This is a genomic window from Streptomyces odontotermitis, from assembly GCF_050510915.1.
In the GTDB taxonomy this organism is placed as follows: domain Bacteria; phylum Actinomycetota; class Actinomycetes; order Streptomycetales; family Streptomycetaceae; genus Streptomyces.
Genome location: NZ_JBNJLS010000021.1, coordinates 1 through 56,959 on the forward strand (window position 1 = coordinate 1; position 56,959 = coordinate 56,959).

The following is a 56,959-nucleotide window of genomic DNA, read 5'->3' on the forward strand; positions in this document are numbered from 1 at the left end:
GACGGTGACCTCGAAGGGCTGCCAGCCGTACCGGTCGAGGGCGCGGGTGAGGGCCGCCACCATCTCCTCGTCGAACTGGGCCCCGGCGCACCGCTGGAGCTCCGCCACCGCGTCCGCCACGGGCCGCGCCCGCCGGTAGGAGCGGGTGGACGTCATCGCGTCGAAGGCGTCCGCGACGGCCACCACCCGGGCGGACTCCGGGATCTGACGCCCCACCAGGCCGTACGGGTAGCCGCTGCCGTCGATCCGCTCGTGATGGTGCAGGATCGCCCCGCGCGCCTCGTCGAGGAAGCCGATGCCGCGCACCATCTCGTGCCCGTACTCGGGGTGCAGCTCGATGATGCGCCGCTCCTCGGGGGTGAGCGGCCCGTCCTTCCGCAACAGGCGTGTGGGGACGCCGAGTTTGCCGACGTCGTGCAGGATGCCCGCGAACCGCAGGACCTCCACCCGCTCCTCGGCCAGGCCCAGTTCGCGCGCGATCATCACGGAGGCGCGGCCCACCCGCTCGCTGTGCCCGCGCGTGTACTGGTCCTTGAGGTCGACGGCCTGCACGAGGGCGCGGATGGTGGCCTGGTGGGCGGCGCGCTCGCGGTGGTACTGGGCGAACACCCAGCAGGAGATGTACATCGGCAGCAGGACGAGGAGCGCGGCCGGCGGCCCGTAGGGGCTGCTCCACAGGACCGCCATCGTCAGCCCGGCGAGCCCGTGCACGGCGACGGGCGCGAGCAGCCGCGGGAAGTGCCCCCGCCACGCGGACCGCACGGGCACCCTCTCGGCGAGAACGAGCACGCCCCCGTCCAGGGCCGCGAGCACCGCGCAGAAGGCGAACACGGCGGCGCCCGCGGGCACGAGGACGTACGGGAAGTCGGGCGCACGGACCGCGGCGGGCCCCTCCAGCGCACCGAAGGCGCGGGCCGACACCGAGGCGGCCAGGGCGAGTTGGGCCGCCCGCCACAGGCGCCGCACCGCGCGCGGACGCCGCTGCACGCGCGTGAGCAGCGCGCAGGGCACACCGACGAGGGCGGCTGCGGCGGGCGGCAGCAGGAACACCCCGGCGAGCAGCACCGGGAAGAAGGCGCCCATGCCCTGCGGGGCGCGGGTCCGGGCGCCGAGCAGGCGGCACCGGGTGAGCTGCTCGCACCCGGCGTAGAGGGCGGCGAGCAGCGCGACGGCGGGCCAGGGCGTGCGCGGGGTCAGGGCGGGCGCGGCACAGAGCCCGGCGCCGAGGGCGACGCACAGGATGTAGCCGCGGGCCCATGGCGCGTCCGACCGCATGGAGCTCTCCTCCCCGTTCCAGGTCCGGAGACTAGAACGGGGGGTGGGGCACGCCTCGTGTCACTGCCCCGGATTAGCACGTTCGAGTGATGAACCGCCGTAAAAGCGGGGCGAGTTGGCTACTGAAGGCGTACGGGGGTGAGTGTCCGCACGCGGTACACCTTCAGCAGGCGCGGCTCATACGGCAGGCGCGGCTCAGGCTTCCTTGGTCAGGTCCTGGTCGGGGACCGCCTGGCCGGAGCGGATCAGGTCGATGCGGCCCATGACCTTGGCGCGCAGGTCCACGGGCACGTCGTCCTGCCCGCAGCAGCGCTTGACCAGCTTCTTCACCGCCTGCTCGAGTCCGTACTTCTCCAAGCACGGCGAGCACTCCTCGAAGTGCGTCTCGAACTTGGTGCAGTCGCTGTCCGGCATCTCGTGGTCCAGGAACTCATAGAGATGGTCCAGGACTTCACTGCAATCCGTCTCGTGCGGCTCTCCGCAGCTCATGAGCCCGAGCCTTTCGCTTCGTTCGACTCTCCGGCGCCGGCCGGGACGAGTCCGCGGTCACGCGCGTAGTCCTCGAGCATGCCGCGGAGTTGGCGGCGGCCCCGGTGGAGCCGGGACATCACCGTACCGATGGGTGTACCCATGATGTCCGCGATCTCCTTGTACGCAAAGCCCTCTACGTCGGCCAGATAGACGGCGATGCGGAACTCTTCGGGGATCGCCTGCAGAGCGGACTTCACGTCCGAGTCGGGCAGGTGGTCGAGGGCCTGGGACTCGGCGGAGCGCAGACCGGTCGACATGTGCGACTCGGCGCGCGCCAGCTGCCAGTCCTCGATCTCCTCGGCGGCGCTGCGCTGGGGCTCGCGCTGCTTCTTGCGGTACGAGTTGATGAAGGTGTTGGTGAGGATGCGGTACAGCCACGCCTTGAGGTTGGTGCCCTCGCGGAACTGGTGGAACGACGCGTACGCCTTGGCGTAGGTCTCCTGGACCAGATCCTCGGCGTCGGCCGGGTTGCGCGTCATGCGCAGGGCGGCCGAGTACATCTGGTCGAGGAAGGTGAGGGCGTCCCGCTCGAAGCGCGCGTTGCGCTCGGCGGCGGACTCCTCCGGCTGCTCCGCCTGGCCCTGTGCGGTCCCTGCGTCGGTCCCTGTGACCGGACCCACCTCCTTCAACGACGTGACGGGATCGATGCCGACCCCACTCGAATCGGAGGATAGACGACGACCCGCTGCCCGCGCCGCTCGAATAGGACCGGTCTTGGGCGCGCTCAGCACGGTCCACTCCAGGTCAGAGGCGGTGGAGCGGCTCGGGCAGATGGTCGAACCCATGAGGCGGGACTCCTTCTAATACGGGCTGCTGACGTCTTTCGTTCGCCACAACAGTGGTTAGACGCTCAACATTCCCGCCCAGCGCGTGACGCCGTCGACGAGGAGCTGAAGGGCCTCGTCCTGCCCGAGGTCTGCGCGCTTGGGGATCGCGAAGCCATGGTCCCCGTACGGGATCTCGACCAGTTCGTACGCGGCGTCCGCCGGGAACTCGGCGGGCTTGCCGAAGGGGTCGTTGCCGCCCTGCACCACGAGGGTCGGCACCCCGGCGCCGAGGAGCTCGTCGGCGCGTGACTTCTCGGGCCTGCCCGGCGGGTGCAGCGGGAAGCTGAGGGCGAGCACGGCGGCGGCGCCCAGCTCGGTGGCGGTGCGGCAGGCGACGCGGGCCCCGGCGCTGCGGCCCCCGGAGATCACCGGGAGGCCCGGCTTCGCGAGGGCGGGCCAGATCCCGCGCCAGCCGGCGTCGAGGGTCTTCGGCGCGGGCGCCACCTTCTTGCCCGCCACCCGCCACGGCTGCTCGACGAGGGCGACGGTCACGCCGTGCGCGGGCAGGGCGGCGGCGAGGGCCTGCAGGTCCCGGGCCTCGATGCCGCCACCGGCGCCGTGGCTGACGGCGAGGACGGCGCGGGCCTTCTTGGCGGGAGCCTTGTGCCAGGTGATGCGGGCATCGCCGACGTCGGTGGAAATGGTCTCGGTCGTGGTCACGCGGCCATTTTGCCGCGCGCCCGCCACGCCCGTCGGCAGCCTCAGAACAGCGTGCCCTCCTCCGGGCCCTCCAGCTCCGTCAGCAGCTCCGGACCGTTGTTCCGTACGTTGCTGACGGCCGTCGACACCGGGTAGGCGCGCATCAGGCCGGTCGGCGGCGGCTCCAGGAGCGGGCGCAGCTCCTCCGCGTCGGTGCGCGTCGGGTCCAGCCACGCGTCCCAGCGGTCCGGGGTCAGCATCAGCGGCATGCGCGGGTGGATGTCGGCGAGCGAGCGCGGGCCCTCCTTGGGCGCGACGCCCAGCGGCGCCGTCTCCGCCTCCGTCGTGATCACGGAGCAGGTCACCCACCAGGCGAGCGGGTGCTCGTCGGGCAGCGTCCGGTCCCGCCAGAACTCGTAGAGCCCGGCCATCGCGAAGACCGAGCCGTCGGCCGGGGTCACGAAGTACGGCTGCTTGCGGGGGCGCTTCTTCTTGCCCTCGACCTCCAGCTGGCGCTCCTCGACCGCGGTCACCCACTCGTAATAGCCGTCCGCGGGCAGGATGCAGCGGCGGGCGGCGAAGGCCCGGCGGTACGAGGGCTTCTCGTGCACGGTCTCGGCGCGGGCGTTGATCATGCGCGCCCCGCCCTCGGGAGTCTTCGACCAGGCAGGGACGAGCCCCCACTTGAGCTTGCGCAGCTGGCGAACCGGCCTCGGCGATCCGGCGTCTTTCACCGGACGGTCCAGGACCGCGTAGACCTCCTTGGTCGGGGCCACGTTGAAGTCCGGAGCCAGCGTCTCCTCCGGCTCCCACTTCTCGATCTCAAAGACTCCTGCGAGATCCTCGGGCCTACGACTCGATGCATACCGACCACACATACGTGCCAGACTGCCATGCCGCGTACGACCAGAGGGAGCCCTGTCCGACGTATGGAAAGCACCGCATCCACCAGCCTGACCGGCCTCTGGGACCGGGTCTTCGGCACCCAGGCCGCCCCCGAGCAGTGGCTGGTGATCGCCTGCGGCGTCGCCGCCCTCGCCGTCGTCGTGCAGCACTCCATATGGCGCGTGGCCCGCAACGCGATCACCATCGCGCACGAGGGCGGCCACGGCCTCGTGGCCCTGCTCACGGGCCGCCAGCTCAGCGGCATCCGGCTGCACTCCGACACCAGCGGCCTCACCGTCAGCCGCGGCAAGCCCACCGGGCTCGGCATGATCCTGACGGCCGCCTCCGGCTACACCGCGCCCCCGCTCCTCGGCCTCGGCGGCGCCGCCCTGCTCGCGGCCGGGCACATCACGGCGCTGCTCTGGCTCGCGACGGCCCTGCTCGTGGCGATGCTCGTGATGATCCGCAACGCGTACGGGGCACTCACCGTGATCCTCACCGGGGGCGCCTTCCTGCTGGTGTCGTGGCTGACCAGCTCCCAGGTGCAGGCGGTGTTCGCGTACGTGGTGGTGTGGTTCCTGCTCCTCGGCGGGGTGCGCCCCGCATTCGAGCTGCAGGCCAAGCGCAGGCGCGGCGGCGCGGGCGACTCGGACGCGGACCAGCTGGCCCGGCTCACCGGCATCGCGCCCGCGCTGTGGCTGTTCGTCTTCCACGCCGTCTCGCTCTGCTGTCTGCTCGCGGGCGGGCGCTGGCTGCTGGACGTCTGAGCACACGGCGGGGCGTCGGCTTCCTGCACCGGCTTCCTGCACCGGCTTCCTGCACCGGCTTCCTGTACCGGCTTCCTGTACCGGCTTCCTGTACCGGCTTCCTGCACCGGCTTCCCGCGGCAGCTTCCTGCGGGCGGGCGATCGATCAAGATCTGCGGTCCCCGCCAGCCATTAAAGTGAGGGCATGACCGCGAATCCTGCGCACACCGCCCTCTGGCCAGCCCCGCACGCGAGCGGAGCCGTCGCCGCGACGGTCCACGTGCCCGGATCCAAGTCGGTCACCAACCGCGCCCTGGTGCTCGCCGCGCTCGCCGCCGAGCCCGGCTGGCTGCGCCGCCCGCTGCGCTCCCGCGACACCCTGCTGATGGCGGGGGCCCTGCGCGCGATGGGCGTCGGCATCGAGGAGACGGTCACGTCCAGCTCGTCCGTCGCGGGGGGCCCGGACGGGACCGGTGAGTCCTGGCGCATCATCCCCTCGGGCCTCGGCGGCCCGGCCACGGTCGACGTGGGCAACGCGGGCACGGTCATGCGCTTCCTGCCCCCCGTCGCCACGCTCGCCGACGGCCCGATCCGCTTCGACGGCGACCCCCGTTCGTACGAGCGCCCGCTGCACGGCGTGATCGACGCCCTGCGCACCCTCGGCGCCCGCATCGACGACGACGGCCGCGGCGCGCTCCCGCTGACCGTGCACGGCGGCGGCGCCCTGGAGGGCGGCCCGGTCGAGATCGACGCCTCCTCGTCGTCGCAGTTCGTGAGCGCCCTGCTGCTCTCGGGCCCGCGCTTCAACCAGGGCGTGGAGGTACGGCACGTGGGCGGCCCGCTGCCGTCCCTGCCGCACATCCGCATGACCGTCGACATGCTCCGCGCCGTCGGCGCCCAGGTCGACGAGCCGGAGTCGGGCGGCGAGCCCAACGTCTGGCGGGTCACCCCGGGCGCCCTGCTCGGCCGGGACATCGTCATCGAGCCGGACCTGTCGAACGCGCAGCCGTTCCTGGCCGCGGCCCTGGTCACCGGCGGCCAGGTCACCATCCCGGACTGGCCCGAGCGCACCACCCAGCCCGGCGACGCGCTGCGCCAGATCTTCACCGAGATGGGCGGTTCCTGCGAACTGACCGAGAAGGGCCTGGAGTTCACCGGCTCGGGCACGATCCACGGCATCGACGTCGACCTCAGCGAGGTCGGCGAGCTGACCCCCGGCATCGCCGCGGTGGCCGCCCTCGCCGACTCGCCCTCGACCCTGCGCGGCGTCGCCCACCTCCGCCTCCACGAGACGGACCGCCTGGCCGCCCTCACGAAGGAGATCAACGAGCTCGGCGGCGACGTCACCGAGACCGCCGACGGCCTGCACATCCGCCCGCGCCGGCTGCACGGCGGGATCTTCCACACGTACGACGACCACCGCATGGCGACCGCGGGCGCCGTCATCGGCCTGGCCGTGGAGGGCGTGCAGATCGAGAACGTGGCGACGACGGCCAAGACCCTCCCCGACTTCCCCGAGCTGTGGACCGGGATGCTCGGGAACTGACGGGCGGACGAGACGACCATGCGCCGCTACGGCAAGAACCCCGACGAGGACGACATCCGCGTCCGCCCCAACCGCAAGGGCAACCGGCCGCGGACGAACATCCGCCCCAAGCACGAGGACGCGGCCGAGGGCATGGTCCTCACCGTCGACCGGGGCCGCCTCACCGTCCTCATCGACGACCGTCCCGTGACCGCCATGAAGGCCCGCGAGCTGGGCCGGAAGGCAGCCGTGGTCGGCGACCGGGTGGCCGTCGTCGGCGACCTGTCCGGCAAGAAGGACACCCTCGCCCGCATCGTCCGCATCGAGGGCCGCACCTCGGTGCTGCGGCGCACGGCGGACGACGACGACCCCTACGAGCGGGTCGTCGTCGCCAACGCCGACCAGCTGGCCATCGTCACGGCGCTCGCCGACCCCGAGCCGCGCCCCCGCATGATCGACCGCTGCCTGGTCGCGGCGTACGACGGCGGCCTCACCCCGCTCCTCGTCCTCACCAAGTCGGACCTCGCCCCGGCGGACGAACTCCTGGAGCTGTACGGGGACCTGGACATCCCGTACGTCGTGACGAACCGCGAGGAGCTGGAGAACGGGGACGCGGCGGACCGGGTCCGCGAGCAGCTGCACGGCAAGGTCACGGCCTTCGTCGGGCACTCCGGAGTCGGCAAGACGACGCTGGTGAACGCGCTGGTCCCCGAGGACCGCCGACGCACGACCGGGCATGTGAACGCGGTGACCGGCCGCGGCCGCCACACCACCACCTCGGCCCTGGCCCTGCCGCTCCCGGACGACGGCGGCTGGGTGGTCGACACCCCGGGCGTGCGCTCCTTCGGCCTGCACCACGTGGACCCGTCCCGCGTCATCCACGCCTTCCCCGACCTGGAGCCGGGCACGGAGAACTGCCCGCGCGCATGCAGCCACGACGAGCCGGACTGCGCCCTGGACGCCTGGGTCGCCGAGGGCCACGCGGACCCGGCGCGCCTGTACTCCCTGCGCCGCCTGCTCGCCACCCGCGAGCGCCGCGACGGCGACTGACCTCAGCGTGATCTCCGCGCCGTTACGGCAACTGACCTTCGCGTTGTTTGCGTCAACCAAGGCCCGGTAAATGCATAATCGCACCGAGCCCGAAGCGGTCACGGACGTAGCAATGCAGGAGGCAGATTCATGGCGTGGCTGCTGGTCATCGTCGCCGGAATCCTCGAGACCGGGTTCGCGGTCTGTCTGAAGCTCTCCCACGGCTTCACCAGGCTCTGGCCCACGGTCGCCTTCGCCTGCTTCGCGCTCGGCAGCTTCGGCCTCCTGACGCTGGCCCTGAAGAAGCTCGACGTCGGCCCCGCGTACGCGGTGTGGACGGGCATCGGGGCGGCGGGCACCGCGATCTACGGCATGATCTTCCTGGGCGACCTGGTGTCCACGCTCAAGATCATCTCGATCTCGTTCGTCATCATCGGCGTCATCGGCCTGCAGCTCTCCGGCTCGGCCCACTGACACCCGGTCCCAGCGCCTACCCGGCAGGCCATCTCGCGACGAGCCCCCGGACCAGCTCCGCGGGGTCCTCGCCCTTCGCCGCGGGCGCGACGACGTACGACAGGGCGAGCCGGACCGCGCTCTCGCAGGCCCGCGTCATCTCCTCGGCCCGCTCCCCCGGTGCCCCGATGGCCACCACCACCCGGTCCCGCACCAGGGCGAGCAGCTCGCCGGGCGAGGGCACCCCCGCGTCGGCCCGGCGCTGTGCGGGGACCGGGGAGGTGGAGGCGGCGGTGCGGCTCGGCGGGGGCAGACTCTCGCTCCAGCAGCCGGTGAGGACCGCCCGCACCAGGGCGTTGCCGCGCGCCGCGCCGATGGTCCAGGCACCGACGGCGGCCAGGCGGTCCACCGGGTCGCGCGCCTCGGCGAGGGCGCGCTCGACACCGCTGAGATAACTGTCGGTCTCGCGGCGCAGCAGGGCGCGCGCGAGCCCGTCCTTGCTGCCGAACTCGTTGTAGAGCGTCTGCCGGGAGACCCCGGCGACGGCAGCGACATCGACCATGCGGACGCCTGCCCATGGCCTGCGGGCCAGAGCGGTATAGGCCGCGTCCAGTAAGGAATCCCGCGCTGCGGGCATCATGGCCTCCCCGGGCCGGGGACCTGTCTGGAGTTGTGGCGTGCATCAGGGAGCGGCCCCGGCTCTGGGGCCAGAGTTGACGGGCCCGGCGGCAGTGTCAATAGCCCTGAAGGCCCTGCTCCGCGTACGGTCACGGACGCGCTGTGGCTCGGCCAGATCGGGATCGATACTGTTCACTCATGCCCGACTACCACGATGATCTGCGTCTCGCCCACGTCCTCGCGGACGCCGCCGACGCCGCGACGATGGACCGGTTCAAGGCACTCGATCTGAAGGTCGAGACCAAGCCGGACATGACGCCGGTCAGCGAGGCCGACAAGGCGGCCGAGGAGCTGATCCGCGGCAACCTCCAGCGCGCCCGGCCGCGCGACGCGATCCTCGGCGAGGAGTACGGCATCGAGGGCACGGGCCCGCGCCGCTGGGTGATCGACCCGATCGACGGCACGAAGAACTACGTCCGCGGCGTGCCCGTCTGGGCGACCCTCATCTCCCTCATGGAGGCGGGGCCGATTGATTCTGCGCCGCGCAGCGGCTCGTTTGAGGGCGGTGGTGGGAGACGGGCGGGCGGCTATCAGCCGGTGGTCGGCGTGGTGTCGGCCCCGGCGCTCGGGCGGCGCTGGTGGGCGGCGAAAGGCGGCGGCGCCTACACCGGGCGCAGCCTGTCGTCGGCGACGCGGCTGCGCGTCTCCCAGGTGTCCCGGCTCCAGGACGCCTCGTTCGCCTACTCCTCCCTCACGGGCTGGGAGGAACAGGGCCGCCTCGACGGCTTCATGGACCTCCAGCGCGCGGTCTGGCGCACCCGCGGCTACGGCGACTTCTGGCCGTACATGATGGTCGCCGAGGGCTCCGTCGACCTCGCGGCCGAACCCGAGCTCTCCCTCTGGGACATGGCGGCCAACGCCATCGTCGTGACCGAGGCGGGCGGCACCTTCACCGGCCTCGACGGCACCCCGGGCCCGCACAGCGGCAACGCGGCGGCGTCGAACGGCCTGCTCCACGACGAGCTGCTCGGGTACCTCAACCAGCGTTACTGACCGGCCGGTCGGACCCACACCCCGGAGACGTACGTACGGCCGCCAAGGCGTACGTACGAAGAACGCACGCCCCTCAAGTGGCCCCGCGATCCCTCTTGTTGACGTCCCGGAGGGCTGTCACTCTGAAAGTCCCCCCACTTGTGAACTTGTGAATCCTTTCTCCAGGTATTCCAGAGGTCAACGGACGGCCAAGGAGACGGGGTTCTCCTAGGAGGTGGCTTCAGCCCATGCTCGTCCGCGACGCCATGAGCACCATGGTCCTCACCATCGGTCCCGCCCACACCCTCCGCCAAGCGGCCCGGCTGATGTCGGCGCGCCGCGTCGGCGCGGCCGTCGTCCTCGACCCCGACACCTGCGGCATCGGCATCCTGACCGAGCGCGACATCCTCAACTCCCTCGGCCTCGGCCAGAATCCGGACCACGAGACCGCGGGCACGCACACCACGACCGACGTCGTGTTCGCCGCCCCCGCCTGGACCCTGGAGGAGGCGGCGGACGCCATGACGCACGGCGGCTTCCGGCACCTCATCGTCCAGGATCACCAAGGGCCCGTCGGCATCGTCTCGGTGCGCGACATCATCCGCTGCTGGGCCCCGGCCCGGCACCCCGCCCCGACCCTCGCGGGCGGCTGAGAAACGGCGAACGGGCCGGACCCCCGAGGGGATCCGGCCCGCCGCCTATCTACGGCAAACAGCCTCAGCCGCGCAGGGCCTGGACCGCGGCCTCCAGCCGCTTGCCGAAGTCACCGTCCGCCTTGCGGAAGTTGTCGATCGCGCGCTCGGCGATGTCGTCGCGCGAGACGCCCGCGATGTTGCCCGCGAGGTTCTCGATCAGGCGCGCCTTCTCGTCCTCCGACATCAGCCGGTAGAGGTTGCCCGCCTGCACGAAGTCGTCGTCCTCGGCGTGCGAGGCGGCGGCGTGGTTGCCCGTGCCGCCGGTCACCGCGGAGGTCACCCACAGGGGCTTGTCCGTCTGGAACGGGCCGCCGAAGGAGTTGGGCTCGTAGTTCTTCGCGCCCTTGTGGCGGCCGTCGTACAGGTAGCCGTCCCGCGAGTTGGTCCGCGCCTCGGTGGCGTGCGGGCGGTTCACCGGCAGGTGGTCGGCGTTGATGCCGACGCGGTAGCGGTGCGCGTCCCCGTACGCGAAGAGGCGGCCCTGGAGCATCTTGTCGGGCGACGGGCCGATGCCCGGAACCAGGTGCGCGGGGCTGAAGATGGACTGCTCGACCTCGGCGAAGATGTTCTCCGGGTTGCGGTTGAGCTCCAGCCTGCCGATCTCGATCGGCGGGTAGTCCTCGTGCGGCCACACCTTGGTGAGGTCGAACGGGTTGAAGCGGTAGTTCGCCGCGTCGGCCGCGGGCATGATCTGCACCTGCACGGTCCAGCTCGGGAACTCCCCGCGCTCGATGGCCTCGCGCAGGTCACGCTGGTGCGAGTCGGGGTCCTTGCCGGCGAGCACCTCGGCCTCGCCGGCGGTGAGGTTCTTGATCCCCTGGTCCGTCTTGAAGTGGTACTTGACCCAGAAGACCTCGCCCGCCTCGTTGTTCCACTGGAAGGTGTGCGAGCCGTAGCCGTTCATGTGCCGGTACGAGGCCGGGATGCCGCGGTCGCCGAAGAGCCACGTCACCTGGTGGGTGCTCTCCGGGGAGAGCCCCCAGAAGTCCCAGACGTTGTCGGCTTCCTGGCTGCCCGTGTACGGGTCGCGCTTCTGCGTGTGGATGAAGTCCGGGAACTTGATGGCGTCCTTGATGAAGAAGACGGGGGTGTTGTTCCCGACGAGGTCGTAGTTCCCCTCCTCCGTGTAGAACTTCAGCGCGAAGCCACGGGGGTCACGCACGGCGTCGGCCGCACCGAGGTTGCCCGCGACGGTGGAGAACCGCAGGAACGTCTCGGTCTCCTTCCCGACCTCGGAGAGGAACTTGGCCCGCGTGTACTTGGTGACGTCGGCGGTCACGGTGAAGGTGCCGTAGGCGCCCGCACCCCGCGCGTGCACGATGCGCTCCGGAATGCGCTCGCGGTTGAAGTGCGCGAGCTTCTCGAGCAGCACCTGGTCCTGGACGAGCACGGGTCCGCCGACGCCCGCGGTCTCGCTGTTCTGGTTGTCCGCGACCGGGGCTCCGGCCTCCGTGGTGAGCGGTCCCTGCTCCGTCGTCACGTGCGCCTCCTGCGTGTTCTTGCTCGGTCCTGTCCCTTGGCGTGTGCCGTTCCCGACCCTACAATAGACATTGTCTAAGTCAAGTAAGCGTCCAAAGCCACACACTGTCGGGACTTAGGTCCCTTGCCTGTTAGGCTGGTCTTTATGAGTGACCTGTTGGAACGACTGCGCGGACGAGGCTGGCGCATGACCGCGCAGCGGCGCGTCGTGGCCGAGGTCCTCGACGGCGACCACGTGCACCTCACCGCCGACGAGGTGCACGCCCGCGCCGCCGACCGCCTCCCCGAGATCTCGCGGGCGACGGTCTACAACACCCTGGGCGAGCTGGTGACGCTCGGCGAGGTCCTGGAGGTCTCCACGGACCGCCGCGCCAAGCGCTACGACCCGAACGCACACCGGCCCCACCACCACCTGGTCTGCGCCCGCTGCGGCGCCATCCGCGACGTCCACCCCACCGGCAACCCCCTGACGAGCCTCCCCTCCTCGGAGCGCTTCGGCTTCACGGTGGAGGGCGTGGAGGTCACGTACAAGGGCATCTGCCCGGACTGCGCGTCGGCGTAGCGCACCCCGAGACTCCAAGGGCCCTGGCACCGCAAGGTGCCAGGGCCCTTGGGATTGCGCCGTTCGCGGGCAGGTGTTCCGCACGGCGAATGGGGTCTCCGCTGCTCGAGCGGAGCCGAGAGCTTGGGGAAGGGTGGGCACGAACCACCCACGGCCCGCGCCAAGCAACGAATCCCAGCCAAGTAGCACCCCTTCCCCAATCTGACGGTCCGTCATATCGTCAACGGCGCCCAACATCCGCCTGCCCTCCGCAAGGAGAAACCGTGGGAGATCCGCACCCGAAGCTAGAAGCCCACGACCTCACCCGAACCTTCGGCCGAGGCGCCGCGCAAGTAGCCGCCCTCGGCCCCCTGGACCTGAAAGTCGCCCCGGGCGAGTTCACCTGCATCGTCGGCCCCTCCGGCTGCGGAAAGAGCACCCTCCTCCGCATCGCCGCGGGCCTCCTCCGCCCCAGCAGGGGCGAGCTCACCATCCGTACGACATCCCCCCGCCCCGCCGCGATGATCTTCCAGGACTACGGCATCTACGACTGGAAAACGGTCCTCGCCAACGTCCGCTTCGGCCTGGACATCCAGAAGGTCCCACGCAAAGAGGCCACCGCCCGCGCCCGCGACTGGCTCACCCGCATGGGCCTCGCCGACTTCGCCGACGCCTACCCCGCCGCCCTCTCCGGCGGCATGCGCCAACGCGTCGCGATCGCAAGGGCGTTGGCGGTGGAGCCGGAGATCCTCCTCATGGACGAGCCGTTCGCCGCGCTCGACGCCCAGCTCCGCACGATCCTCCAGGACGAGCTCCTCGCCCTCACCCAGACCACCTCCACCACCACCCTCTTCATCACCCACAGCCTCGAAGAGGCGATCGTGCTCGGCGACCGCGTCCTGGTGATGTCGGCCCGCCCCGGCCGCATCATCGCCGAACACCACCCGCCCTTCCCCCGCCCCCGCACCGGCGACATCCGCACCTGCCCCGAATTCACCGCGCTCAAGGGCGAGTTGTGGGACCTCCTGCGCGGCGAGGTCGCCCCCAAGACGTCGCCCCGGGCGGCGGCATGAGCACCCTCACGAACAAGTCGGCCCCGGAAGACGTACTGGTGCGGCGGCCCGGCCCCCAGGAGCTGCACCCCGCCCGCACCCACCGCAGGCGCCGCGCCCTCGAAGTCTCCCTCGCCGTGGCCGTCCCCCTCGCCCTCGTCCTCCTGTGGCAACTGGCCGCCGTGAGCGGCTGGATCGACGACCGCGTCTACCCGGCCCCGCAGACGATCCTCGAGGACGGCTGGGAGCGCGCCGCCGACGGCGACCTGTGGCCCGACGTCTGGGCCACGCTCAAGCGGGTGCTCGCCGGCTATGCGATCGGCACGGTGACCGGCTATCTCCTCGGCCTGCTCATGGGCTCGCTCTCCGTCGTCCGTGCGGCACTCGAGCCCACCCTCGACGCCCTCTACGTCGTCCCGAAGCTGGCCCTGCTCCCCGTCTTCCTCAACATGTTCGGCCTCGGCGAGGGCCCCCAGATCGCGCTGGTCGCGGCCACCGTCTTCTTCTTCGTCTGGATCTCGACGATGGCGGCGGTCCTCGCGGTGCCTTCCGGCCACCGGGACGCGGGCCAGGTCTTCGGAGCCTCACCGTGGCAGATGTTCCGCCACGTCCTCCTTCCCGCCTCCCTGCCCGCCGTCCTCGTGGGCGCGCGGATCGCCGCGGGGGTGGCGGTGCTTGTGATCGTCGCGTCCGAGCAGATCGCCGCTTCGGACGGCCTCGGCCACCTCATCTTCGACTCCCGGGCCCTCTTCCAGAACGACGTGATGTTCGTCGGCATCGTCTGCGTCGCGGTCCTCGGCGTCGTCTTCTCCGAACTGGTGCGCCTGGCAGGCCGGTTGCTCACCCCCTGGGCCCCCCGGGACCGCGGCCGCGGCCAGTCGTAATCGCCCGCATACGTACGGAGGCACCGCCATGCACCGCACCACCCGCACCACCCGCACCACCCGCACGACGACGCTCCCCCTCACCCTGCTCCTGGCGGGCGCCCTGCTCGCCACGGCGGGCTGCGCCAAGGAGGACGACGCCCCCGACACCTCGGCACCCGCCAAGCCCCGCACCATCAAGACGGTCTCCGGCTGCGGCAAGGGCAGCTGGACCGACCCCGCCGACCTGGCCCCGGACCGCACCCCCGCCCGCTGCGACTCCGGCGCCCCCGCACCCCAGCCCCTCAAGAAGGAACGCAGCCTCACGATCGCGACCGGCACCCTGAGCGCCGAGTACGTCGCGCCCCTCCAAATGGCCGTGGAGAAGGGCGAGTTCAAGAAGGAGGGCCTGAACGTCCACCTGAAGGTGCTCCCCACCCCCGAAGCCCTCCCCCTGCTCGCCCAGGGCGACATCGCCGCCCAGTGGGCCGCCCCGGAAGCAGCCGTGATGAACGGCATCACCGGCGGCTTCGACATCAAGTGGACGGCCGGAAACTTCTCCCCCGACCCGAAGTCCAGGAGCGGCCTGTGGGTCCGCCTCAAGGAGGGCCAGCGGGCGACCCACGTCCCCATGGCGGGCCGCAAGCTCGGCACGATGATCGGCAAGGGCTCCGTCATCTCGTACCCCATGAACAAGGCCCTCAAGAAGCACGGCGGCGGCCTCGACAAGATCCAGTTCCAGCAGCTCGGCTCGGCCGACGTCCTCACCGCCCTGCAGAACGGCGGCGTCGACTCGGCCTGGCTCCTCGACCCGGTCTGGCGCAAGGTCGACGGCGACCGGCGCTTCGCCTTCCTCGGCGGCCAGCCCCAGGGCGAGCCCCTGGGCGGTCTCCTCTTCGGCCCGACCCTCCTCAAGGAGGACCCGGACGCGGGGGTGGCCCTGCTCCGCGCGTACATCAGGACGGTGAACACGTACTTCCGCGGCGACTACAAGAAGGACCCGGCCTTCGTCACCGACCTCGCAAAGCTCCTCAAGACCGACGAGTCGGTCCTCAAGTCCACCCCGTCCCTCCGCATGGACTGGGAGATCCGCTCCGGCACGACGGACCGCCTCCAGGACGCGTACGCGGCGGCGGGCGTCTCCAAGGGCGACAAGATCCCCGAGGAGAGGACGGTGGACCGCGCGCTGTACGAGGAGGCGGTGGGCCACAAGTAGGAAGCGGAAAACACCGGAGGCCCGGGACTCTTACGAGTCCCGGGCCTCCGGTTTCAGTAGCGGGGACAGGATTTGAACCTGCGACCTCTGGGTTATGAGCCCAGCGAGCTACCGAGCTGCTCCACCCCGCGTCGGTGAACCCAACAGTACGCCAGGCCCACGACCAGCGCAAATCCGGGCGGCGCCGCTACGCGGACAGCTCCTCCCGCAACGCGTCCCGCAGCCGTGTGGCCCGCTCGCACACCTCCGCGGGCCCGAGCTCCGCGGCCCGCGCGGCCCAGCGCTGCCCCTCCACGAGCTCCCCCCGACGCGCGTAGAGCAGAGCGAGCCGCAGCGCCGCCCGGCCGTGCCCCGCGTCGGCGGCCCGCGTCCACCACAGCGCGGCCTCCGGCTCGCTGCCCTCGCGGGCGAGCAGGAGACCCAGGTTGAACGCCCCGTTCCGGCTGCCCGCCTCCGCGGCCAGGCGGTACCACCGGGCCGCCTCGACGACGTCGCCCCGGCCCGCCGCCAGCATCCCGACCCGGACCTGCGCGCGCCGGTGCCCCTGCTCCGCCGCCCGCTCGTACCACTCCTCGCACTCGGACTTCTCCGCCACGCTCTCGCCGAGCGCCGGCGCCCCCGCGGGCGGACGGCGCGCGTCGAGCACACTCCCGAGCCGGTAGGCGGCCTCGGCGCTGCCGCCCCCGGCCGCGCACCGCAGATGCCGCTCGGCCTCCCGCTCGTCGCCGTCGCGCAGGCGCGCGGTGCCGACCTGGAGCGCGGCGTCGGTGTGCCCGGCCGCCGCCGCCCGCTCGTACCAGCGCAGGGCCGAGTCGTCCTCGCCCCGGCTCGCGTACAGGATCCCGAGGTTGAAGGCCGCGTCCACGCTGCCCGCCTCGGCGGCCTTGGAGAACCACGGCTCGGCACCGGCCGCGTCGCCGCCCTGGAGCAGCAGCACGGCGAGCGCGTTGGCGGCCTCGCGGTGTCCGGCGTAGGCCGCGCGCCGGTACCACTGGTCGGCCTGCGCGGTGCGGCCCTGCTCGGCGCAGAGCAGCCCGAGGTTGTACGCGCCGTTCACGTCGCCCGCGTCCATGGCCGCGCGGTACCAGCGCTCGGCGGTCTGGGTCTCGCCGCGCTCGGCGTGCAGGGCGCCCAGCGCGTTCGCCGCGTTCCCGTCGCCGTCCTGGGCGGCCCGCAGCCACCAGACGGCGGCGCTCTCCTCGTCGCCCGCGTCGCGCAGCAGGAAGCCGAGCGCGCAGGCGGCCCGGGACTCGCCGTCCTTGGCGGACGTCAGATACCAGCGCCCGGCCTCCTTGAGCTCGCCCCGCTGTTCCAGGATCGCGCCGAGGTGCAGCGCCGCCCTGCGGTGGCCGCGCGCGGCCGCCTGGCGGTACCACTGCTCGGCCTCGGTACGCTCGGCCTCGCCGTGGCCCGGCTTCGCGTTCCGGTCGACGGCGCGGGCCAGGCGGTAGGCGGCCTCGCGGTGGCCGCGCTCGGCGGCGGTGCGCATCCAGCGCTCGGAGCCCACGTCGCCGCGGTGCTCCAGGAGGTCGGCGAGCGCGTACGCGCCGAGGGTGTGGCCCTGCTCGGCGGACTGCCGCAGCCAGTACTCGGCGGCGGGCTCGTCGCCGCGCTCACGGTGGTGGCGCCCGAGCGCGTGCGCCGCGGCCGCGGAACCGGCGACGGCGGCGACCCGCCACCAGCCGGCCGCCTCGTCCGCGTAGCCGCGCTGGTGGAGCAGGACGCCGAGGTTGTTGGCCGCTGCGCGGTCACCCTCGGCGGTCGCGGCGCGCAGCAGAGACTCGGCCCCGTCGAGATCACCGCGGCGCAGCAGCAGGCTGCCGAGGACGCTCATCGCGTCGACGTCCCCGGCCTCGGCGGCAATCCGATGCCGCAACTCCTCCGCGGCCGTCCCGGGGTCCTCCCGGTCGGCCGGCTGCACAAACCGCCCTGTCTCCAACAGAGTTGCCTTGTCCCCCATAACGTCCATCGTCGCACCACCTGCAACCTGGGTACACCTCGTATACCGCAGCCAGTGAGGTCACTTCAGCGTTTTGTCGACATGCCCACAGAGAGATAAGTGAAACACAGATCCCTCAACTCGCCCCCTGCGGAGCACGGTTCGCACAAACAGGCACGGGCCGGTGGCAAGGTCATCGGCATAGGCCATGACAAGGCCGCCCCACGCGGCCCGGACACAACGACGAGGGCCCGGATCCTGTGATCAGGATCCGGGCCCTCGTCTTCAGTAGCGGGGACAGGATTTGAACCTGCGACCTCTGGGTTATGAGCCCAGCGAGCTACCGAGCTGCTCCACCCCGCGCCGTTGTGCGGCAACCGTACCACGGCACGGGGTGGAGCCCTTCCGGGCGGCCTCAGTCGCCCTTCTTACTGCCCTTCGCGGCCTTGTCCGAGGCGTCCTCGGCCCGCTGCAGCGCCTCCTGGAGACGCTTCTGGGCCTCGCCGTACGCCTTCCAGTCGCCGTCCTTCATGGCCGTCTCGCCCTCCTCGAACGCCTTCTGGGCGTCGTCGAGGGCGGCCTTGACCGTCGGGTCGTTCGTCTTCGGCGGCTTGGTCGGCTCGTCGCCGCCTTCATCCGGCGGCTTGGTGCCGCCGTCGACGCCGAAGACCTGGTTGAGGCCGTCGCTCAGGGAATCCGCGAAGGCGGTCTCCGTCCCGTAGGACACCGCGACCTTCTTCAGGAGCGGATACGCCGACTTGCGTCCCTGGACGTAGACGGGCTCGACGTACAAGAAGCCGTCGTCCAGGGGCACGGTCAGCAGATTGCCGTAGAGGACGTCGGAGTCGGCGCCCTTCATGTCGCGGACGAAGTTGCCGACCTCCGTCATGGAGTTCAGCTTGTTCTGCACCTGTTCCGGGCCGTCGACGTCGCCTCTGACTCTGAGCAGCTGCATCTTGCCGTAGTTCTTGCTTCTCGCGTCGGCGTCGACCGACATGAAGGCCCGTAGGTTCGGCCGCTCACTGGGGGTGAACGTCGTCGTCAGGGAGAACTGCTGCTGCGACTGACCCGGCGACTTCATGGACAGGTAGTACGGCGGAACCGCGCTCTGGTCCTTCTTGGTCGGGTCGTTCGGCACCTGCCAGGCGTCACTCGCGTTGTAGAACTGGCCGGGGTCCGTGACGTGGTACTTCGTCAGCAGTTCGCGCTGCACCTTGAACATGTCCTGCGGGTAGCGCAGGTGGTCCATCAGCTTCGGCGGGATCTCGCTCTTGTCCTTGACCGTGCCGGGGAACGCCTTCTTCCAGGTCTTCAGGACCGGGTCCTTGTCGTCCCAGGTGTAGAGCTTGACGTCACCGGTGTACGCGTCGACGGTCGCCTTCACCGAGTTCCGGATGTAGTTGACCTGGTTCTGCTGCGCGATCACCGTGCGCTGGCTGTCGGCCTGCGACAGGGAGTCGGCGGTGCTGTCGCCGAGGGTGGTCCGCGAGGCGTACGGATATCCGTTGCTCGTGGTGTACGCGTCGACGACCCACTGGATGCGGCCGTCGACCACCGTCGGATACACGTCGCCGTCGATGGTCAGCCAGGGCGCCACCGCCTCGACCCGCTCCTTGGGGGTGCGGTTGTAGAGGATCCGCGAACCCTCGCCGATCGCGCCCGAGTACAGGATCTGCGGCTCTCCGAAGGACACCGCGTACGCGGCGCGGTTGATCGGATTGGAGAGGTTGACCCCGCTCTTGCCCTTGTAGCTGTAGGTCTTCTGGCCGCCGCCGTCCTCTTCGTAGTCGAGCTCCTTCTGGGGCCCGCCCACGATCGAGTACTGCGTCGTCTTCTCGCCGTAGTAGATCCGCTGCTCGTACTCGCCGAGGTTGCCGGTGGTGGGCAGGCCGGACTCGGTGAAGTCCGGGGCGCCCTTGGAGCCCTTCTTCGTCTCCGTGCCCTTGGCGGCGACCATGCCGTAGCCGTGGGTGTAGGCGAAGTGGTCGTTGATCCAGTTCCGCTTGTCGAGCTTGTTCACGTTCAGCTCGCGCAGGCCCACGATGGTGTCCTGGCCGTTGTAGCGGTCCACGTCCAGCGTCTTGGGGAACTGGTAGTAGCTGCGCTCCTGCTCCAGCTGCTGGAACGTCGGCGAGACGATGTTCGGGTCGTTCAGCCGGTAGTTGGCGGCCGAGTCCGCGTCCTCACGCTTGTTCTTGGCGTCCTCGTCGACCTTGCCCGCGCCCTTGTAGTCCTCGGGCTTCACCCCGCTGATGCCGTAGGCGTTGCGGGTGGCCTCGATGTTCTTCTCGATGTACGGCGCTTCCTTGGCCTGCTCGTTCGGCTGGACCTGGAACTTCTGCACGATCGCGGGGTACAGGCCGCCGATGAGGATCGCGGAGAGCACCATCAGGCCGAAGCCGATGACCGGGAGCTGCCAGGTGCGCCGCCACAGCGTCGCGAAGAAGAGCAGGGCGCAGATGACGGCGATGCAGAACAGGATCGTCTTCGCCGGCAGATAGGCGTTCGCGTCGACGTACCGCAGGCCCGTCCAGTTGCTCGTCGCCTTGAAGTCACCGGACTTCACCGCGAGGCCGTACCGGTCGAGCCAGTACGCGACGGCCTTGAGCGCCACGAAGACGCCGAGCAGCACCGAGAGGTGACCGGTCGCGGCGGCGGTGGCCCGCCCGCCGGGGCTGGTGATCCGCAGCCCGCCGTACAGGTAGTGGGTGAGCGCGGCGGCGACGAGCGCGAGCACCGTGGCCGCGAAGCCGAAGCCGAGCAGGAAGCGGTACCAGGGCAGGTCGAACGCGAAGAAGGACACGTCCATGTGGAACTGCGGGTCCTTCTGGCCGAAGGAGACTCCGTTGACCCACAGCAGCCAGGTGCGCCACTGCCCCGCGGCGGAGGCACCGGCGATCAGACCCACCAGGGCGGTGATCCCGATCAGCAGCCACTTCTTGTACGGGGCGATGCCCATGCGGTACCGGTCGAGGCTCTGCTGCTCCACGGACATGGCGCTCAGCGGCGGCCGCAGCCGGTGGGCCAGCCAGATGTTCACGCCCACCGCGGCGGCCATCAGCAGCCCGAAGACGAAGAACAGACCGATCTTGGTCCACAGGGTCGTCGTGAAGACGGACGAATAGTGGACCGAGCGGTACCAGAGCCAGTCCGTCCAGAACCCCGCGAACATGACGAACGCCATGGCGAGAACCGCCAGGACGCCCAGAGTCATGAGCAGCGTCCGGACACGACGGGACGGTCGGCCCACTCTGATCCGTGGCCCCGTCGGGCCTCCGCGGCCTCCGCCGCGGTCCGGCATCTGGAAAGCCAAGGTGCGCACCTCGAAGTTCGCTGTTGATCCGTGAGGATCCGTGATGGTCCGTTATCGGTCAGGCCCCCGTGATCGCGGACCCTCACCTATGCAACTTACTCACGCTTTACTCGGTTCCCGTTTCCGGGGACTAACGAGGCAGGATTGTGACCATGTCCAACACTCCCATGGCAGCGAGCCCCCTCACCCGGGCCGTACTCGAACTCGACGAGTACGCCTCCGGCCTCGGCTGGGACCGGCCCGCACGCCTCTTCGCCCTCGTCGACACGGCGCGGCTGCGCACCCAAGAACCCGGCCTCGCCTCCCAGCTCGGCCTCGACGACGGCGTGGAGCACGCCGGCTACACCCCCATCGAGCAGGACGAGATTCCCGCGGACAAGGCGCTGGACGAGTTCCTCGGCACCATCGCCTGGCCGGACGCGGTGGCGGGCTGCGCCCTCACCGTGGAGCGCCTGATGCTGCCGCCGTCCGCCGAGACGTCCGTCCCCGACGGCCTGAGCGAGGCTCAGCTCGCGAAGTGGGTGGCGAAGCACCCCGACCGCCAGGAGGTCCGCATGACCGTCGCGGTGCTCCGTGACGGCGCCCGTGAGTCGGCGCTGCGGCTGCGCGAGAAGGACTCGCCCACGGAGGTCCTCACGGGCTCCGACCTGGTGCCGGGTCTCGCGGACGCGCTCGCCGCCACGTTCGCGGAGTAGCTCCGGACGTGCGTACGCGGGTGGGGTCGCCCCCGCCCGCGTACGGCTCCGCGTCATGGCCCTGGCCTCAGCCCTTGGTGCACTGCGGCAGGCCGGCGGTGTCTCCCTTGCGGATGTCCTTCAGCGCCTTGACCGCGTCGTCGATGGTGTGGACCTTGACCAGCGTGAGCCCGTCGGGGACGTCCTTCGCGGCGGCCGCGCAGTTCTCCTTGGGCGTCAGGAAGTACTGCGCCCCCTTCTCGCGGGCGCCGACCGTCTTCATCTCGATGCCGCCGATCGGGCCGACCTTGCCGCTGTCGTCGATCGTGCCGGTGCCCGCCACGAACTTGCCGCCCGTGAGGTCCTCGGGCGTCAGCTTGTCGACGATGCCGAGGGCGAACATCAGCCCGGCGCTGGGCCCGCCGACGTCGGCGAGCTTGATGTCGATCGTGAACGGGAAGGTGTGGTCCGTCCCGGCCTGGATACCCACGATGGCGCGGTCGCCCTTGTCCGCCTTCTTCGTGGTGATCGTGACGTCCTCGGTCTTCGTCGGCGCCTTGTTCGCCTTCTCGGCGGCGGCCGCCTCCTTGACGGGCACGATGGTGAAGGTGACCTTCTCGCCGGGCTTGTGCTCGGTGACCAGCTTCGCGACGTCCGTCATCTCCTTGACGGGCTTTCCGTCCACCGCCTTGATCACGTCGCCCGCGTGCAGCTTGCCCTCGGCCGGGTCGCCCTTGACCACCGTGGAGACGATGACCTGCGACTTCACCGGGATGTCCAGCTCCTTCAGGGCGGCGACCTTGGCGCTCTCCTGGGACTGGCTGAACTCCTCGGCGTTCTCCTGGCTGGACTGCTGCTCCGTCTTCCCGTCCGGGTAGAGGGTGTCGTGCGGCACCACGATGTTGTCGTGGGCGATCCAGCCGTAGACCGCCTCCGCGAGGTTCATGTTGTAGTCGGCGCTGGTGACCCGGACCGTCGTCATGTTGAGGTGACCGGTCGTCGGGTACGTCTTGCGGCCGGAGATCTGCAGCACCGGCTCGCCGTCGTGGTCCCCGAGGGTGTTCACGGTGGGGCCCGGGGACATCTCCGAGTACGGGACCTTGATGAGCACTCCCGCGCAGAGCAGCGCGATCAGCATGAGGGTGGAGGCGAGCATCGTCGCAGTGCGGCGTGGCATGGAACGACAGTACGGGACGGGTCTGTCAACGCACCTGTGGGGCCGGTCCGTACGGGGCCCGGCCGCCTTCGTCGGGGCTCACGCCGCGTCGGTACCGGAGCCTGAGTGGGCGGGGGTCCTGGCGGTGTGGTCCGGCGCCTGGGACTTCTCCATCGCCTCGCGGAAGGCCGCGTAGCCGTTGAGCTCCGTGACGTCACCGGTCTTGCGGTTGCGCGCCGCCCAGCTCCCCCACAGGCCCGCGCCGACCGCAGCCAGAAGCGGAATCAGCAGCCAGGCAAGTGCCGCCACATCGACCTCCCGACCCCACGAGCAACCAGAACTGACCGATCAGCAGATTAACCATCCGCCTTCTCAACGCTCACGGCAGGGGTCGGGTTACGCAACCGGAACGGCCTTCTGGCGGTATGGACTTCGGCCCTCAGCAGGCGCCGACCCACTCCTCCTTGCCGTCGGTGAAGCGCTGGTGCTTCCAGATCGGCACTTCGTGCTTGAGGTCGTCGATCAGCTTGCGGCAGGCCGCGAACGCTTCCGCACGATGCGGGCACGAGACCGCGACGACCACCGCGAGGTCGCCGACGGCCAGGTCACCCACGCGGTGGACGGCGGCCAGCGCCCGTACGGGAAATTCGGCGACGACCTTCTCGGCCACACGGCGCATCTCGGCCTCGGCGGTGGGGTGGCTGGAGTAGCCCAGCTCGGCCACGTCCGCACCCCCGTCGTGGTTGCGCACGGTGCCGACGAAGAGCGCCGTGCCGCCCGCCGCGTCGTCGCCGGCGGCCTGGAAGACCTCGTCCAGGGAGAGCGGGGTGTCACGGATGGCAAGCAGCCGGATGGGGTCCTGGGCTGCCTGCTCGCCGGGGTGGTCGATCGTGGTGCGTGCCATGCCGCCATGGTGCCGCACGGCACGGACATCACGGAATAGCCGTTTCACCCGGCACGCGCGCGTGCCGCATTGGAGCTCCCTACAGGTCCCCCCGCCCAGCCCCTTTCCCGCCCCCGCCCAACCCCTTTCCGGAGCGCTGGCCGACTCCTTCCGGAGCGTCGGCCGGCTTCCGCCTCTCGGCTTCCCCGCAGAACCGTCCTCAGATCCGGCGCCGCGCCTTGCGCGCTCTGCGCACCACCGCCGCCGCGCCCAGCAGCGCGACCGTCGCGCCCGCGGCGCCCGCCGCCGTCGCGTCCTTGCGGCCGAGGCGGCGCCCGGCCACCGTCCGGCGCCCCGCCACCTCTTCCAGGAGCTCGGCGAGGACCTCCTCGTTGGTCCACTGCGGCCGCCACCCGGCGTCGTGCAGCCTGCTCCCGCTGACGACCCAGGGGTACATCGTGTACGCCAGGTCACCGGCCGGTGACGGGGTGAGACCGATGCGGTGCAGCCGGGCCGCGGCGCCGAGCGCGACGGTGGACGGCAGCTCCATGCGGCGGATGCCGCTGAGCTCCTCGACCTCTTCTTGTTCGAGCCAGCCGTCGCAGCCCACGGCGAGCTCGCCCTCGACCTTCTCCAGGACGGCGTACTCCAGGGCGCTGCACAGGTCTTCGACGTGGCAGAACTGCCAGGCGGGGTGCGAGCCGGCCACGACAAGGAGGCGCGGTGACTCGAAGTAGCGGGTCAGCGCCGTGTCCGTGCCGCCGACCAGGATGGCGGGGCGGACCACGGTCACGTTCAGGCCGGGGTGCGCGCGGGGTGCGCGGCGGGCGAGCCGCTCGACCTCCAGGAGGTCGCCGACGCCCGTGGCCTCGGCGGTCGCCCGCAGTTCGGCGTCTTCGGAGAGAGGGAGTTCGTTGTCCTCGAGTGCTCCGTAGACCATCGCCGACGTGCACAGGACGACGCGGTGGACCCCCGCGGCGGCGGCAGCGGTCAGCACGGTCTGGGTGCCCCGTACGTTGTACGCGGTGCGGGCCGCGGCGTCGGTCTCCAGATCGAGGTCGAGCGCGAGGTGCACCACGACGTCCACACCGCGCAGCTTCTCCGCGATCGCCGGGTCCCGGACGTCCAGGATGTGCCACTGCGCCTGGGCGCACTCGCCCCGGCGCTCGTCGATGGCCACGACCTGTTTGATCTCTTCGGCGGCCGCGAGCCGCTCCACCAGCAGCGCGCCCACACCGGACGCGGCACCGGTGACGGCCACGACGGGGCCGCGCACACCGGCTGGGGTTGAGAGGTTTCGCGCTGCGCGAACCTGTGGATCTGGGGAACTCACCGGGCGTCTCCAGCGGTTGTCTTCAGTACGTACGTGAATGACGCGTACGTACCAGGTGGCATCCATCCTGCCGCAGGCCCCGAGACGGCGAAGCACCGAGGCCCGAACCCGCCACGGTGTCTACGCTGGAGGGTGTTGTCGGGCAGCCGCCGCCGGAAGTCATCCGGCGGCCCTACGAGCCGAGGAATCCCGTGAGTGACACCCCATTCGGATTCGGCCTTCCGCCGGAGGAGCCGGAGAACGGCGACGAGGGCAAGAAGAAGGACACCCCCGGAGGGGAACAGGGCGCAGGTGGCCCCGCGAACCCCTTCGGCTTCGGCCTGCCCGGTGCGGGCGGTCCGGGCGGCGGGGACAATCCTTTCGCCGCGATGTTCGGTTCGATGAACCCGAACGACCTCGGGGCCGCCTTCCAGCAGCTCGGCCAGATGCTCTCGTACGAGGGCGGCCCGGTGAACTGGGACATGGCCAAGGACATCGCCCGCCAGACGGTCGCCCAGGGCACCCCTGACGGCACCAAGGACGCGAGCGTCGGCCCCGCCGAGCGCTCCGCCGTCGAGGAGGCCGTGCGCCTCGCCGACCTCTGGCTGGACGACGCGACGTCGCTGCCCTCGGGCTCCGGCTCGGCCGTGGCCTGGTCCCGCGCGGAGTGGGTGGAGGCGACCCTTCCGGTGTGGAAGGAGCTCGTCGACCCGGTGGCCGAGCGCGTGGGCCTGGCGATGGGCGACGTGCTGCCCGAGGAGATGCAGGCCATGGCGGGCCCGCTGATCGGGATGATGAAGTCCATGGGCGGCGCCATGTTCGGCCAGCAGATCGGGCAGGCCGTGGGCGTGCTCGCGGGCGAGGTCGTCGGCTCCACCGACATCGGCCTGCCGCTCGGCCCGTCCGGCAAGGCCGCCCTGCTGCCGGTGAACGTGGAGGCGTTCGGCAAGGACCTGGGCGTCCCCCAGGAGGAGGTCCGCCTCTACCTGGCGCTGCGCGAGGCCGCCCACCAGCGGCTCTTCGCCCACGTGCCGTGGCTGCGCTCGCACCTCTTCGGCGCTGTCGAGGGTTACGCGCGCGGGATCAAGGTCGACACCGCCAAGCTGGAGGACGTGGTCGGCCAGTTCGACCCGCAGAACCCCGAGGAGCTCCAGCAGGCGCTCCAGCAGGGCATGTTCCAGCCGGAGGACACTCCCGCGCAGAAGGCCGCGCTGGCCCGCCTGGAGACGGCTCTCGCGCTCGTCGAGGGCTGGGTGGACGCGGTGGTCCACGCCGCCGCCAAGCCGCGCCTCTCGTCGGCCGACGCGCTGCGCGAGACGCTGCGCCGCCGCCGGGCGACGGGCGGCCCCGCCGAGCAGACCTTCGCGACCCTGATCGGCCTGGAGCTGCGCCCGCGCCGCCTGCGGGACGCCTCGCGCCTGTGGGCCTCGCTCACGGACGCGCGCGGCGTCGACGGCCGCGACGGCCTGTGGGAGCACCCCGACATGCTCCCCACCGCCACGGACCTGGACGACCCGGACGGCTTCGTCCACCGCGAGCAGCTGGACTTCTCCGAGCTGGACAAGATGCTGGGCGAGGCGGCAGAGAAGCCCGATCTGAAGAAGAAGGACGAGGACGACAAGGGCGACGGCACCGAGTGAGCCTCCACGACGACGCCGTCCTCGTCCTGAAGACATACGACGACCAGGAAGAGCTGCGCCAGACCTACCTGGACCATCTCGCCGCTCATCCCGACGGCATGTGGAAGTCCTGCACGGACGGGCACATCACGGCGAGCGCCCTGGTCCTCGACCCGGAGCGCGGCAAGGTCCTGCTGACGTTGCACAAGAAGCTGCGCATGTGGCTCCAGATGGGCGGTCACTGCGAGACCCACGACGCCGGGCTCGCGGACGCGGCGCTGCGCGAGGGCACCGAGGAGTCCGGCATCCAAGGGCTCACGCTCCTGCCGGGCGGCCCGGTGCGCCTGGACCGCCACCACACGCCGTGCGCCTGGCACCTGGACGTGCAGTACGCCGCGCTGGCCCCGGCGGGCGCCGAGGAGCGGATCAGCGACGAGTCCTTGGACCTGCGCTGGTTCGGCTACGACGAGGTGGCCGGGGTGGCCGACGAGTCGGTCGTACGCCTGGTGGAGGCCACGCGCGCGAGGCTCTGACCGTCCTCTCCATGAGCATGCGTAAGGGGCGACCGCTTCGGTGGTCGCCCCTTACGCATGTCCGTAACTGCCGTACTAGCTCCAGACGTTGCCCTGGTTCTGCCCCCGGGCGCCCTGCTGTCCCATGCCGTACTGGGCGCGCATGCCCTGGCCGATCACGGCGTTCTGCGGCGGCAGCATCTCGCTGGGCTGCACCAGCGCGTAGCCCTGGCCCATGAAGCTGAGCTCCCAGCCCTCACCGGTGTTGCCGCGGCGGCGCCACACGCCCGTGGAGTGCGTCTGCGCCTGCATCTGCACCCGCAGGCCGTTGGACCAGGCCACGATCGCGTCGGCGTCCGCGTTCACGTACCGCTCCGGCGTGACCTGCAGCATCAGCGGCTGGCCCGAGGTCATCAGGGCGACCTTGCCGCGCCCGGTGATGTTGAGCTGGTACTTGCCGGAGCCGGAGATGCCGTACTGGCTGTCCACAGCGATGACTTGATGGGTCAGCGACGAGTCCATCGCGAGGACATAGCTGCTGTCCACGGTCAGGCCGTCCTGCTCCACGTCGACGACATGGATGTACTGCGCGAGGTTGGCGAGGTAGACGGCGCCCTGGCCGTGGCAGCGCATCAGGTCCAGGCCCTCGCCGGTGTGGGCGCGGGCCCGCTGCTGGCCCTGGCTCTGGTACTCGGCGTCGAACTCGATCAGCCCCTGGTAGGCGACCATCGCCCCCTTGCGGGCCAGCACGTCGTCGTGCCCCTCCAGGGCGACCCGCAGCATCTGCGGGTTCTGGACGGAGTAGCGCTCCTGCGTCTGCTGCTCGGCATGCGCGAAAAGTGTGCTCTGCATGACTTGTTGCTCCCCCTCAGCCCCGGGCTCGGAGACGGTCGGTGCTGTCCTCGCTGGGCTGTACGACGACGATGCCCTCTCCGGAGAAGCCCATCTGGTACGCCTCCCCGCTGCCGCGCCCGATGAGCGAGCCCGCCTTGAAGCTGCGCTTGCCCTTCACCTTCAGGTTCGGCGACCAGGCGACCAGCGCGTCCGGGTCGACGTACGTCTCGTCCTCGCCGCGGCCGCAGTCGACGACGATCGGGGTGCCGCGGGACGTCAGCGCGACCCAGCCCTGGCCGGAGATCTTGATGTTCCACAGGCCCTGTCCGGCGAACTTGGCCAGGCCCTTGACCCGCTCGACGCCCCACTGCAGGGACGCGTCGAGGGCGAGGAGGTTGGTGCCGTTCACCGACAGGGAGTCGCCCGCCAGGTTGATGACGACGACGTCGGCTCCGTAGTCGGCGAGATAGAGCAGGCCGTCTCCGGTGCACTTCATCAACGGGGCGCCCTCGCCGGTGATCCAGTCGCGTGCGATCTGGCGGACGGCGGGCGGGTTGGGCTCGTACTGCACGAACCCTTCGTAGGCGACCATCGACCCCACGCGCGCGAGGAGGTCGTTCCCGGTCTGCATGGCCACCTTGACCATGTGGTTGCCGTGGTTCTCCATGCGGGCGGAGACGGGTGCCGGGGCAAAGCCCGCGAGCTGCTGATTCATGACGGGCTCCCTCAGACCTCGTACGGCTGGACGATGATGAAATTGCCCGGTGCGCCCCGGAATTGGAGGTTCACGCTCTCCCCCGTGGAGCCCGCGTAGGCGTTGGCGCGCAGGCGCACCTGGCTGGAGACGATCGCCTGCGCGGCCGCCGACCAGGCGACCACGGCGTGGCAGTCGGCGAAGGTCGTGGGCGTGACGGGCAGGACGATGGGCACGCCGTGCGTCTTCACGACGACGGTGCCGCTCCCCTGGAACTGCATGACGAAGAGCGCCCCTCCGGGGATGCCGTGCCCCTCGATGCGGCGGACCTCGTACTGCAGCGTCTCGTCGAAGGCGAGAACGCTCTCCGCGGAGACGCAGATCGCGTCTCCCTGGAGCTCGATGGGGTGCAGGTGGGTGCCCTCTTCGGCGAAGAAGACCTGGCCGCGGCCGGAGCAGCGCATGAGCTGCATCTCCTGGCCGGTGGCGTTGCCCACGATGCGGCCGGCGAACCCGGCGCCCTTGTAGCTGAATTCGACCTTGCCCTGGTAGAGCACCATGCTGCCCTGCCGCGCGAGCACGGGCTGCTCGCTGACGCCGAGGTCGACGCGGACCATCTTCTTGTTCTGCGGCGTCCAGCGCTGTCCCGTCGGGGCCTCTCGGTAGGCGGCGAGCGCGGCGGCCACACCCGGGGCGCCGCCGCCCTGCGGCATCCCCTGCGGGACTCCGGGCGGCGCGCCCTGCGGCTGTCCGTACGGGGCTCCGGGCGGGGCGGCCTGGCCGGGGAACTGTCCCTGGGGCTGGACGTAGCCAGGAGGCGGCGGTGCGGCGGGCTGGCCGTAGCCCGGGGGCGGCGGCGGGGTCTGGCCCGGGACCTGGCCGAACTGCGGCTGCTGCGGGGGCTGTTGCTGGCCGGGCTGGCCGTATCCGGGAGGCGGCGGGGGCGGCGTCGCCCCGCCCGGCGGGTTCATGGGCGCCACGATGGTCTGAGCGGCGTGCACCGACGGGTCGTTCGGAGCCGGGGCGGGCGGCGGGGTCGCACCCTGGGGCGGCGCGAAGGACTGCGCGGGAGCGGGGGCCGGGGCGGCCGGGGCCGGGGCGGGGGCTGCGGGAGCCGGGGCGGGGGTGCCGCCACCGGGGGCGCCGAACGCGGGCGGCGCGGTGGCCTGGGCGGGCGGCGCGAAGGACGGCGCCCCGGCCTGCGGCTGCTGCGCGGCGGGCTCTTCCTCGGCGACCTCGCCGCCGAAGTTCTTCAGGAGCGCGTCGAGTCCGCCGTCGAAGCCCTGGCCGACCGCGGCGAACCGCCAGACGTCCTTCAGGTAGAAGTCGCCCAGCATCACCGCGCGCTCGGTGGAGAACTCGGCGCCGTTGAAGGAGTACCGGGCCACCTCCTCGCCACCGGCGACGATCCGGATGTAGCCGGGAGCGATCTGCGACATCTGGCCGGCGCCGTCGATGGTCGCGGTGAACGACAGCTTCTGGATCTGCTGCGGAATCCGGTCGAGGGTGACGCGGAACGACTCGGTGTCACCGGCCTGCTCGCCGAGGAGCTGGATGGACTCCTCGGGCGACTTCGGCTGATTGAAGAAGACGAAATAGCGGTCGTCCGAGAGCCGTTCGCTCGCGTCAAGGCCGAAGCAGCTGATGTCGAAGGTCAGCCCCGGCGCCGAGATCTGCACGCCTACGTACAGATCCGTCCCTGCGGTGAGGTCACTGATCCTGGCCTTGTGGCCGCGTTGGAATTCCCTGGCCATACGTAACGACCGTCCCCCATCCCGATGGTGAATGCGTCGCGCCAGGCTAACCGCAAACACCGACACCGGACGACGCCGGTACAGACCCGGTACAGAACCACCGCAAGACGGTGGTCGGTCATTCTTCGCGGGCCGCGGGCAGATGCGGCAGCCGGTCGGCGGCGACCACTCCCTCCAGATATCCGCGGGCCCGCTCGGTGCGCGGATACGCGTCGAGGAGCCGCCAGAACCGGGGGCCGTGACCGGGGACGAGAAGGTGGGCCAGCTCGTGGACGAGGACATAGTCCACGACGTACTCCGGCATGCCCTGCAGCCGGTGCGAGAGGCGGATGCTGCCCTCGGACGGCGTGCACGAGCCCCACCGGGTGTTCTGGTTGGTGACCCAGCGCACGGACTTCGGCCGCGCGCGGCCCTCGAAGTACTGGGTGGACAGCAGCTCGGCACGCTCCGCGAGCTCGGCGTCGCCGAGGACCCGCTTGCTCTCCTGCGCCGCGAGCTTGTCGAGCATGACGTTGACCCAGCGCTGCTCCTCCGCCTCGGACATCCGGGCGGGGATGAGGACCACGGTGCGATCGCCCTCGCGGTACGCGGATACCGTTCTCCGTCGGCGTGCGCTTCTGCGTACCTCGACCGCGCTCACTCCCGAGCCGCCTGACGGCGGGCTGGTCGTGCTGCGCTGTGGATTTCCGGCGCGGTGCAGTGGGTCGGCGGGCACGCCCCGACGTTACCCGCTGGACAAGGGGGAAGTCCCGCCTCCGGGACGGTTCGCTGCCGATCCACTCCCCGTGCGCTGGATTAGTACGACGAATATCCCCAGCCTGTGGACAACGTTCGGCGGCTCCCGGACGGAACGGGCATTCTGGCAATCGACCGGCGAGGCGATCGGGGCCTGCGCCGGAGTGCGACGGGGGACGACGGGGGACGGCCATGTATCCGATCTTGAAACCGGTGCTGCGGCGCGGCTGGCGGGACCTGAGCACCGTGCAGTTCGGGGTGGCGCCGGCGCATGCGCTGGTGCTCGGCCCGGTGGACACGGCGACGGGCAGCTTCCTCTCCCTCCTGGACGGCACCCGCGGCTTGCCGCTGCTGCGCGAGGAGGGCCGCCGGATGGGCCTGCCGGACGGCCACGTGGATCAGCTGGTGCGGCGGCTGACCCGCGCCGGGCTCCTCGACGACTCGCGGGGCGGGGGCCCGGATGCCGAGGCCCTGCGGCAGCGGCAACCGGTGCTCGACCGACTGCGCCCCGACCTGGCCTCGCTGTCGGTGGTCACGTCCGAGCCCGGCGACGGCATGCGGAAGTTGGCGGCGCGCCGGGCCATGCGGGTGCGGGTGCAGGGCGCCGGTCGGGTGGGCTCGGTGGTGGCGGCGGTGCTGTCGGGGGCGGGCGTGGGGCTGGTGGATGTGCGGGACGGAGGCTGTGTCGAGCCGTGGGACGTGGCGCCGGGCGGGCTGCCCGTCGAGTCCGTCGGAGAGCGCAGGGACACCTCCGCGCAACGGCTCGTGCGGCGCTGCGCCCCGGGGCGCCCGCCGCGGCCCACGGGCGACCCCGGTGAGCAGGAGCTCTCCCTGGTGATCATCGCGCCACGCGACGGGCTGGACGCCCACGCCCCCGATCCGGCCGCCGCCGAGCCCCTCGTCGCCTCGGGGATCCCGCATCTGTACGCGGGCGTGGTCGAGGCCACGGGCCTGGTGGGGCCCCTGGTCCTGCCCGGAGCCACGGCCTGCGCGGGCTGTCTGCACCGGGACCGGGTGCGCCGGGATCCCAGCTGGGCGCGGATGTCGGCCCAGTGGCGCTCGGGGCACGCCCGCCATGTGCCCGCCTGTGACCTGGCCCTCGCCACCACCGTCGGCGGCCTCGCCGCGGCGCATGCGCTGGCCTTTCTCGACGGAGCGGCGGCGGCGAGCGCGGGGGTGCGCTGGGAGGCGTCGGTGCCCGGTTTCGACTGGCATGCCCGGCCGGTGCCCCCGCATCCGGAGTGCCCGTGCGGTGCGGCTGAGCAAGGTAAGGGTGAACACACCTCCGGAGCCGAGGAGCCGCACGACACAATGGTCCGGTAACCGCCTGACGAGGCACGGCTGTCTGGGTTTTGGAGGGGCGCATGTCTGATCTTCCCCGGAAGGCGGTCACCCGTACCGCCAAGTTGGCAGCGCTGCCGCTCGGCTTCGCCGGGCGGGCGACCTGGGGGCTTGGCAAACGGATCGGTGGCAAGTCGGCGGAGATCGTCGGGCGTGAGCTCCAACAGCGCACGGCGGACCAGCTGTTCAAGGTGCTGGGCGAGCTCAAGGGCGGGGCCATGAAGTTCGGCCAGGCGCTCTCGGTCTTCGAGTCCGCGCTGCCCGAGGAGGTGGCCGGCCCCTACCGCGCCGCGCTGACCAAGCTGCAGGAGGCGGCGCCGCCGATGCCGACCCGCACGGTGCACTCCGTGCTCGAGGAGCGGATGGGCGCGACCTGGCGCGAGCACTTCCAGGAGTTCGAGGACAAGCCCGCGGCGGCCGCTTCCATAGGGCAGGTCCACCGCGCGGTGTGGGAGGACGGCCGCGAGGTCGCCGTCAAGGTGCAGTACCCCGGCGCGGGCGAGGCGCTGCTCTCGGACCTGAACCAACTCAGCCGGTTCGCCCGCCTCCTGGGCCCGCTGGTCCCGGGCATGGACATCAAGCCGCTCATCTCGGAGCTGCGCGACCGTGTCTCCGAGGAGCTCGACTACGACCTGGAGGCACAGGCCCAGCGCACCCACGCGGAGGAGTTCGCGGACGACCCCGATGTGGTGGTGCCCCACGTCGTCTTCCAGTGCGACCAGGTCCTGGTGACCGAGTGGATGGACGGCGTCCCGCTGGCGGAGGTGATCGCGGACGGCACGCAGGATCAGCGGGACAGCGCGGGCCAGCTCCTCACCCGCTTCCTCTTCTCCGGCCCGGCCCGCACCGGTCTGCTGCACGCCGACCCGCACCCGGGCAACTTCCGTCTGCTGCCCGGCGAGAAGGGCGGCTGGCGGCTCGGGGTGCTGGACTTCGGCACGGTGGACCGGCTGCCCGGCGGCCTGCCGGAGACGATCGGCGACTCCCTGCGGATGACCCTCGAGGGCGAGGCCAATGCGGTCTACGACCTGCTGTGCGAGGAGGGCTTCGTCAAGGAGTCGGTCGACCTGGAGCCGGACGCGGTCCTCGACTACCTGCTGCCGATCATCGAGCCCGCGCAGGTGGACGAGTTCACCTTCACCCGGGGCTGGATGCGCAGCCAGGCGGCGCGGGTGGCCGATCCCCGGTCCCCCGCCTACCAGTTGGGCAAGCGGCTCAACCTGCCGCCGTCGTATCTGCTCATCCACCGTGTGACGTTGAGCACGATCGGGGTGCTCTGTCAGCTCGGCGCGACGGTGCGGATGCGGGACGAGCTGGAGGAGTGGATGCCGGGCTTCGCCCCGGGCCCGGACGACGAGGGCGCGGACGAGGGCGAGTTCGGCGCGGTGGTGGAGGAGCCGGCTGCCGAAGCCTGAGCGGCGTCGCCCGCTCCGTCACCACCAGGCCGAGTCGAGCCGTCCCTCGATGGCTCTGATGTTGGCGCGGGCACAGGTGTCGCAGAAGTAGCGACGGGTTCCGTTCTCGACGGAGCAGGTCCAGGTCGGCGGCGTGCCGTCGGCGACCGTGCCACAGCGGGAGCAGACAAGGTCCTCGGCGCCCGCGGGTTGAGCGTGCTGCTGGTCCACTCGGCGACCATATCGCCGCTGCCGGAGGTTCGCCCGGCACAACGCACCGCGGGGGCCGGTCCGTTCGGACCGGCCCCCGCGTGGGAACTGCTGCGCTGTCTGTGCGCCGGGGCGCACGGCCCGGCCGCCGTGGGCGGCCCGGGCGCTTACTGCATGACCGCGATGGCGAGCGCACGCCGGGCACGCAGGGACGCGCGCTCGGCGCGACGCTGCATCCGGCGGGCGGCCGCCAGGCGCAGGGCCGGGCGGTCCGCCTCGGCCTCGCGCAGTCGCTCATGCATATGGGCACGAGCCATGGCTTCTGGGATGAGTTGCATCTCACGGGTCCTGTTCTGACGCGAGTCGGTCGCGCCGGTGGTGGTGAAGTCTGAGGTAGCGGAACCCGCGGGTTCGCTGGTGGCTGCTGCCTTCATCGGGGCCTGCTTCTGGGGGTCGTGCGTCAGGGGGCGATCGATCGTTCCGGCGGTGCTCATGCCACGACCGGGTTCTTACGCGGGCGACCACGCGGCCGCTTGCGGGCAACGACCACACCCTGGACGAAGAGCTCGCCGCCCCAGACGCCCCACGGCTCACGCCGCTCCTTGGCGCCGGCGAGGCATGCCTCCATCAGCGGGCAGGTACGGCAGAGGGACTTGGCGTACTCGACGTCCGCCGGCGACTCCGCGAAGAAGACCTCCGGGTCGTAGGCACGGCAGGGGACGGGTACGCCGAGGTTCTCGATGGCGTCGTCGAGCGCGGTGAGCGCGGTGAGGGGAGTCAAGGTCGGGTCCTCCGTAGGCACGGGCGGGGGGTTCGTCTCTGAAGGCGGTACGGACGGGGCGTGCGCTTCGAGTTGCACGGTGTGTTCTTCCTCGTCTGGTCGTTCCGGCCTGGGTCGGCCGGTTGGCGGCTGGTACCGGGTCTTGCTGTGGCCCCTTCGCTCCGTCGTCCCCGTTTTGGGGAAAACAGAAGGGCCGCGGATCCCTGGTGGGGTTCCGCGGCCCTGAAGGCGCCGGCCTGATGCCGAGATCAGGCTGGATCACTCCAGGGTTCGAGCCCACGGAAGGCCCACATCGTGTGGTGCTGCGTCGTCTGCTGCTTGCGGGATCCGGCACCGGCTGCCGCAAAGGCATAGGCAGGGGCCTGCGCCTTCGCTACTGCTTCCAGTGCCTTGGTCGGTCGCTCATTGCCCTCGCGGACGGGAAGGCCCGAGAGAGGCAGGGCGGACATCGGACGCGGGGCGGCAATGGCAATGCCGCTGGACAGACCGGTGCCCAGGTTCGAGAAGCCGAGCAGGCAGGAAGCGACGACCGAGCGATCGGTCATTTTGACGGTGCTGGTGAAGCTCTCGTTGATGCTGATCACTGGAATTCGCCTCCTCTCGGCGTCTCGGGAACCGGCCGGGGCCGGTTCTGCGGTCTGAACAAGTACAGCACGGGGCGGTGGCTTCAGAGAAGCCGCCGTTCCCGTGCTTAAGAACCTATGGGTCTTCCTCGCGCATGCGCAAACTATTTTTTCGACGAGTTTGAATCAGTTGCTCTCATCGTCTCCTCCAAGCTCCTGACCTGCGCAGATGGCGAGGACATCGGCGCCGAAGCGATTCAGCTTGCGGACACCGACGCCGGGGATGCGGGCAAGGTCACCCTCCTCGTCCGGTGCGGCCTCGGCGATGGCGATCAAGGTCTTGTCCGTGAAGACGCAGTACGGCGGCTGTCCCAGGAGCTTCGCCTGGCCCGATCGCCACTCCCGCAGACGCTCGTAGAGTCCTTCGTCCATGTCCGAAGGACAGTCTTCGCAGCGCATCAGCTTCATCTCGCCCGCCTCGGTGAGCGTGCGGCCGCAGACCCGGCACCTGGCCGGACTCCTGCTGCCCCGCCGCCGGGGCCGGGCACCTGCGGGCGCCTCGCCCCCGCTGCCCCGCTCGATGCCGCCCGCGCCCCCCGCGGCGCGGTACCCGGCGCCGCCCGAGCCCGGCCGCAGCCCGTCGAGGAACCGGCTGGGCCGGCGGTTCGGCCGCCCGCCCGGCGAGCGGGAGAGCGCCCACGACAGGGAGAGGTGGAGCCGGGCCCTGGTGATGCCGACGTACAGGAGGCGGCGCTCCTCCTCGATCTGCTCGTCCGTCTTGGCGTACGTGATCGGCATCATGCCTTCGGCGAGGCCGACCAGGAAAACGGCGTCCCACTCCAGGCCCTTCGCGGCGTGCAGCGAGGCCAGGGTGACGCCCTGGACGGTGGGGGCGTGCTGGGCGCTCGCCCGCTCGTCGAGCTCGGCGACCAGGTCGGTCAGGGTCGCCTCCGGCCGGGCGGCGGCGAAGTCCTCGGCGAGGCGCACCAGGGCGGCGAGGGACTCCCAGCGGTCGCGCACCGCACCGGATCCGGCGGGCGGGTTGGTCGTCCAGCCCTTCGTCGACAGGACCGCGCGGACCTGTGAGGGCAGGTCGACGGCGTCGTCCAGGAGGGAGTCGTTGCCGCCGAAGCGGGCGGCTCCGCGCAGGGCGGCGCCCGCCTCCCGCACCTCCTGGCGCTCGAAGAACCGCTCGGCGCCCCGGAGCTGGTAGGGCACTCCGGCGTCGGCGAGGGCCTGCTCGTAGATCTCGGACTGGGAGTTCGTACGGAACAGGACGGCGATCTCACTGGCGGGCACGCCGTCCGCCAGGAGGGCGCGGATGCGGCGGGCGGCGCCTTCGGCTTCGGCCGGTTCGTCCGCGTACTCCGTGTAGACCGGCTCGGTGCCGGGGTCGCGCTGGGAGATCAGCTCCAGGCGGTGCTCGGCGGCGCGGCCGCGGGCCTGGGAGAGCAAGCCGTTGGCGAGGTGGACCACCTGGGGTGTGGAGCGGTAGTCCCGGACCAGCTTGACGACCGTCGCGCCCGGGTGGCGGGTGCGGAAGTTCAGGAGGTGGTCGGGGGTCGCGCCGGTGAACGAGTAGATCGTCTGGCTCGCGTCGCCGACGACGCAGAGGCTGTCGCGGTCGCCGAGCCACAGCTCCAGGAGGCGCTGCTGGAGCGGGCTGACGTCCTGGTACTCGTCCACCACGAAGTGCTGGTACTGGGAGCGGACCTGCTCGGCGATGTCATGGCGGTCCTGGAGGACGCCGACGGCGAGGAGCAGCACGTCCTCGAAGTCGATGACGGAGCGGTCGCGCTTCAGCTCCTCGTAGGCGCCGTAGAGCTGGGCGATCTCGGCCACGTCGCGCGGGGCGTCGCGGCCGGCCTTCGCGGCCGCCGCCGCATAGTCCGCGGGGACGGTCTGGGTGACCTTGGACCACTCGATCTCGCCGGTGACGTCCCGCAGCTCGTTCCGGTCCAGGCGGATGCGGCAGGCGGCCGCCGCGTCCGCGACGAGCTGGATCTTGCGCTCGACGAGGCGGGGCAGCGGTCCACCGACTGCTTTCGGCCAGAAGTACTGGAGCTGGCGGAGGGCGGCGGAGTGGAAGGTGCGGGCCTGGACTCCGGTGGCGCCGAGCTGGCGGAGGCGGCCGCGCATCTCGCCCGCCGCGCGGTTGGTGAACGTGACGGCGAGGATGCTCGCGGGCTGGAGGATCCCGGCCCGCACCCCGTAGGCGATGCGGTGTGTGATCGCGCGCGTCTTGCCCGTCCCCGCGCCCGCGAGCACGCACACCGGTCCGTGCAGGGCGGTCGCCACCTCGCGCTGCTCGGGGTCGAGCCCGTCGAGCACCGCGTCGGCAGAGTCCGGAACCTGCGGGAAGAGGGAGGAGTGCGTTGCTGCTGTCACCCCGCCATGCTGCCAGGTCCCCGGGGGCGGGCGAGGCGCTTGTCCACAGGGAGACAGTTGCAGTCGTACTAATGCGGGAATGGTGGCCGGGTCACGTACGTTCTTCAGCAGTGCGATGACGCACCCGAGCAACAAAGGAGCGCGAGAAATGCCGGGCACTGTGACGATGTACAGCACCACCTGGTGCGGCTACTGCCGCCGCCTGAAGGGCCAGATGGACCGCGAGGGCATCGCGTACGACGAGATCAACATCGAGCAGGACCCGGAGTCCGCGGCCTTCGTCGAGAAGGCGAACGGCGGGAACCAGACGGTGCCGACCGTCCTCGTGGTCTCTCCGCAGGGCACCGAGTCGGTCATGACCAACCCCTCGCTCGCCCAGGTGAAGCAGGCCCTCGGCGCCTGATCGCCGCCGGCGCTCTGCCTCGCGCACCGAAAGACCCCGACCAGCCGTGACGGCGGGTCGGGGTCTTCTTTGTGTCCGGGCCTCGGCGGAGCGGCTCAGCCGACCGTGCCGGGCTTCGGCAGGGGCTCGCCGAACCAGAGCTCGATGAGGCGGGCGGCGATCGAGATGCCGTACGGGGGCAGGACCTCGCCGGAGGCGAACGCGGCGCGCAGGTCCTCGCGTGAGAACCAGCGGGCCTCGTGGATCTCCTCGCCGTCCACGTTGATCTCCGAGGACGTGGCGTTCGCCATGAAGCCCAGCATCAGGCTGGAGGGGAACGGCCAGGGCTGGCTGGCGACGTACTGGACGTCGCCGACGACGACGCCCGCCTCCTCCCAGACCTCGCGGCGCACCGACGTCTCGATGGACTCGCCCGGCTCGACGAAGCCCGCGAGGGTCGAGAAGCGGCCCTCGGGCCAGTGCACCTGGCGGCCGAGGAGGGCACGGTCCTGGTCGTCCGTGACCAGCATGATCACGGCGGGGTCGGTGCGCGGGTAGTGCTCGGCGCCGCACGCCTGGCAGCGGCGGATGTGGCCCGCCGCCGCGATGACGGTGCGCTCGCCGCAGCGCGAGCAGAAGCGGTGCAGGCGCTGCCAGTTCTCCAGGGCGACGGCGTGCACCATCAGGCCCGCGTCCCGGGGCGACAGGAGCAGCCCCGCCTCGCGCAGGCCCGCGGGGCGCGCCGACTGGTCCATGCGGCCCGGCAGGGTGTCCTTCTGGAGCGCGAAGTAGCTGACGCCGTCGTCGTCCGTGCCCAGGAAGTAGCGGTGGGCCTCGGTGAGGGGCGCCTCGAAGGAGGGCGTCATCACCAGTTCGGTGGCGCCGTCCGGCGTCTCGTCGATGAGCACCTGGCCGCCGGAGACCACGAAGACCCGCGTCGTGGGGTGGCTCCAGGCGGCGGCGAGCCATGCCTCGTCGAGGCGGTGGTGCGCCGCCCGGTCGATACCGCTCGGCTCCGTGAGCGAGACGGGACGGTCGGCTGTGCGGTCGGTCCAGGTGGTCACAGGTGCTTCCAACTCCCCCGGTGGAATGGGTGGTTCAGCAGGACAAGCAGGACAAGCAGGACGGCCGGTGCGGACGGGCCGGGCAGGTGCGGCGGGGCGGGCGCGGCTTCAGTGCGCATCGCGCCAGTGCTCCGCGAGATCGCCCCACAAGTAGGCGGTGGTCTCGACTCCCTTGAGGAGCAGATCGAGCTCCACCTTCTCGTTCGGTGCGTGCCAGCCGTCGGACGGTACGGAGATGCCGAGGAAGAGCACGGGTGCGCCGAGCACGTCCTGGAGGTCGGCGGCGGGGCCCGAGCCGCCCTCGCGCGTGAAGCGGATCTCCTGCTCGAAGGCGCGCCCCATGGCCCGTACGACGGACTGGAGCGCGGGGTGGTCGAGCGGGGTCAGGCAGGGGCGGGTGGCGGCGCTGAAGGTGATCGTGTGCCGGATCCCGGTGGGCAGCTGGTCGGCCACCCAGGCGGATACGGCCTTCTCGACCCGGTCCGGGTCCTGGCCCGCGACGAGCCGGAAGGACAGCTTCAGGAGCGCGGACGAGGGGACGATCGTCTTGCCGCCCGCTCCCTGGTAGCCGCCGCCGATGCCGTTCACCTCGGCGGTGGGGCGGGCCCAGATGCGCTCGAGGGTGGTGTGGCCGGCCTCTCCGTGGGCGGCGTGCGACTTCGCGGTGCGCAGCCACTGCGCCTCGTCGAAGGGCAGCTCGGCGAAGAGTTCGCGCTCGCGCTCGGTGAGTTCGGTGATGCCTTCGTAGAAGCCCGGGATCGCCACGCGCGCGTGCTCGTCGTGGAGGGCGGCCACGAGGCGGCCCGCGGCGGTGGCCGGGTTGGGCACGGCGCCGCCGAAGGAGCCGGAGTGGATGTCCTGGTCGGGCCCGTACAGCTGGATCTCGCACTCGGCGAGGCCGCGCATGCCGGTGCACACGGTCGGGGTGTCCTCGGACCACATGCCGGTGTCCGAGACGATCACCGCGTCGGCGGTGAGGCGCTCGCGGCGCTCCTCGATCAGCGCGCGGAAGTGCGGGGAGCCGGACTCCTCCTCGCCCTCGATCAGCAGCTTGAGGTGGACGGCGGGCGCGCTGCGGCCGGTCGCGGCGAGGTGGGCGCGCACACCAAGCGTGTGGAAGAAGACCTGGCCCTTGTCGTCGGCGGCCCCGCGCGCGTAGAGGCGGTTTCCGCGGACGACGGGCTCGAAGGGCTCGGTGTCCCAGCCGTCCTCGCGGGCGGCGGGCTGGACGTCGTGGTGGCCGTAGACGAGGACCGTGGGGGCCTCCGGGTCGGCCGCGGGCCACTCGGCGAAGACAGCGGGCGCGCCCGGCGTCTGCCAGACCTCGACGGTCGGGAAGCCGGTCTCCTTGAGGGATCCGGCGAGCCACTCGGCACTGCGTCTGACGTCCCCCGCGTGCTCGGGCTGGGCCGACACGGAGGGGATGCGCAGCCACTCGGCGAGGTCGTCGAGGAAGGCGGCGCGGTGGTTCTCGATGTACCGACGGACATCGCTGACGGCGTTGTCAACGGACTGGCTCATGCTCACGAGCCTATCCGGCCCCCGGAGCGGACCCGTCCGGAGCCTCCCCGGGCGCCCCGTCCGCGGGCTCCTCCAGGAGGAGGCGCTCCAGCTCGGCCCGGCCGGGCAGCGACCTGGGGCGGACGGTCTCGCCGCTGCGCACGTACAGGAAGGTCGCCGTCACCGCCTCCGGCGGCAGGCCGTGGCGCTCCGCCCAGGCGAGGCGGTAGACGGCGAGCTGGAGCGGGTCGGCGCTGTGGGTGCGGCTGGTCTTCCAGTCGACGATCTCGTACGTGGCGTCGGCGCCGTCGCCCTCCTTGTAGACGGCGTCGATGCGGCCCCGGATGACACGGCCCGCGATCTCCAGCTGGAAGGGCGCCTCGACGCGGTGGGGCTTGCGGTGGGCGTACGCGCTGCGCTCGAAGGCTTCCTTGAGGGCTTCCAGGTCGCGCTCGTCGGCGATCTCCGCCTCGTCCGGGGCGCCGCCGGGCAGGTCGTCCGGGTCCAGCATCGGCAGCCGCAGCTCCTCGAAGCGGGCCTCGATCCAGGCGTGGAAGCGGGTGCCCCGGCGGGCCGCGGGCTGCGGCGGGCGGGGCATCGGGCGGGCGAGTTCGCGGGCGAAGCCGTCCGGGTCGGCGGCCAGGCGCAGCAGCTGGGTGGCCGTGAGCGAGGCGGGCACGGGCACGTCGCGCACGCCGTCGCGGGCGCGCAGGAGCTCGCCGGCGAGGGCTTCCAGGTCGCGGTCCCAGGAGGTGAGGGTGCGGGTCTCCTCCGGAGTGAGGGGCGTGGTGGGGTGCGGCACGCGCGCGTGGGGGGCCGCCTGGGGCTCCGGGGTCTCCGCGCGCGGGGGCATGCCCTGGTGCGGCGGCTGGGCGCGCGGGGCCGGGCGGGTCGTGGGGAGCGCGTCCCAGTCCTCGGCCGCGTCCGCTTCCGGTCCGCCGGGCGGGAACGCGTCGTCCTCGTAAGGGACTTCGCCGTAAGGGGGCTCGTCCTCCGGCGGCGGCCACTCCGGGTCGTACGCCGCTTCGGAGTCGTGTGCGACGGCGGGCGACACGGAAGGGTGCGGCTCGTCGTGCGAGTGGGCCGCCATGCGGTCGAGGTGGGCCATGACGGTGTCGGCGGCGGCGCGGCGGCGGGCCAGGGAGGTCGCGTCGAGCGGCAGCGGCCAGGCGTGCTCCGCCGCGTGCTCGTGCAGGGCGGGGTTCTCCTCGTCCTCGCCCGGCTCGTCGGCCCATGCCTCGATCTCCCCGTGGCCGGCCGCGCAGTGGTCGTGCAGCGCCGTCAGGAAGTCCGAGGGGCCGCGCGGCTTCTTCTGGGTGGGGCCCCACCAGTGGCCCGAGCCCAGGAGCAGGGAGCGGGGGCGGGTGAACGTGACGTAGCCCAGGCGGAGTTCCTCCGTGTGCTGGTGGTCCTTCATCGCCTCGTGGAAGGTCTTCATGCCCTTGGAGTCCCACGCCTCGATGTCGGGCAGCGTGGCCGCGTCGCCGCGCAGGGCGTGCGGGACGACCTTGCCCTGGGCGGTCCACTTCTCGCGGCCCTGGGTGCTGGGGAAGGTGCCCGTGACGAGCCCGGGGACGGCGACGACGTCCCACTCCAGGCCCTTGGACTTGTGGGCGGTCAGCACCTTGACGGTGTTCTCGCCGCCCGGCAGGGCGTTGTCCAGGCCCTTCTCGTACTGGGCGGCGGTGCGCAGGAAGGCCAGGAAGCCCAGGAGGTTCGCCGAGGTGTCGTCGGCGGCGAAGGACGCGGCGACGTCCAGGAAGTTGGCGAGCGTCTCCCTGCGGCGGGCGGCCAGCGCGTGCGGGGACGCGGACAGCTCCACCTCCAGGCCGGTGACGGCGAGGACGCGGTGCAGCACGTCCATCAGGGGGTCCGCCAACGACCTGCGCAGATCGCGGAGTTCGGCGGCGAGGCGGGCGAACCGCACGCGCGCCTCCGGTGAGAACGGCAGCCCGTCGTCGTCCGGCCCGCCCGTGCGCCCCTCCAAGGAGGGCTCCAGGAAGGTGTCGAGGGCGTCCGCGAGCGATATCACCTCGGCCGGGTCCACGCCCTCCACGGCCTCGGCGAGACGGCGGTCCGGGTCGTCGGGTGCGGCGTGCCCGTGCCGTACGAGGAGGCGGGCGCGGCGCCCCAGGAGGGCGAGGTCGCGGGCGCCGATGCGCCAGCGCGGGCCGGTGAGGAGGCGCACCAGCGAGGCGTTGGCCCCCGGGTCCTGGAGCACCTCGCAGACGGCGACCAGGTCGGCGACCTCGGGGAGGTGCAACAGGCCGGAGAGGCCCACGACTTCGACGGGGATGTCGCGGGCGACCAGGGCGCCCTGGATCTCGGCGAAGTCGGTCGCCGTGCGGCACAGGACAGCGATCTCTCCGGGGGCGGTGCCCGTGGCCACGAGGTGGGCGATCGAGTCGGCGATCCACCGCATCTCTTCGGAGTGGGTGCGCAGCAGGGCGCAGCGCACGACTCCGTCGCGCTCCGCCCCGGGGGCGGGGCGCAGGGCCTCCACGCCCGCGTGCATCGCGCGCAGCGGCTGCGCCAGGCCGTTGGCGAGGTCGAGGAGGCGGCCGCCGCTACGGCGGTTCTCGCTGAGCGCGTGGCGGGCGGCGGGGCGTCCGTCGGCGTACGCGAAGTGCTCGGGGAAGTCGTCCAGGTTGGCCACGGAGGCGCCGCGCCAGCCGTAGATCGCCTGGCAGGGGTCGCCGACGGCGGTCACCGGATGGCCCGTGCCGCCCCCGAACAGGCCCGCGAGGAGGATGCGTTGGGCCACCGACGTGTCCTGGTACTCGTCCAGGAGCACGACGCGGAACTCGTCCCGGAGGATCTCGCCGACCTCGGGGCGGGTGCGGGCCAGTGTCGCGGACAGGGCGATCTGGTCGCCGAAGTCGAGGAGGTCGCGGGCGCGCTTCGCGCTTCTGTAGTGCCCGACGAGTTCGGCGAGCTCGCGCCGGGCGGCGGCCGCCTCGGGTGCCTTGCGCAGATCGGCGTTGCTGAGCTTGACGTCCTCCAGGGTGCGCAGCAGCTCCGCGTCGTGGGCGCGCAGGCGCTCGGGGGTCACCAGGTGCTCGGCGAGCTCGCTGTCGAGCGCCAGGAGGTCGCTGACGAGGTCCGGGAAGGAGCGGGTGAGCGCGGGATACGGGCCGGGGGCCTCGCGCAGCACGCGCGCGGCGAGCTGGAAGCGGGTGGCGTCGGCGAGGAGGCGGGCGGTGGGCTCGAGGCCGATGCGCAGGCCGTGGTCGGTCAGGAGGCGGCCCGCGAAGGCGTGGTACGTGGAGATGACGGGCTCGCCCGGAGGGTCGTCCGGGTCGAGTGTGTCGGGGTCGGTGACGCCCGCCTTGATGAGCGCCTGCCGGACCCGCTCGGCGAGCTCGCCCGCCGCCTTGTTCGTGAACGTCAGACCGAGGACCTGCTCGGGGGCGACCTGGCCGGTACCGACGAGCCAGACCACGCGGGCGGCCATCACCGTCGTCTTGCCCGAGCCGGCTCCGGCCACGATCACCTGCGGGGCGGGCGGCGCCGTGATGCAGGCCGTCTGCTCCGGGGTGAACGGGATGCCGAGGAGCTCCTTGAGCTGCTCGGGATCGGTGATGCGAGGTGACACGAGAGAGAGGCTAGCGGCGGCCACTGACAGCCGGGACGAGTCCGGGTCGTCCGTGCCCGCCGCTGAGCCAGGGTGACTCAGGAGCCCATGATCTTCTGAAGGTCCGCCACCTCGCCGGGCGCCGGGGCCTTGACGACGATGGGCTTGCCGTAGTCGCTGAACTTCGCCGTGCCCCCCTCCTCACCCTTGGTGACGACCTGCAGGAAGTACGGCTTTCCTTCCATGGCGATGTAGTACTCGCGGGTCTTCTTGCCGTCCTTCTTGGTCAGCACGGCGGCCTTCTTGCCGTCGACCTCGCTGTCCTCCGCGCGCTTGGCGCCCTTGAGCTTCTTGGTCTCGAACAACTTGTCCGGGTTGCACATCTCGTTCTGGGTGCTCGGCGTCTTCACCCAGCGGCCCTTGGCGCGGTCGGCCAGCTTGGAGTCACCGGGGCCCTGCTGCCAGTACGTCTTGTCGGCCTTGATGTACATGGTCTTGTCGGCGATGAGCAGCTCGGCGGTCCCGCCCTTGCCGAACTCCGTCTTGCCCGTGCAGTTGCCGCCCTTGGCGATCGCGAGCTGGGCCTTCATCGGGTCGCCGTCCTGCTTGCCGTCGCCCGTCATCCTGAAGGAGCCTGCCCCCTTGGAAGCGTCGACGGCCTTCTTCGCGATCTTGTCGGCGCTCATGCCCTCGAACGGGTCCTTGTCGCCGCTGTCGCTGCTGCAGCCCGTCACGCCGACGACGGCGGCGGCGCAGACGACTGCCACTGCCAGGAGCTTCCGGTTGGCTGCCATATCTGTGTGTCTCCTCGGAAAGGTGCGGGGCCGGACCGCGCCAGATGAAACCGGCCACTCAGCTTTACCGAGACTTTAGATCGCCTGTGCGGGTGCTATGGGGCCCCGGAGTTGGACGTGACAAATGCCACGGGTCCCTCCGTAAAGGGATGCTCACTCCACGACATGCCGCCCCTCCGACCGCGCGCTGCACGAGGCGCGGAAGGCGCAGTGGGTGCAGTGCTGGCCGGTGGTGGGCGTGAACCGTTCGTCGAGGACCTTGCCCGCGGCGGTGGCGAGGAGCTCGCCGATCCACTCCCCGGAGCCCTCCTCCCCCGCTCCGTCCCCGGAGCCGCCCTCGGAGCCGGTCAGCGGACCCTGTGCCTGCACCTTGGGGAACTGCTCGCCGCCGTCCCGCTTGGCCGCCGCCTGGCGCAGCTGGACGAGCTCCGCGCCGCCGGGCTCCGGGCGCACGCCGCCGAACGCCTCGTCGGCGGCGCCCTCTTGGATGGCGAGCTGATAGACGGCGAGCTGCGGGTGGCGGGCGACCTCGGCCGCGCTCGGGGCCTGCTTGCCGGTCTTGAAGTCCACTACGTAGGTGCGGCCTTCGCCGTCCCGCTCGACGCGGTCCATGGAACCCCGTACGCGTACTTCATAGGGACCGGCTTCGAGGGTCACGTCGAAGTCGTGCTCGCTCGCCACCGGGGTGCGGGCCGCGCGGTCCATCACGTGCCACTGGAGGAAGCGTTCGAGCGCCACGCGCGCGTGCTCCTTCTCCTGGGCCGACTTCCAGGGGGCGTCGAAGGCCAGCGCGTCCCAGACCGATTCGAGCCGCTCCATGAGGACGGCGAGATCGGCGGGGGTGCGGCCGGACGCGACCTCGTCGGCCAGGACGTGCACCACGTTGCCGAAGCCCTGCGCGGCGGTCGCGGGCGCGTCCGCCTTCACCTCGCGGCCCAGGAACCACTGCAGCGCACAGGTGTTGGCGAGCTGGTCGAGCGCGCTTCCGGAGAGCACGACCGGCTTGTCCCGGTCCCGCAGCGGCACCGCGGCGGCCGTCGGCTCCTCCATGCCCCACCAGCGGTAGGGGTGCGCGGACGGCACGAGGGGCCGGCCGTCCGTGTCGCTGAGGGCGGCGAGCCGGGCCAGGCGCTGCGCGGCGGCCTCGCGCAGGGCGTCCGAGACGCGGGGGTCGACGGTGGTGGCGCGCAGCTCGGCGACGAGCGCGGCGACGGACAGCGGACGACGGGGGCGGGCGGTCACGTCCTTCGGCTCGACTCCGAGTTCGGTGAGGAAGCGCGACGGCTGGTCACCATCGTCGGCCTGCGCCTTGACGGCGGTGACGACGAGACGCTCACGCGCGCGCGTGGCGGCCACGTAGAACAGGCGGCGCTCTTCGGAGAGGAGCGCTCCGGGCGTGAGGGGCTCGGCCAGTCCGTCCCGCCCGATGCGGTCGGCTTCAAGGAGGGAGCCGCGGCGGCGCAGGTCCGGCCAGAGACCCTCCTGGACGCCTGCGACCACGACGAGCCGCCACTCCAGGCCCTTGGAGCGGTGCGCCGTCATCAGGCGTACGGCGTCGGGGCGCACCGCGCGGCGGGTGAGCGTGTCCGCCGCTATGTCCTGCGCCTCGATCTCCGCCAGGAAGTTGAGGGCGCCCCGGCCGCCGGTGCGCTCCTCCGCCCGCGCCGCGACCGCGAACAGCGCGCACACCGCATCCAGGTCGCGGTCGGCGTTGCGGCCCGCCGCGCCGCCGCGCCGCGCCATGCGCTCCAGGCGGCGCGGCCACGGGGTGCCGTCCCACAGCCCCCAGAGCGCCTCCTCCGCGGTGCCGCCGCCCGCGAGGCCCTCGCGCGCCTTGCGCAGCAGCGCGCCGAGCCGCTGGGCACCCCTGGCGTACGTCGGGTCGTGCGCGACCAGGCGCTCCGGCTCGGCGAGCGCGCGGGCCAGCAACTCGTCCGAGGGCGGCGGCAGATGGTTGCCCGCGGCGCGCTCCTCCTCGCGCAGGGCCCGGCCGAGGCGGCGCAGATCGGCGGCGTCCATGCCCGCGAGGGGGGACGTGAGGAGGGTGAGGGCGGTCTCGGTGTCGAGCCAGGAGGGTGCGGTGCCGTCCCCTTGGAGGCCCTCCTCGGAGCTCTCTTCCGAGCCCTCTTGGGAGCCCGCACCCGCATCCGCTCCCGCCACCGCCGCCGTCGCCACCGCCCGCAGCGCCGTCAGCAGCGGGGTCACCGCCGGTTCGTGGCGCAGCGCGATGTCGTCGCCGTCGATGTCCAGGGGGACGCCCGCCGCCGAGAGGGCCCGGCGCACCGCCGGTATCGTGCGGGCGCCCGCACGGACCAGGACGGCCATCTCGCTCCAGGGGACGCCGTCCTCCAGGTGAGCCCGGCGCAGGATGTCCGCGATGTTGTCCAGCTCGGCGCCCGCCGTCGGATACGTGAACACGTCGACCCGGCCGCCCTCCCTGGTGGCCGCCGGTTCGCGGTGGGCGCGGACGGCTCCTGAAGGAAGCCGGGTCAGCGGCATCCGCCGGGTGATCACGCGGGTCGCGGCGAGCAGGCCCGCGCCCGATCTGCGCGACGTCGTCAGGACCTCGACCGGCGCCTCGGTGCCGTCCGCGCGCGGGAAGTGCGCCGGGAACTCCAGGATGCCGTTCACGTCCGCACCCCGGAACGCGTAGATCGACTGGTCCGGGTCGCCGAAGGCCACCAAGGAGCGGCCACCGCCGGCCAGCGCCTGCAGCAGCCGCACCTGCGCCGGGTCCGTGTCCTGGTACTCGTCCACGAAGACCGCGTCGTACCGCTGCCCCAGCACGCGCGCGACGTCGGGGCGCTGCGCGAGCAGCACCGCGCGGTGCACCAACTCCGCGTAGTCGAGCACCCCCTGGAGGTCGAGGACGTCGAGGTACTCGGCGAGGAACGTGGCGGCGGCGCCCCAGTCGGGGCGGCCGGTGCGCGCGGCGAAGGCGCCCAGGGCCTCCGGGCCGAGGCCCAGCTCGCGGCTGCGGGCGAGGACCGCGCGCACCTCGTCGGCGAAGCCGCGCGTCGTCAGGCAGGCGCGCAGCTCGTCCGGCCAGCGCACGTGTCCGAGGCCCGCCGCCTCCAGGTCGATCTGGCCCGCGAGCAGCTCCCGCACCGCCACGTCCTGTTCGGGACCCGACAGCAGCCGCAGCGGCTCCACGAACAGCTCGCTGTCCTGGTGGGCGCGGACCAGGGCGTAGCAGAACGAGTGGAACGTGGTCGCCTGCGGGGCGCGGGCGGCCCCGATGCGCAGTGCCATGCGGTCGCGCAGCTCCACCGCGGCCTTGCGGCTGAAGGTGAGGACCAGCACGCGCGCGGGGTCGGTCCCCCGGGCGACGCGGGCCGCCACGGACTCCACCAGCGTCGTCGTCTTGCCCGTCCCCGGACCGGCGAGCACGAGGAGAGGACCGGCGCCGTGGTCAACCACAGCCCGCTGACGTGCGTCCAGACGAGGGGGATCCATCGTGGCCGGCGGGGTACGCACCAGTCGGTAGGCACCCGCAGTCCCCTGTCGTACCGGGAGGTGCGACGGGTGCCGGGAGTGCCGGACGGAAGAAGGGGAGCTCACGTGGATCGCCGGTCCTGGTGGGTGTGCTGGGTGTGCTGTGCGTCCTGGTCTCGGGGCGGCCGCGCGACGGCTGCGGGGTGAGCGGGATGCGTGCTCCCGACGCTACGCCAGGGGCGACCCGGGACGCGTGGCTTCCCCCGTACGGGCCACCGGTCCACCGCACGCGCGCGGATTGGCGGAAGCTGTCAGTTGTGAGCTTCCGGAGCCTGCGGGCGAGCGTCGTCAGCCGCGTGACCTGCCGCGCCGCCCGCGGCCGTGCCGTCGCCCAGGGCCGCCCCGTCCCAGCGCGCCCGGCGCATGTCGAGGCGCGGCACATGGCCCTCGGCGGCCCGCGACGCCTCCTTCAAGGGCGTGCCCTCGGCGCGGTAGTGCTCCAGGGCCCGCAGCTCGTGGCCGGACAGGAGCACGCCGTCGGACCGGACCACGCGCCACCACGGAACGGACCCTCCGTACAGCGCCATCACCCGGCCGACCTGGCGGGGGCCGCCCTGCTCCAGCCACTCCGCCACGTCCCCGTACGTCAGCACGCGTCCCGGTGGAATCAGCTCGGCGACTTCGAGCACCCGCTCGACGTACTCTTCGGCTCCCGCGGCTCCCTGGCTCATCCGCCCCATCCTGCCGCACCCCACCGACACCGACGGAAAGTGGCGCTTCGTGACCACATCGCGACCCCGCATCGCCCCCTGATGCCCCCCTCTGTCGGCGGAGCATGCCACCATCGTGCGGGCGGTGACTGGTGATACGAGATCAAGAAGAGACCACGGAGCAGCAGGGCGTGCACCCCGATAGGGCGGCGGGCACCCCTGCGGCACAGTCGCGTCCGGAGCCCGTCCGACCGGAGCAGGAATCCGGCCCGAAGGAACAAGAAGAGGCCGAGGAGCGCGTCCCGCCCGGCTGCGGCGAGGGTGACGACGACGCGCACACCGACCCGGTGGAGGGCGACGAACCGCTGCTCGCCGCGCGCGTGCACCGCCCCTCCGACCTCATGCGCCTCCTGGTCGGCGTCCTCGCGATCGCCGTGCTGCTCGCCGTCGCGGGGTTCGCGCACGGCACCACGTCCGGACTCCAGCAGGACATCAACAACGGCACCGACCAGGCACCCGATCTGCTGATCAAGCTGGCCGGCCTGGTCGCCGCGATCGGGGTGCTGCTCGTCCCGGTGGCGTTCGCGATCGAGCGGCTTATCAAGCGGGACGGGCTGCGCATCGCCGACGGCGTCCTGGCCGCGGTGCTCGCCCACGGTGTGACGCTCGCGACCGACCTGTGGGTGGCCAAGGCCGCCCCCGACTCCATCCAGAGCGCCCTCACCCGGCCCACTCCTGGTGAGCTGCACGCGCTCAGCGACCCGGTGCACGGCTACCTGGCGCCCGTCATCGCGTACATGACGGCGGTGGGCATGTCCCGCAGGCCGCGCTGGCGCGCCGTCCTGTGGCTGGTCCTGCTGCTCGACGCCTTCACGATGCTCGTGACCGGCTACACGACGCCGTTCTCGATCATCCTGACGGTGCTCATCGGCTGGAGCGTGGCCTACGGCACGCTGTACGCGGTCGGCTCGCCCAATGTGCGCCCCACCGGTCAGACGCTGCTCGCCGGTCTCCGGCACGTCGGCTTCCGCCCGGTCAGCGCGGCCCGCGACGAGGTCCCGGCCAGCAGCGCCGAGCACGGCGACCGCGGCCGCCGCTACTTCGTCACCCTGGAGGACGGCCCGCCTCTGGACGTCACGGTCGTCGACCGGGAACAGCAGGCGCAGGGCTTCTTCTACCGGGTCTGGCGCCGGCTCACGCTGCGCGGGATCACCCAGCGCCGCAGCCTCCAGTCGCTGCGCCAGGCTCTGGAGCAGGAGGCCCTGCTCGCGTACGCGGCGATCGCGGCGGGGGCGAACGCGCCCAAGCTGATCGCCACTTCGGAGCTGGGCCCCGACGCCGTCATGCTCGTCTACGAGCACACCGGCGGCCGTTCTCTGGACTCGCTGCCCGACGAGGCCGTCACCGACGATCTGCTGCGCGAGACGTGGCGGCAGGTGCAGGCGCTGCAGTCGCGGCGGATCGCGCACCGCAGGCTCGCGGGCGACGCGATTCTGGTGGATCGTTCCGGCACGGTCATCCTCACCGATCTGCGGGGCGGCGAGATCGCGGCGGGCGATCTGCTGCTGCGCATGGACATCGCGCAGCTCCTGACCACCACCGGCCTTCGCGTGGGCGCCGAGCGCGCCGTCGCGGCCGGTGTCGAGGTCCTCGGACCGGACGCGATCGCCGACTGCCTGCCGCTGCTCCAGCCCATCGCGCTCACCCGCTCCACGCGCGCGACCCTGCGCAAGCTGGCCCGCGAGCGCTCCCAGCGCGAGCGCGAGATGGTCCTGGAGGCGTCCCAGAAGGCCAAGCAGGCGCGTGCCGAGGCGGCCGCGGGCACCTCCGCCGCCGACCCCGACCGCAAGGCCGTACGCGCGGAGAAGCAGGCGGACAAGCAGGCCGAGAAGCAGGCCATAGACGAGGCGCTGGACCAGGCCCGCGAGGAGGACCTGCTCACCCAGATCCGGCACCAGGTGCTGCTCATCCGGCCGACGGCGCCCGTCGAACCGGCCCAGCTGGAGCGGATCAAACCGCGCACGCTGATCAGCTTCATCGCCGGTGCCGTCGGCGCGTACTTCCTGCTGTCGCAGCTCGCCCACGTCGAGTTCGGCACCATCGTGGAGAAGGCCGAGTGGGGCTGGGTCGCGGCGGCGGTGGCGTTCTCCGCGCTGAGCTACTTCGCGGCGGCGATGAGCCTGCTCGGGTTCGTGCCGGAGCGGGTGCCGTTCCTGCGGACGGTGGCGGCTCAGGTGGCCGGGTCGTTCGTGAAGATCGTGGCGCCCGCCGCGGTGGGCGGTGTCGCGCTCAACACCCGCTTCCTGCAGCGGTCCGGGGTGCGCTCCGGACTCGCGATGGCGAGCGTCGGCGCCTCCCAGCTCTTCGGGCTCGGCTCGCACATCGTGCTTCTCCTTGTCTTCGGTTATGTGACGGGCACAGAGAAGACGCCGACGATGTCGCCGTCCAGGACGGTCATCGCGGGCCTGCTGTCGGTGGCGGTGCTCGTCCTCGTGGTGACGGCGATCCCCTTCTTGCGGAAGTTCGTCGTCACGCGCGTGAGGTCGCTGTTCGCGGGTGTCGTGCCGCGCATGCTGGACGTGCTGCAGCGGCCGCAGAAGCTGCTCACCGGGATCGGCGGGATGCTGCTTCTGACGCTGATGTTCGTGCTGTGCCTGGACGCCTCGATCCGGGCGTTCGGCCGGGGCGAGGTCGAGACGCTGAGCCTCGCGAGCGTGGCGGTCGTCTTCCTCGCCGGTAACGCCCTGGGGTCCGCGGCGCCGACCCCCGGCGGCGTGGGCGCGGTCGAGGCGACGCTGACCTTCGGTCTGATCGCGGTCGGCCTGCCCAAGGACGTGGCGGCGCCCGCGGTGCTGCTGTACCGGCTTCTGACGCTGTGGCTGCCGGTGCTTCCGGGGTGGCTGTTCTTCAACCACCTGACGCGCAAGGGACTGCTCTAGAACAGCACCAGGAGGGCGCCCAGGAGCAGGAGCGAGCCGACCACTTCTGTGGCGCCCACCACGGCCACCTTCAGGCCCTTCCCCGGGAGCAGCGCCGCGCGCAGCGCGTAAGCCATGAAGAGCGGGGCGAGCCAGGGGCTCAGCGCGTACGCGGCCGCCACGGCGAGCACGTGGTAGGCGACCGACGCCCGGTAGTACGCGCGTGAACCACGCTCGCGGATCATGGTCTTCACGTACGGCACCGTCCCCGCGAAGTAGAGCAGGCACGCGAGCGCCGGACGCCAGGCGTCGGCCACGGAGCCGCCTCCGAGGTGGTAGGCGACCAGGAGCATGCCGCAGGCGGGCACGACGGCCACCAGGCCGTTGGCCAGGGCGCGCTCCTTGTTGAGGGCCGCGTAGAGGGCGTTGACGGCCAGGAACGGCAGCGCGCACGCGGCCGCGAGCAGCAGCCACGAGTACGGCCACAGCAGCGGCACCCCGAAGACCGCGCAGACGGCGCCGGCGACCAGCCCCGGGCGGACGTGCCGGCGGGGCGCCCTGGGGTTGCGGGCGATCCGGCGCAGGCGCACCCACTGCTGGGCGTGGAAGGCCGCGACGTACCCCGCCAACCACGCCACGAACAGCGGCAGATGGGCCCAGCTCGGGGAGCCGAGGAGCGTGCCCGCCAGGAACGGCACGGCGAGCATCGCCCAGGCCCCGTGCTGGTTGGGCAGCCAGTGGCGGCGCCCGCGCTTCTTCGTCGCGGGCCTCTCGCGCTTCTCCGTACCGGGGCGCCCGCCCGTCTTCGTCGTCATCCCTCCCAGGCTCCCACCCGTGGTCCCCGGCGACTGCGGAATCCGTCCCGAGGAATTGCGGTAGGAGGTCACCCCCGCACGGGACCTTTGTCCCCGGGGTGCCAACCCCCGCCGCGTCTAGGGTCGTTGCAGGCCACAAGCGTGCTTCCGCCTTTCGCACGCTCATGTTTTGTGTACGCCCAGGAGTGACGTTGCAGCAGAAACCAGGCGCAGCGGAGACGCTCGTCAAGGCCGGGAGCTTTTTCACCCGGGTCACGAAGACCGCCGAGGTCTCCGACGACCTGCGCCGCGTGCAGCGCACCGGCGGCCGGGACGGCGAGTCCTTCTACCGGGACCGGTGGAGCCACGACAAGGTCGTGTACTCCACGCACGGCGTGAACTGCACGGGGTCGTGCCGCTGGAAGGTGTACGTCAAGGACGGCGTCATCACCTGGGAGACGCAGGCCACCGACTACCCGTCGGTCGGCCCGGACCGTCCCGAGTACGAGCCGCGCGGCTGCCCCCGCGGCGCCTCCTTCTCCTGGTACACGTACTCCCCCACGCGCGTGCGTTACCCGCACGTCCGCGGCACCCTCCTGGAGATGTACCGGGAGGCGAAGGCCCGCCTGAAGGACCCGGTCCTGGCGTGGGCGGACATCCAGAAGGACCCCGAGCGGCGCCGGAAGTACCAGAAGGCGCGCGGCAAGGGCGGCCTGGTGCGGGCGAGTTGGGACGAGGCCGTCGAGATCATCGCGGCCGCGCACGTGCACACCATCAAGGAGCACGGCCCCGACCGCGTGGCGGGCTTCTCCCCGATTCCCGCCATGTCGATGGCCTCGCACGCCGCGGGCGCCCGCTTCCACTCCCTCATCGGCGCCCCGATGCTCTCCTTCTACGACTGGTACGCGGACCTCCCGGTGGCCTCGCCGCAGGTCTTCGGGGACCAGACCGACGTACCGGAGTCGGGTGACTGGTGGGACGCGGCCTACCTGATGATGTGGGGCTCCAACGTCCCCGTCACACGCACCCCGGACGCGCACTGGATGACGGAGGCGCGCTACCGCGGCCAGAAGGTCGTCACCGTCTCGCCCGACTTCGCGGACAACACCAAGTTCGCGGACGAGTGGATGCATCCGCACCCGGGCACCGACGGCGCGCTCGCGCTCTCCATGGGGCACGTCATCCTCAAGGAGTTCTTCGTCGACAAGGAGACGCCGTTCTTCCGTGATTACGTACGGAAGTTCACCGATCTGCCGTTCCTGATCACCCTCGACGACACCGACAAGGGCCTGGTCCCGCACAAGTTCCTCACCGCGGCGGACCTCGGCGAGGACACCGAGAACGCCCGCTGGAAGACCGTCCTGATCGACGACGCGACGGGTGAGCCGACCGTCCCGAACGGCACGCTCGGGCACCGCTGGGGCTCTTCGGAGACCCCCGAGTGGAATCTCGACCTGGGAGACACCGTTCCGCGCCTCACCCTCTACGGAGACGACGTGGAGACGGCGGAGGTCTCCTTGCCGCGCTTCGAGGAGGACACTCCTGGAGTGGTGCGCCGGGGTGTCCCCGTGCGCCGCGTGGGCGGCCGCCTCGTCACCACCGTCTTCGACCTGATGCTCGCCCAGTACGGCGTCCCGCGCGCGGGGCTGCCGGGGCAGTGGCCGTCGTCGTACGAGGACGCGGCCGCGCCCGGCACGCCCGCGTGGCAGGAGACGTTGACCTCCGTACCGGCGGCCCAGGCGGCGCGCGTGGCACGGGAGTTCGCCGAGACCGCCGAGGCGTCGCAGGGGCGCTGCATGATCCTGATGGGCGCGGGGACGAACCACTGGTTCCACTCCGAGACCATCTACCGGACCTTCCTCGCCCTGCTCACCCTGACCGGCTGCCAGGGCCGCAACGGCGGCGGCTGGGGCCACTACGTGGGCCAGGAGAAGTGCCGTCCGGTGACCGGGTGGGCGACGCTCGCGAGCGCCGGTGACTGGTCGCGGCCGCCGCGCCAGATGATCGGCGCGGGCTGGTTCTACCTCCACACCGACCAGTGGCGCTACGACACGCTGCCCGCCGAGTCGCTCGCCTCGCCGCTCGGCGACGGCCGCTTCACGGGGATGACGGGCGCCGACTGCCTGGCCGCGTCCGCGCGCATGGGCTGGATGCCCTCGTACCCGACGTTCGACCGCAACTCCCTCGATCTGGGCGGCGCTTCGGAGGACCCCGTCGCGGCCGCCGTGAACGAGCTCAAGGAGGGCACCCTCAAGCTCGCCTGTGAGGACCCGGACGCGCCGGAGAACTGGCCGCGCGTGCTGACCGTGTGGCGGGCCAACCTGCTCGGCTCCTCCTCCAAGGGCAACGAGTACTTCCTGAAGCACCTGCTCGGCACGCACTCCAACCTCCCCGAGGACGGGCCGCGTTGTGCCCCGCGCGACGTGAAGTGGCGCCAGGAGGACGTCGAGGGCAAGCTCGACCTGCTGCTGTCGCTGGACTTCCGCATGACGTCGACGACGCTGCTCTCGGACGTCGTGCTGCCCGCCGCGACCTGGTACGAGAAGCACGACCTGTCGTCCACCGACATGCACCCCTTCCTGCACGCCTTCACGCCGGCCGTGGACCCGCCCTGGCAGGCCCGCAGCGACTACGACGCGTTCCTGGCGATCGCCCGCCGCTTCAGCGACCTGGCGGGCGAGCACATCGGCGTGCGCAAGGACCTGGTCGCCACCGCGCTCCAGCACGACACCCCCGGCGGCGAGATGGCGCAGCCCGGCGGTGTGGCGCTCGACTGGGCCAAGGGCGAGTGCGAGCCGGTGCCGGGGCGCACCATGTACAACCTCGCCGTCGTGGAGCGCGACTACGGAGCGGTCGGCGAGAAGTTCGCGGCGCTCGGCCCGCTCGTCGACAAGCTGGGCGTCACCACGAAGGCGGTCACCTTCGATGTGACCGACGACGTCGCCTACTTGAAGGCGAAGAACGGTGTCGTACGACAGGGAGTCGCCGAGGGCCGCCCGCGCCTGGACACCGCACAGCGCGCCTGCGAGGCGATCCTGTCGCTGTCCGGCACCTCCAACGGCCACCTCGCCACCCAGGGTTTCCGCACCCTGGAGAAGCAGACCGGCCAGAAGATGGCGCACCTCGCCGCCGAACACGAGGGCAAGCGCGTCACGTTCGCGGACACGCAGGCCCAGCCGGTGCCGGTGATCACCTCTCCGGAGTGGTCGGGCAGCGAGTCGGGCGGGCGCCGCTACACGGCGTTCACGGTCAACACGGAGCACCTGAAGCCCTGGCACACCCTCACCGGACGCCAGCACTTCTTCATCGACCACGACTGGCTGCACGAGGTCGGCGAGGCGCTTCCCGTGTACAAGCCGCCGCTGAACATGCACCGCCTCTACGGAGAGCCCGAGTTGGGTTCTCAAACGGAGTCGGCGGACGGCACGGGCGGCAGAGAAGTGGCCGTGCGCTTCCTGACGCCGCACAACAAGTGGGCGATCCACTCCCAGTACCAGGACAACCTCTTCATGATGACGCTGGGGCGCGGCGGCCAGACCGTGTGGATGTCGCCGCAGGACGCCGAGGCCATCGGGGTGCGCGACAACGAGTGGATCGAGGCCGTGAACCGCAACGGCGTCATCACGGCCCGCGCGATCGTCTCCCACAAGATGCCCGCGGGCACGGTCTACATGAACCACGCCCAGGAGCGGACCGTCGGTGTCCCGAAGACCGAGAAGACCGGGCGCCGCGGCGGCATCCACAACTCGCTGACCCGGATCATGCTCAAGCCCACCCATCTGGTCGGCGGCTACGCCCAGTTGACCTGGGCCTTCAACTACCTCGGCCCGACCGGCAACCAGCGCGACGAGGTGACGGTCATCCGCCGCCGCAACCAGGAGGTCACCTACTGATGCGCGTCATGGCACAGGTAGCGATGGTCATGAACCTCGACAAGTGCATCGGCTGCCACACCTGTTCGGTCACCTGCAAGCAGGCGTGGACCAACCGCAAGGGCATGGAGTACGTCTGGTTCAACAACGTCGAGACGCTCCCCGGGCAGGGCTATCCGCGCCGCTGGGAGGACCAGGAGAAGTGGAAGGGCGGCTGGGAGCGGACCAGGTCCGGCCGGCTGCGGCTGAGGGCCGGAGGGCGCGCCAAGCGGCTCGGGCAGATCTTCGCCAACCCCGAACTGCCGGAGATCTCGGACTACTACCAGCCCTGGACGTACGAGTACAAGAACCTCACCGACGCCCCGGCGGGCGACGACATGCCCGTCGCCAAGCCCGTCTCGCAGACCA

Annotated in this window: 48 protein-coding genes and 2 tRNA genes (1 of these 50 cut by a window edge); 19 read left to right on the forward strand and 31 right to left on the reverse strand. The window is 71.6% G+C overall.

From position 1 onward, the window contains the following. The 5 genes from ACQB60_RS36980 to ACQB60_RS37000 all read right to left on the reverse strand — a co-directional run. Window positions 1-1,275, reverse strand: a 1,275-nt coding sequence (locus ACQB60_RS36980; RefSeq protein ID WP_496930487.1) for an HD-GYP domain-containing protein, incomplete at its 3' end; no start/stop codon positions are given. A gap of 195 nt (window positions 1,276-1,470) precedes the next feature. Beyond that, window positions 1,471-1,764, reverse strand: coding sequence for a mycothiol system anti-sigma-R factor (rsrA, locus tag ACQB60_RS36985; RefSeq protein ID WP_384842383.1), 294 nt, complete (start codon window positions 1,762-1,764; stop codon window positions 1,471-1,473). Continuing rightward, window positions 1,761-2,426 carry an RNA polymerase sigma factor SigR gene (gene sigR, locus ACQB60_RS36990; RefSeq protein ID WP_384842379.1) on the reverse strand — a complete coding sequence of 222 codons (666 nt, stop codon included), beginning with the start codon at window positions 2,424-2,426 and terminating at the stop codon, window positions 1,761-1,763. The genes rsrA and sigR overlap by 4 nt, the downstream gene beginning before the upstream one ends. 222 nt (window positions 2,427-2,648) lie before the next feature. Then, the gene (locus ACQB60_RS36995; protein WP_496930488.1) at window positions 2,649-3,293 is read right to left on the reverse strand and encodes an alpha/beta hydrolase family protein; all 645 of its coding nucleotides are present in this window, start codon (window positions 3,291-3,293) and stop codon (window positions 2,649-2,651) included. A gap of 41 nt (window positions 3,294-3,334) precedes the next feature. After that, window positions 3,335-4,150 (reverse strand): SOS response-associated peptidase, encoded by an 816-nt coding sequence (locus ACQB60_RS37000; RefSeq protein WP_496930489.1) that lies wholly within the window; start codon window positions 4,148-4,150, stop codon window positions 3,335-3,337. Window positions 4,151-4,201: 51 nt separating this feature from the next. On the opposite strand from ACQB60_RS37000, the gene ACQB60_RS37005 reads away from it, so the two are divergent. From ACQB60_RS37005 to ACQB60_RS37020, 4 genes are all read left to right on the forward strand, one after another. Next, the gene (locus ACQB60_RS37005; RefSeq protein WP_496930490.1) at window positions 4,202-4,924 is read left to right on the forward strand and encodes a M50 family metallopeptidase; all 723 of its coding nucleotides are present in this window, start codon (window positions 4,202-4,204) and stop codon (window positions 4,922-4,924) included. 184 nt (window positions 4,925-5,108) lie between these two features. Then, entirely contained in the window at window positions 5,109-6,449 is a 1,341-nt protein-coding gene (aroA, locus tag ACQB60_RS37010; RefSeq protein ID WP_496930491.1) for a 3-phosphoshikimate 1-carboxyvinyltransferase, read from the forward strand. A gap of 18 nt (window positions 6,450-6,467) precedes the next feature. Further along, a complete protein-coding gene (gene rsgA / locus ACQB60_RS37015; protein WP_496930492.1) occupies window positions 6,468-7,478 on the forward strand; it encodes a ribosome small subunit-dependent GTPase A in 1,011 nt (336 codons plus the stop codon). A gap of 129 nt (window positions 7,479-7,607) precedes the next feature. After that, window positions 7,608-7,931 carry a DMT family transporter gene (locus ACQB60_RS37020; RefSeq protein WP_496930493.1) on the forward strand — a complete coding sequence of 108 codons (324 nt, stop codon included), beginning with the start codon at window positions 7,608-7,610 and terminating at the stop codon, window positions 7,929-7,931. Window positions 7,932-7,947: 16 nt separating this feature from the next. Here the strand turns inward: ACQB60_RS37020 and ACQB60_RS37025 are convergent, their stop codons facing one another. After that, window positions 7,948-8,550 carry a TetR/AcrR family transcriptional regulator gene (locus ACQB60_RS37025; protein WP_496930494.1) on the reverse strand — a complete coding sequence of 201 codons (603 nt, stop codon included), beginning with the start codon at window positions 8,548-8,550 and terminating at the stop codon, window positions 7,948-7,950. Between the two features lie 176 nt (window positions 8,551-8,726). On the opposite strand from ACQB60_RS37025, the gene ACQB60_RS37030 reads away from it, so the two are divergent. Further along, window positions 8,727-9,581, forward strand: coding sequence for an inositol monophosphatase family protein (locus ACQB60_RS37030; protein WP_496930495.1), 855 nt, complete (start codon window positions 8,727-8,729; stop codon window positions 9,579-9,581). A 227-nt stretch (window positions 9,582-9,808) separates the two neighbouring features. Continuing rightward, window positions 9,809-10,213 (forward strand): CBS domain-containing protein, encoded by a 405-nt coding sequence (locus ACQB60_RS37035; protein WP_384842353.1) that lies wholly within the window; start codon window positions 9,809-9,811, stop codon window positions 10,211-10,213. 64 nt (window positions 10,214-10,277) lie between these two features. On the opposite strand, the gene ACQB60_RS37040 is transcribed toward ACQB60_RS37035, so the two are convergent. Continuing rightward, window positions 10,278-11,735 (reverse strand): catalase, encoded by a 1,458-nt coding sequence (locus tag ACQB60_RS37040; protein WP_496930496.1) that lies wholly within the window; start codon window positions 11,733-11,735, stop codon window positions 10,278-10,280. 144 nt (window positions 11,736-11,879) lie between these two features. Between ACQB60_RS37040 and ACQB60_RS37045 the strand changes: the two genes are divergently transcribed. The 4 genes from ACQB60_RS37045 (at window position 11,880) to ACQB60_RS37060 (ending at window position 15,406) form a co-directional block, all read left to right on the forward strand. Then, window positions 11,880-12,296 (forward strand): Fur family transcriptional regulator, encoded by a 417-nt coding sequence (locus ACQB60_RS37045; RefSeq protein ID WP_384842347.1) that lies wholly within the window; start codon window positions 11,880-11,882, stop codon window positions 12,294-12,296. Between the two features lie 263 nt (window positions 12,297-12,559). Next, a complete protein-coding gene (locus ACQB60_RS37050; protein WP_496930497.1) occupies window positions 12,560-13,348 on the forward strand; it encodes an ABC transporter ATP-binding protein in 789 nt (262 codons plus the stop codon). Continuing rightward, window positions 13,345-14,211: an ABC transporter permease gene (locus ACQB60_RS37055; protein ID WP_496930498.1), complete on the forward strand. Its 867-nt coding sequence runs from the start codon at window positions 13,345-13,347 to the stop codon at window positions 14,209-14,211. Before ACQB60_RS37050 ends, ACQB60_RS37055 begins: the two co-directional genes overlap by 4 nt. A gap of 28 nt (window positions 14,212-14,239) precedes the next feature. Then, window positions 14,240-15,406: an ABC transporter substrate-binding protein gene (locus ACQB60_RS37060; RefSeq protein ID WP_496930499.1), complete on the forward strand. Its 1,167-nt coding sequence runs from the start codon at window positions 14,240-14,242 to the stop codon at window positions 15,404-15,406. Between the two features lie 57 nt (window positions 15,407-15,463). Here the strand turns inward: ACQB60_RS37060 and ACQB60_RS37065 are convergent. The 4 genes from ACQB60_RS37065 to ACQB60_RS37080 form a co-directional block, all read right to left on the reverse strand. After that, window positions 15,464-15,537, reverse strand: a tRNA-Met gene (locus ACQB60_RS37065). A gap of 56 nt (window positions 15,538-15,593) precedes the next feature. Beyond that, window positions 15,594-17,375 (reverse strand): tetratricopeptide repeat protein, encoded by a 1,782-nt coding sequence (locus ACQB60_RS37070; RefSeq protein ID WP_496930500.1) that lies wholly within the window; start codon window positions 17,373-17,375, stop codon window positions 15,594-15,596. A 259-nt stretch (window positions 17,376-17,634) separates the two neighbouring features. Next, a tRNA-Met gene (locus ACQB60_RS37075) sits at window positions 17,635-17,708 on the reverse strand. A 52-nt stretch (window positions 17,709-17,760) separates the two neighbouring features. Further along, complete coding sequence (locus ACQB60_RS37080; RefSeq protein WP_496930607.1) at window positions 17,761-20,646, reverse strand: UPF0182 family membrane protein; 2,886 nt, start codon at window positions 20,644-20,646, stop codon at window positions 17,761-17,763. Window positions 20,647-20,810: 164 nt separating this feature from the next. On the opposite strand from ACQB60_RS37080, the gene ACQB60_RS37085 reads away from it, so the two are divergent. Next, entirely contained in the window at window positions 20,811-21,353 is a 543-nt protein-coding gene (locus ACQB60_RS37085; RefSeq protein ID WP_384842332.1) for a PPA1309 family protein, read from the forward strand. Between the two features lie 67 nt (window positions 21,354-21,420). Here the strand turns inward: ACQB60_RS37085 and ACQB60_RS37090 are convergent, their stop codons facing one another. The 4 genes from ACQB60_RS37090 to ACQB60_RS37105 form a co-directional block, all read right to left on the reverse strand. Continuing rightward, window positions 21,421-22,509 (reverse strand): YlbL family protein, encoded by a 1,089-nt coding sequence (locus tag ACQB60_RS37090; protein WP_496930501.1) that lies wholly within the window; start codon window positions 22,507-22,509, stop codon window positions 21,421-21,423. Between the two features lie 78 nt (window positions 22,510-22,587). Beyond that, window positions 22,588-22,797: a hypothetical protein gene (locus tag ACQB60_RS37095; RefSeq protein WP_496930502.1), complete on the reverse strand. Its 210-nt coding sequence runs from the start codon at window positions 22,795-22,797 to the stop codon at window positions 22,588-22,590. 130 nt (window positions 22,798-22,927) lie between these two features. Further along, window positions 22,928-23,392, reverse strand: a complete 465-nt coding sequence (locus ACQB60_RS37100; RefSeq protein WP_496930503.1) for a molybdenum cofactor biosynthesis protein MoaE — start codon at window positions 23,390-23,392, stop codon at window positions 22,928-22,930. Between the two features lie 199 nt (window positions 23,393-23,591). Next, on the reverse strand, window positions 23,592-24,704 hold the full coding sequence (locus ACQB60_RS37105) for an SDR family oxidoreductase (RefSeq protein ID WP_496930504.1): 1,113 nt from the start codon (window positions 24,702-24,704) through the stop codon (window positions 23,592-23,594). A gap of 191 nt (window positions 24,705-24,895) precedes the next feature. Between ACQB60_RS37105 and ACQB60_RS37110 the strand changes: the two genes are divergently transcribed. Then, window positions 24,896-26,323: a zinc-dependent metalloprotease gene (locus ACQB60_RS37110; protein WP_496930505.1), complete on the forward strand. Its 1,428-nt coding sequence runs from the start codon at window positions 24,896-24,898 to the stop codon at window positions 26,321-26,323. Further along, on the forward strand, window positions 26,320-26,835 hold the full coding sequence (locus tag ACQB60_RS37115) for an NUDIX hydrolase (RefSeq protein WP_496930506.1): 516 nt from the start codon (window positions 26,320-26,322) through the stop codon (window positions 26,833-26,835). Before ACQB60_RS37110 ends, ACQB60_RS37115 begins: the two co-directional genes overlap by 4 nt. A gap of 75 nt (window positions 26,836-26,910) precedes the next feature. On the opposite strand, the gene ACQB60_RS37120 is transcribed toward ACQB60_RS37115, so the two are convergent. The 4 genes from ACQB60_RS37120 to ACQB60_RS37135 form a co-directional block, all read right to left on the reverse strand. After that, entirely contained in the window at window positions 26,911-27,666 is a 756-nt protein-coding gene (locus tag ACQB60_RS37120; RefSeq protein WP_496930507.1) for an AIM24 family protein, read from the reverse strand. Window positions 27,667-27,682: 16 nt separating this feature from the next. After that, entirely contained in the window at window positions 27,683-28,363 is a 681-nt protein-coding gene (locus tag ACQB60_RS37125) for an AIM24 family protein (protein ID WP_384842308.1), read from the reverse strand. An 11-nt stretch (window positions 28,364-28,374) separates the two neighbouring features. Continuing rightward, window positions 28,375-30,096, reverse strand: a complete 1,722-nt coding sequence (locus ACQB60_RS37130) for a TerD family protein (RefSeq protein ID WP_496930508.1) — start codon at window positions 30,094-30,096, stop codon at window positions 28,375-28,377. Between the two features lie 118 nt (window positions 30,097-30,214). Then, window positions 30,215-30,811, reverse strand: coding sequence for a M48 metallopeptidase family protein (locus ACQB60_RS37135; RefSeq protein ID WP_496930509.1), 597 nt, complete (start codon window positions 30,809-30,811; stop codon window positions 30,215-30,217). A 212-nt stretch (window positions 30,812-31,023) separates the two neighbouring features. On the opposite strand from ACQB60_RS37135, the gene ACQB60_RS37140 reads away from it, so the two are divergent. Together ACQB60_RS37140 and ACQB60_RS37145 are read left to right on the forward strand one after the other, a co-directional pair. Next, on the forward strand, window positions 31,024-32,154 hold the full coding sequence (locus ACQB60_RS37140) for a TOMM precursor leader peptide-binding protein (RefSeq protein WP_496930510.1): 1,131 nt from the start codon (window positions 31,024-31,026) through the stop codon (window positions 32,152-32,154). A gap of 41 nt (window positions 32,155-32,195) precedes the next feature. Next, entirely contained in the window at window positions 32,196-33,587 is a 1,392-nt protein-coding gene (locus ACQB60_RS37145) for an ABC1 kinase family protein (RefSeq protein ID WP_496930511.1), read from the forward strand. Window positions 33,588-33,605: 18 nt separating this feature from the next. Here the strand turns inward: ACQB60_RS37145 and ACQB60_RS37150 are convergent, their stop codons facing one another. The 5 genes from ACQB60_RS37150 to ACQB60_RS37170 form a co-directional block, all read right to left on the reverse strand. Beyond that, window positions 33,606-33,797, reverse strand: a complete 192-nt coding sequence (locus ACQB60_RS37150; RefSeq protein ID WP_384842292.1) for a hypothetical protein — start codon at window positions 33,795-33,797, stop codon at window positions 33,606-33,608. Window positions 33,798-33,943: 146 nt separating this feature from the next. Next, on the reverse strand, window positions 33,944-34,270 hold the full coding sequence (locus tag ACQB60_RS37155; RefSeq protein WP_496930512.1) for a putative WhiB-interacting protein: 327 nt from the start codon (window positions 34,268-34,270) through the stop codon (window positions 33,944-33,946). Then, complete coding sequence (locus ACQB60_RS37160) at window positions 34,267-34,635, reverse strand: WhiB family transcriptional regulator (RefSeq protein WP_384846820.1); 369 nt, start codon at window positions 34,633-34,635, stop codon at window positions 34,267-34,269. Before ACQB60_RS37160 ends, ACQB60_RS37155 begins: the two co-directional genes overlap by 4 nt. A 170-nt stretch (window positions 34,636-34,805) precedes the next feature. After that, window positions 34,806-35,141, reverse strand: a complete 336-nt coding sequence (locus ACQB60_RS37165) for a hypothetical protein (protein ID WP_384846818.1) — start codon at window positions 35,139-35,141, stop codon at window positions 34,806-34,808. 165 nt (window positions 35,142-35,306) lie between these two features. After that, a complete protein-coding gene (locus ACQB60_RS37170; protein ID WP_496930608.1) occupies window positions 35,307-37,565 on the reverse strand; it encodes an ATP-dependent DNA helicase UvrD2 in 2,259 nt (752 codons plus the stop codon). A gap of 91 nt (window positions 37,566-37,656) precedes the next feature. Between ACQB60_RS37170 and ACQB60_RS37175 the strand changes: the two genes are divergently transcribed. Next, window positions 37,657-37,911, forward strand: coding sequence for a mycoredoxin (locus ACQB60_RS37175; RefSeq protein WP_384846816.1), 255 nt, complete (start codon window positions 37,657-37,659; stop codon window positions 37,909-37,911). A 95-nt stretch (window positions 37,912-38,006) separates the two neighbouring features. On the opposite strand, the gene nudC is transcribed toward ACQB60_RS37175, so the two are convergent. From nudC to ACQB60_RS37205, 6 genes are all read right to left on the reverse strand, one after another. Next, the gene (gene nudC, locus ACQB60_RS37180; protein WP_496930513.1) at window positions 38,007-38,954 is read right to left on the reverse strand and encodes an NAD(+) diphosphatase; all 948 of its coding nucleotides are present in this window, start codon (window positions 38,952-38,954) and stop codon (window positions 38,007-38,009) included. Between the two features lie 108 nt (window positions 38,955-39,062). Then, a complete protein-coding gene (locus ACQB60_RS37185; protein WP_496930514.1) occupies window positions 39,063-40,475 on the reverse strand; it encodes a dipeptidase in 1,413 nt (470 codons plus the stop codon). 10 nt (window positions 40,476-40,485) lie between these two features. Next, window positions 40,486-44,049 carry an ATP-dependent helicase gene (locus ACQB60_RS37190; RefSeq protein ID WP_496930515.1) on the reverse strand — a complete coding sequence of 1,188 codons (3,564 nt, stop codon included), beginning with the start codon at window positions 44,047-44,049 and terminating at the stop codon, window positions 40,486-40,488. Window positions 44,050-44,126: 77 nt separating this feature from the next. Further along, window positions 44,127-44,822, reverse strand: coding sequence for a hypothetical protein (locus ACQB60_RS37195; protein ID WP_496930516.1), 696 nt, complete (start codon window positions 44,820-44,822; stop codon window positions 44,127-44,129). A 153-nt stretch (window positions 44,823-44,975) separates the two neighbouring features. Then, entirely contained in the window at window positions 44,976-48,278 is a 3,303-nt protein-coding gene (locus ACQB60_RS37200) for an ATP-dependent helicase (protein WP_496930517.1), read from the reverse strand. Between the two features lie 290 nt (window positions 48,279-48,568). Continuing rightward, window positions 48,569-48,988 carry an MGMT family protein gene (locus ACQB60_RS37205; RefSeq protein ID WP_496930518.1) on the reverse strand — a complete coding sequence of 140 codons (420 nt, stop codon included), beginning with the start codon at window positions 48,986-48,988 and terminating at the stop codon, window positions 48,569-48,571. Window positions 48,989-49,119: 131 nt separating this feature from the next. Between ACQB60_RS37205 and ACQB60_RS37210 the strand changes: the two genes are divergently transcribed. Continuing rightward, window positions 49,120-51,906 (forward strand): lysylphosphatidylglycerol synthase transmembrane domain-containing protein, encoded by a 2,787-nt coding sequence (locus tag ACQB60_RS37210; RefSeq protein WP_496930519.1) that lies wholly within the window; start codon window positions 49,120-49,122, stop codon window positions 51,904-51,906. Here the strand turns inward: ACQB60_RS37210 and ACQB60_RS37215 are convergent. Beyond that, window positions 51,903-52,700, reverse strand: a complete 798-nt coding sequence (locus ACQB60_RS37215; RefSeq protein ID WP_496930520.1) for a YwiC-like family protein — start codon at window positions 52,698-52,700, stop codon at window positions 51,903-51,905. The genes ACQB60_RS37210 and ACQB60_RS37215 overlap by 4 nt on opposite strands. A gap of 164 nt (window positions 52,701-52,864) precedes the next feature. On the opposite strand from ACQB60_RS37215, the gene ACQB60_RS37220 reads away from it, so the two are divergent. Further along, on the forward strand, window positions 52,865-56,572 hold the full coding sequence (locus tag ACQB60_RS37220; protein WP_496930521.1) for a nitrate reductase subunit alpha: 3,708 nt from the start codon (window positions 52,865-52,867) through the stop codon (window positions 56,570-56,572). Continuing rightward, a protein-coding gene (gene narH / locus ACQB60_RS37225) for a nitrate reductase subunit beta (RefSeq protein ID WP_496930522.1) crosses the window boundary here: on the forward strand, window positions 56,572-56,959 show its beginning. 1,133 nt of this gene lie beyond the right edge of the window; only the first 388 of its 1,521 coding nucleotides appear in the window; the start codon lies at window positions 56,572-56,574; its stop codon lies off the right edge, out of view. Before ACQB60_RS37220 ends, narH begins: the two co-directional genes overlap by 1 nt.

Excerpts from the sequence above, each read along its gene's own strand:
- rsrA (WP_384842383.1), bottom strand. The coding sequence starts at position 1,764 with ATGAGCTGCGGAGAGCCGCACGAGACGGATTGCAGTGAAGTCCTGGAC.
- ACQB60_RS37000 (WP_496930489.1), bottom strand. The coding sequence starts at position 4,150 with ATGTGTGGTCGGTATGCATCGAGTCGTAGGCCCGAGGATCTCGCAGGA.
- ACQB60_RS37005 (WP_496930490.1), top strand. The coding sequence starts at position 4,202 with ATGGAAAGCACCGCATCCACCAGCCTGACCGGCCTCTGGGACCGGGTC.
- aroA (WP_496930491.1), top strand. The coding sequence starts at position 5,109 with ATGACCGCGAATCCTGCGCACACCGCCCTCTGGCCAGCCCCGCACGCG.
- rsgA (WP_496930492.1), top strand. The coding sequence starts at position 6,468 with ATGCGCCGCTACGGCAAGAACCCCGACGAGGACGACATCCGCGTCCGC.
- ACQB60_RS37020 (WP_496930493.1), top strand. The coding sequence starts at position 7,608 with ATGGCGTGGCTGCTGGTCATCGTCGCCGGAATCCTCGAGACCGGGTTC.
- ACQB60_RS37025 (WP_496930494.1), bottom strand. The coding sequence starts at position 8,550 with ATGATGCCCGCAGCGCGGGATTCCTTACTGGACGCGGCCTATACCGCT.
- ACQB60_RS37030 (WP_496930495.1), top strand. The coding sequence starts at position 8,727 with ATGCCCGACTACCACGATGATCTGCGTCTCGCCCACGTCCTCGCGGAC.
- ACQB60_RS37035 (WP_384842353.1), top strand. The coding sequence starts at position 9,809 with ATGCTCGTCCGCGACGCCATGAGCACCATGGTCCTCACCATCGGTCCC.
- ACQB60_RS37045 (WP_384842347.1), top strand. The coding sequence starts at position 11,880 with ATGAGTGACCTGTTGGAACGACTGCGCGGACGAGGCTGGCGCATGACC.
- ACQB60_RS37055 (WP_496930498.1), top strand. The coding sequence starts at position 13,345 with ATGAGCACCCTCACGAACAAGTCGGCCCCGGAAGACGTACTGGTGCGG.
- ACQB60_RS37060 (WP_496930499.1), top strand. The coding sequence starts at position 14,240 with ATGCACCGCACCACCCGCACCACCCGCACCACCCGCACGACGACGCTC.
- ACQB60_RS37070 (WP_496930500.1), bottom strand. The coding sequence starts at position 17,375 with ATGGACGTTATGGGGGACAAGGCAACTCTGTTGGAGACAGGGCGGTTT.
- ACQB60_RS37080 (WP_496930607.1), bottom strand. The coding sequence starts at position 20,646 with ATGCCGGACCGCGGCGGAGGCCGCGGAGGCCCGACGGGGCCACGGATC.
- ACQB60_RS37085 (WP_384842332.1), top strand. The coding sequence starts at position 20,811 with ATGTCCAACACTCCCATGGCAGCGAGCCCCCTCACCCGGGCCGTACTC.
- ACQB60_RS37090 (WP_496930501.1), bottom strand. The coding sequence starts at position 22,509 with ATGCCACGCCGCACTGCGACGATGCTCGCCTCCACCCTCATGCTGATC.
- ACQB60_RS37100 (WP_496930503.1), bottom strand. The coding sequence starts at position 23,392 with ATGGCACGCACCACGATCGACCACCCCGGCGAGCAGGCAGCCCAGGAC.
- ACQB60_RS37120 (WP_496930507.1), bottom strand. The coding sequence starts at position 27,666 with ATGCAGAGCACACTTTTCGCGCATGCCGAGCAGCAGACGCAGGAGCGC.
- ACQB60_RS37125 (WP_384842308.1), bottom strand. The coding sequence starts at position 28,363 with ATGAATCAGCAGCTCGCGGGCTTTGCCCCGGCACCCGTCTCCGCCCGC.
- ACQB60_RS37130 (WP_496930508.1), bottom strand. The coding sequence starts at position 30,096 with ATGGCCAGGGAATTCCAACGCGGCCACAAGGCCAGGATCAGTGACCTC.
- ACQB60_RS37140 (WP_496930510.1), top strand. The coding sequence starts at position 31,024 with ATGTATCCGATCTTGAAACCGGTGCTGCGGCGCGGCTGGCGGGACCTG.
- ACQB60_RS37145 (WP_496930511.1), top strand. The coding sequence starts at position 32,196 with ATGTCTGATCTTCCCCGGAAGGCGGTCACCCGTACCGCCAAGTTGGCA.
- ACQB60_RS37155 (WP_496930512.1), bottom strand. The coding sequence starts at position 34,270 with ATGAGCACCGCCGGAACGATCGATCGCCCCCTGACGCACGACCCCCAG.
- ACQB60_RS37175 (WP_384846816.1), top strand. The coding sequence starts at position 37,657 with ATGCCGGGCACTGTGACGATGTACAGCACCACCTGGTGCGGCTACTGC.
- ACQB60_RS37185 (WP_496930514.1), bottom strand. The coding sequence starts at position 40,475 with ATGAGCCAGTCCGTTGACAACGCCGTCAGCGATGTCCGTCGGTACATC.
- ACQB60_RS37195 (WP_496930516.1), bottom strand. The coding sequence starts at position 44,822 with ATGGCAGCCAACCGGAAGCTCCTGGCAGTGGCAGTCGTCTGCGCCGCC.
- ACQB60_RS37200 (WP_496930517.1), bottom strand. The coding sequence starts at position 48,278 with ATGGATCCCCCTCGTCTGGACGCACGTCAGCGGGCTGTGGTTGACCAC.
- ACQB60_RS37205 (WP_496930518.1), bottom strand. The coding sequence starts at position 48,988 with ATGAGCCAGGGAGCCGCGGGAGCCGAAGAGTACGTCGAGCGGGTGCTC.
- ACQB60_RS37215 (WP_496930520.1), bottom strand. The coding sequence starts at position 52,700 with ATGACGACGAAGACGGGCGGGCGCCCCGGTACGGAGAAGCGCGAGAGG.
- ACQB60_RS37220 (WP_496930521.1), top strand. The coding sequence starts at position 52,865 with ATGTTTTGTGTACGCCCAGGAGTGACGTTGCAGCAGAAACCAGGCGCA.